The sequence below is a fragment of the Priestia sp. 53B2 genome, assembly GCF_056099005.1.
In genome coordinates, this window is the sequence record NZ_JBLZXA010000038.1 from 57,672 (window position 1) to 115,342 (window position 57,671).

General features: G+C 35.1%; 52 protein-coding genes and 1 pseudogene (1 of these 53 only partly in view). 35 read left to right on the forward strand and 18 right to left on the reverse strand.

Translation table 11 applies throughout. The features are described from left to right. Positions 1-280: 280 nt before the first annotated feature. Together ACN6NE_RS29365 and ACN6NE_RS29370 are read right to left on the reverse strand one after the other, a co-directional pair. Positions 281-1,360 carry an isocitrate/isopropylmalate dehydrogenase family protein gene (locus ACN6NE_RS29365; RefSeq protein ID WP_474328952.1) on the reverse strand — a complete coding sequence of 360 codons (1,080 nt, stop codon included), beginning with the start codon at positions 1,358-1,360 and terminating at the stop codon, positions 281-283. A gap of 340 nt (positions 1,361-1,700) precedes the next feature. Next, entirely contained in the window at positions 1,701-2,576 is an 876-nt protein-coding gene (locus ACN6NE_RS29370) for a LysR family transcriptional regulator (protein WP_474328954.1), read from the reverse strand. 197 nt (positions 2,577-2,773) lie between these two features. Here ACN6NE_RS29370 and ACN6NE_RS29375 point away from each other — a divergent pair, with 197 nt between their 5' ends. The 7 genes from ACN6NE_RS29375 to ACN6NE_RS29405 all read left to right on the forward strand — a co-directional run bounded on the left by ACN6NE_RS29375 (position 2,774) and on the right by ACN6NE_RS29405 (position 10,789). Then, positions 2,774-3,502: an aspartate/glutamate racemase family protein gene (locus ACN6NE_RS29375; RefSeq protein ID WP_474328956.1), complete on the forward strand. Its 729-nt coding sequence runs from the start codon at positions 2,774-2,776 to the stop codon at positions 3,500-3,502. A gap of 33 nt (positions 3,503-3,535) precedes the next feature. Then, the gene (locus tag ACN6NE_RS29380; protein ID WP_474328958.1) at positions 3,536-4,984 is read left to right on the forward strand and encodes an aldehyde dehydrogenase family protein; all 1,449 of its coding nucleotides are present in this window, start codon (positions 3,536-3,538) and stop codon (positions 4,982-4,984) included. 12 nt (positions 4,985-4,996) lie between these two features. Beyond that, positions 4,997-6,184 (forward strand): iron-containing alcohol dehydrogenase, encoded by a 1,188-nt coding sequence (locus tag ACN6NE_RS29385; RefSeq protein WP_474328960.1) that lies wholly within the window; start codon positions 4,997-4,999, stop codon positions 6,182-6,184. 50 nt (positions 6,185-6,234) lie between these two features. After that, entirely contained in the window at positions 6,235-6,999 is a 765-nt protein-coding gene (locus ACN6NE_RS29390; RefSeq protein WP_474328962.1) for an SDR family NAD(P)-dependent oxidoreductase, read from the forward strand. A 320-nt stretch (positions 7,000-7,319) separates the two neighbouring features. Further along, a complete protein-coding gene (locus ACN6NE_RS29395) occupies positions 7,320-8,636 on the forward strand; it encodes a CitMHS family transporter (protein WP_474328964.1) in 1,317 nt (438 codons plus the stop codon). Between the two features lie 123 nt (positions 8,637-8,759). Beyond that, a complete protein-coding gene (locus tag ACN6NE_RS29400; protein ID WP_474328966.1) occupies positions 8,760-9,419 on the forward strand; it encodes a class II aldolase/adducin family protein in 660 nt (219 codons plus the stop codon). Between the two features lie 74 nt (positions 9,420-9,493). Then, entirely contained in the window at positions 9,494-10,789 is a 1,296-nt protein-coding gene (locus tag ACN6NE_RS29405; RefSeq protein ID WP_474328968.1) for a four-carbon acid sugar kinase family protein, read from the forward strand. A gap of 344 nt (positions 10,790-11,133) precedes the next feature. Here ACN6NE_RS29405 and ACN6NE_RS29410 read toward each other — a convergent pair. After that, a pseudogene (locus ACN6NE_RS29410) lies at positions 11,134-11,367 on the reverse strand (EamA family transporter); the annotation flags it as partial. Positions 11,368-11,620: 253 nt separating this feature from the next. On the opposite strand from ACN6NE_RS29410, the gene ACN6NE_RS29415 reads away from it, so the two are divergent. After that, positions 11,621-12,967 (forward strand): MFS transporter, encoded by a 1,347-nt coding sequence (locus ACN6NE_RS29415; RefSeq protein WP_474328970.1) that lies wholly within the window; start codon positions 11,621-11,623, stop codon positions 12,965-12,967. 57 nt (positions 12,968-13,024) lie between these two features. Beyond that, positions 13,025-13,648: an RraA family protein gene (locus ACN6NE_RS29420; protein WP_474328972.1), complete on the forward strand. Its 624-nt coding sequence runs from the start codon at positions 13,025-13,027 to the stop codon at positions 13,646-13,648. A gap of 67 nt (positions 13,649-13,715) precedes the next feature. Here the strand turns inward: ACN6NE_RS29420 and ACN6NE_RS29425 are convergent, their stop codons facing one another. After that, positions 13,716-14,585: a LysR family transcriptional regulator gene (locus tag ACN6NE_RS29425; RefSeq protein WP_474328974.1), complete on the reverse strand. Its 870-nt coding sequence runs from the start codon at positions 14,583-14,585 to the stop codon at positions 13,716-13,718. A gap of 333 nt (positions 14,586-14,918) precedes the next feature. Here ACN6NE_RS29425 and acnA point away from each other — a divergent pair, with 333 nt between their 5' ends. The 3 genes from acnA to ACN6NE_RS29440 all read left to right on the forward strand — a co-directional run bounded on the left by acnA (position 14,919) and on the right by ACN6NE_RS29440 (position 20,344). Continuing rightward, complete coding sequence (acnA, locus tag ACN6NE_RS29430; RefSeq protein WP_474328976.1) at positions 14,919-17,642, forward strand: aconitate hydratase AcnA; 2,724 nt, start codon at positions 14,919-14,921, stop codon at positions 17,640-17,642. Between the two features lie 115 nt (positions 17,643-17,757). Beyond that, a complete protein-coding gene (locus tag ACN6NE_RS29435) occupies positions 17,758-18,873 on the forward strand; it encodes a lactonase family protein (RefSeq protein ID WP_474328978.1) in 1,116 nt (371 codons plus the stop codon). A 160-nt stretch (positions 18,874-19,033) separates the two neighbouring features. Next, a complete protein-coding gene (locus ACN6NE_RS29440; RefSeq protein WP_474328980.1) occupies positions 19,034-20,344 on the forward strand; it encodes a CitMHS family transporter in 1,311 nt (436 codons plus the stop codon). Between the two features lie 963 nt (positions 20,345-21,307). Here ACN6NE_RS29440 and ACN6NE_RS29445 read toward each other — a convergent pair. The 3 genes from ACN6NE_RS29445 to pssA form a co-directional block, all read right to left on the reverse strand. Next, positions 21,308-22,531, reverse strand: coding sequence for an MFS transporter (locus ACN6NE_RS29445; protein WP_430136210.1), 1,224 nt, complete (start codon positions 22,529-22,531; stop codon positions 21,308-21,310). A 517-nt stretch (positions 22,532-23,048) separates the two neighbouring features. Then, positions 23,049-23,534, reverse strand: a complete 486-nt coding sequence (locus ACN6NE_RS29450; protein WP_074683129.1) for a DedA family protein — start codon at positions 23,532-23,534, stop codon at positions 23,049-23,051. Then, entirely contained in the window at positions 23,521-24,057 is a 537-nt protein-coding gene (gene pssA, locus ACN6NE_RS29455; RefSeq protein WP_474328983.1) for a CDP-diacylglycerol--serine O-phosphatidyltransferase, read from the reverse strand. Before pssA ends, ACN6NE_RS29450 begins: the two co-directional genes overlap by 14 nt. A gap of 329 nt (positions 24,058-24,386) precedes the next feature. Between pssA and ACN6NE_RS29460 the strand changes: the two genes are divergently transcribed. Further along, positions 24,387-25,478 (forward strand): AI-2E family transporter, encoded by a 1,092-nt coding sequence (locus tag ACN6NE_RS29460; protein WP_474328985.1) that lies wholly within the window; start codon positions 24,387-24,389, stop codon positions 25,476-25,478. Between the two features lie 427 nt (positions 25,479-25,905). Here ACN6NE_RS29460 and ACN6NE_RS29465 read toward each other — a convergent pair whose 3' ends face one another. Together ACN6NE_RS29465 and ACN6NE_RS29470 are read right to left on the reverse strand one after the other, a co-directional pair. Continuing rightward, entirely contained in the window at positions 25,906-26,493 is a 588-nt protein-coding gene (locus ACN6NE_RS29465; RefSeq protein ID WP_474328987.1) for a TetR/AcrR family transcriptional regulator, read from the reverse strand. A gap of 186 nt (positions 26,494-26,679) precedes the next feature. Beyond that, positions 26,680-27,498, reverse strand: coding sequence for a MerR family transcriptional regulator (locus ACN6NE_RS29470; protein WP_474329146.1), 819 nt, complete (start codon positions 27,496-27,498; stop codon positions 26,680-26,682). Between the two features lie 1,402 nt (positions 27,499-28,900). Between ACN6NE_RS29470 and ACN6NE_RS29475 the strand changes: the two genes are divergently transcribed. The 8 genes from ACN6NE_RS29475 (at position 28,901) to ACN6NE_RS29510 (ending at position 39,606) form a co-directional block, all read left to right on the forward strand. Beyond that, on the forward strand, positions 28,901-30,124 hold the full coding sequence (locus ACN6NE_RS29475) for a cytochrome P450 family protein (RefSeq protein WP_474328988.1): 1,224 nt from the start codon (positions 28,901-28,903) through the stop codon (positions 30,122-30,124). Positions 30,125-32,149: 2,025 nt separating this feature from the next. Further along, positions 32,150-33,061 carry a helix-turn-helix transcriptional regulator gene (locus tag ACN6NE_RS29480; protein ID WP_474328990.1) on the forward strand — a complete coding sequence of 304 codons (912 nt, stop codon included), beginning with the start codon at positions 32,150-32,152 and terminating at the stop codon, positions 33,059-33,061. Between the two features lie 64 nt (positions 33,062-33,125). Next, positions 33,126-33,827 carry a CRISPR-associated endoribonuclease Cas6 gene (gene cas6, locus ACN6NE_RS29485; RefSeq protein ID WP_474328992.1) on the forward strand — a complete coding sequence of 234 codons (702 nt, stop codon included), beginning with the start codon at positions 33,126-33,128 and terminating at the stop codon, positions 33,825-33,827. After that, positions 33,824-35,578, forward strand: coding sequence for a type I-B CRISPR-associated protein Cas8b1/Cst1 (gene cas8a1, locus ACN6NE_RS29490; protein WP_474328994.1), 1,755 nt, complete (start codon positions 33,824-33,826; stop codon positions 35,576-35,578). Before cas6 ends, cas8a1 begins: the two co-directional genes overlap by 4 nt. After that, positions 35,568-36,461 (forward strand): type I-B CRISPR-associated protein Cas7/Cst2/DevR, encoded by an 894-nt coding sequence (cas7i, locus tag ACN6NE_RS29495; protein ID WP_474328996.1) that lies wholly within the window; start codon positions 35,568-35,570, stop codon positions 36,459-36,461. Before cas8a1 ends, cas7i begins: the two co-directional genes overlap by 11 nt. After that, positions 36,458-37,156 (forward strand): type I-B CRISPR-associated protein Cas5b, encoded by a 699-nt coding sequence (gene cas5b, locus ACN6NE_RS29500; protein ID WP_474328998.1) that lies wholly within the window; start codon positions 36,458-36,460, stop codon positions 37,154-37,156. Before cas7i ends, cas5b begins: the two co-directional genes overlap by 4 nt. An 83-nt stretch (positions 37,157-37,239) precedes the next feature. Beyond that, positions 37,240-39,429, forward strand: coding sequence for a CRISPR-associated helicase Cas3' (gene cas3, locus ACN6NE_RS29505; RefSeq protein ID WP_474329000.1), 2,190 nt, complete (start codon positions 37,240-37,242; stop codon positions 39,427-39,429). Positions 39,430-39,435: 6 nt separating this feature from the next. Beyond that, the gene (locus ACN6NE_RS29510; RefSeq protein ID WP_474329148.1) at positions 39,436-39,606 is read left to right on the forward strand and encodes a CRISPR-associated endonuclease Cas2; all 171 of its coding nucleotides are present in this window, start codon (positions 39,436-39,438) and stop codon (positions 39,604-39,606) included. A 921-nt stretch (positions 39,607-40,527) separates the two neighbouring features. Here ACN6NE_RS29510 and ACN6NE_RS29515 read toward each other — a convergent pair. Together ACN6NE_RS29515 and ACN6NE_RS29520 are read right to left on the reverse strand one after the other, a co-directional pair. Further along, positions 40,528-40,683 carry a hypothetical protein gene (locus ACN6NE_RS29515; RefSeq protein WP_474329002.1) on the reverse strand — a complete coding sequence of 52 codons (156 nt, stop codon included), beginning with the start codon at positions 40,681-40,683 and terminating at the stop codon, positions 40,528-40,530. 40 nt (positions 40,684-40,723) lie between these two features. Next, positions 40,724-40,945, reverse strand: coding sequence for a hypothetical protein (locus ACN6NE_RS29520; protein WP_474329003.1), 222 nt, complete (start codon positions 40,943-40,945; stop codon positions 40,724-40,726). A gap of 141 nt (positions 40,946-41,086) precedes the next feature. On the opposite strand from ACN6NE_RS29520, the gene ACN6NE_RS29525 reads away from it, so the two are divergent. The 3 genes from ACN6NE_RS29525 (at position 41,087) to ACN6NE_RS29535 (ending at position 42,923) form a co-directional block, all read left to right on the forward strand. Further along, complete coding sequence (locus tag ACN6NE_RS29525; RefSeq protein WP_474329005.1) at positions 41,087-42,352, forward strand: Y-family DNA polymerase; 1,266 nt, start codon at positions 41,087-41,089, stop codon at positions 42,350-42,352. Between the two features lie 13 nt (positions 42,353-42,365). Beyond that, positions 42,366-42,683 carry a YolD-like family protein gene (locus tag ACN6NE_RS29530; RefSeq protein WP_474329007.1) on the forward strand — a complete coding sequence of 106 codons (318 nt, stop codon included), beginning with the start codon at positions 42,366-42,368 and terminating at the stop codon, positions 42,681-42,683. A gap of 63 nt (positions 42,684-42,746) precedes the next feature. Further along, the gene (locus ACN6NE_RS29535; RefSeq protein ID WP_209152188.1) at positions 42,747-42,923 is read left to right on the forward strand and encodes a DUF8096 family protein; all 177 of its coding nucleotides are present in this window, start codon (positions 42,747-42,749) and stop codon (positions 42,921-42,923) included. A gap of 116 nt (positions 42,924-43,039) precedes the next feature. On the opposite strand, the gene ACN6NE_RS29540 is transcribed toward ACN6NE_RS29535, so the two are convergent. The 4 genes from ACN6NE_RS29540 to ACN6NE_RS29555 form a co-directional block, all read right to left on the reverse strand. Further along, positions 43,040-43,216, reverse strand: a complete 177-nt coding sequence (locus ACN6NE_RS29540; RefSeq protein WP_474329009.1) for a hypothetical protein — start codon at positions 43,214-43,216, stop codon at positions 43,040-43,042. 354 nt (positions 43,217-43,570) lie between these two features. Further along, positions 43,571-43,705, reverse strand: coding sequence for a hypothetical protein (locus tag ACN6NE_RS29545; RefSeq protein ID WP_456224443.1), 135 nt, complete (start codon positions 43,703-43,705; stop codon positions 43,571-43,573). A gap of 15 nt (positions 43,706-43,720) precedes the next feature. Continuing rightward, on the reverse strand, positions 43,721-44,623 hold the full coding sequence (locus ACN6NE_RS29550; RefSeq protein WP_349346831.1) for a permease: 903 nt from the start codon (positions 44,621-44,623) through the stop codon (positions 43,721-43,723). A gap of 89 nt (positions 44,624-44,712) precedes the next feature. Next, positions 44,713-45,165: a MarR family winged helix-turn-helix transcriptional regulator gene (locus tag ACN6NE_RS29555; RefSeq protein ID WP_221791422.1), complete on the reverse strand. Its 453-nt coding sequence runs from the start codon at positions 45,163-45,165 to the stop codon at positions 44,713-44,715. A gap of 200 nt (positions 45,166-45,365) precedes the next feature. On the opposite strand from ACN6NE_RS29555, the gene ACN6NE_RS29560 reads away from it, so the two are divergent. The 3 genes from ACN6NE_RS29560 to ACN6NE_RS29570 are packed head-to-tail and all read left to right on the forward strand — an operon-like array spanning position 45,366 to position 47,187. Then, entirely contained in the window at positions 45,366-45,659 is a 294-nt protein-coding gene (locus tag ACN6NE_RS29560) for a carboxymuconolactone decarboxylase family protein (protein WP_047934671.1), read from the forward strand. Positions 45,660-45,670: 11 nt separating this feature from the next. Then, complete coding sequence (locus ACN6NE_RS29565; RefSeq protein WP_474329013.1) at positions 45,671-46,894, forward strand: ATP-grasp domain-containing protein; 1,224 nt, start codon at positions 45,671-45,673, stop codon at positions 46,892-46,894. 2 nt (positions 46,895-46,896) lie between these two features. Then, the gene (locus ACN6NE_RS29570; protein WP_307600050.1) at positions 46,897-47,187 is read left to right on the forward strand and encodes an ArsR/SmtB family transcription factor; all 291 of its coding nucleotides are present in this window, start codon (positions 46,897-46,899) and stop codon (positions 47,185-47,187) included. Positions 47,188-47,203: 16 nt separating this feature from the next. Here ACN6NE_RS29570 and ACN6NE_RS29575 read toward each other — a convergent pair whose 3' ends face one another. Then, positions 47,204-48,457, reverse strand: coding sequence for a helix-turn-helix domain-containing protein (locus tag ACN6NE_RS29575; RefSeq protein WP_412036049.1), 1,254 nt, complete (start codon positions 48,455-48,457; stop codon positions 47,204-47,206). 733 nt (positions 48,458-49,190) lie between these two features. On the opposite strand from ACN6NE_RS29575, the gene arsL reads away from it, so the two are divergent. From arsL to ACN6NE_RS29600, 5 genes are all read left to right on the forward strand, one after another. After that, on the forward strand, positions 49,191-50,465 hold the full coding sequence (gene arsL / locus ACN6NE_RS29580) for an arsinothricin biosynthesis radical SAM protein ArsL (protein ID WP_307600046.1): 1,275 nt from the start codon (positions 49,191-49,193) through the stop codon (positions 50,463-50,465). 13 nt (positions 50,466-50,478) lie between these two features. After that, the gene (locus ACN6NE_RS29585; RefSeq protein ID WP_474329016.1) at positions 50,479-51,198 is read left to right on the forward strand and encodes an aquaporin; all 720 of its coding nucleotides are present in this window, start codon (positions 50,479-50,481) and stop codon (positions 51,196-51,198) included. A 20-nt stretch (positions 51,199-51,218) separates the two neighbouring features. Continuing rightward, a complete protein-coding gene (locus tag ACN6NE_RS29590) occupies positions 51,219-52,328 on the forward strand; it encodes a GTP-binding protein (RefSeq protein WP_129703692.1) in 1,110 nt (369 codons plus the stop codon). Positions 52,329-52,341: 13 nt separating this feature from the next. Continuing rightward, the gene (gene vcpD, locus ACN6NE_RS29595) at positions 52,342-52,725 is read left to right on the forward strand and encodes an ArsD-related vicinal cysteine protein VcpD (protein WP_474329019.1); all 384 of its coding nucleotides are present in this window, start codon (positions 52,342-52,344) and stop codon (positions 52,723-52,725) included. A 139-nt stretch (positions 52,726-52,864) separates the two neighbouring features. Further along, complete coding sequence (locus ACN6NE_RS29600; RefSeq protein ID WP_474329021.1) at positions 52,865-53,995, forward strand: inorganic phosphate transporter; 1,131 nt, start codon at positions 52,865-52,867, stop codon at positions 53,993-53,995. A 247-nt stretch (positions 53,996-54,242) separates the two neighbouring features. Here the strand turns inward: ACN6NE_RS29600 and ACN6NE_RS29605 are convergent, their stop codons facing one another. Continuing rightward, positions 54,243-54,785: a recombinase family protein gene (locus ACN6NE_RS29605; protein ID WP_474329023.1), complete on the reverse strand. Its 543-nt coding sequence runs from the start codon at positions 54,783-54,785 to the stop codon at positions 54,243-54,245. Between the two features lie 231 nt (positions 54,786-55,016). On the opposite strand from ACN6NE_RS29605, the gene ACN6NE_RS29610 reads away from it, so the two are divergent. From ACN6NE_RS29610 to ACN6NE_RS29620, 3 genes are all read left to right on the forward strand, one after another. After that, positions 55,017-55,226, forward strand: a complete 210-nt coding sequence (locus tag ACN6NE_RS29610; protein ID WP_474329025.1) for an XRE family transcriptional regulator — start codon at positions 55,017-55,019, stop codon at positions 55,224-55,226. A 238-nt stretch (positions 55,227-55,464) separates the two neighbouring features. After that, positions 55,465-56,931: a SulP family inorganic anion transporter gene (locus ACN6NE_RS29615; protein ID WP_474329027.1), complete on the forward strand. Its 1,467-nt coding sequence runs from the start codon at positions 55,465-55,467 to the stop codon at positions 56,929-56,931. Positions 56,932-56,945: 14 nt separating this feature from the next. Beyond that, the gene (locus ACN6NE_RS29620; protein WP_474329029.1) at positions 56,946-57,353 is read left to right on the forward strand and encodes a universal stress protein; all 408 of its coding nucleotides are present in this window, start codon (positions 56,946-56,948) and stop codon (positions 57,351-57,353) included. A gap of 210 nt (positions 57,354-57,563) precedes the next feature. Here the strand turns inward: ACN6NE_RS29620 and ACN6NE_RS29625 are convergent, their stop codons facing one another. Beyond that, positions 57,564-57,671, reverse strand: partial view of an ArsI/CadI family heavy metal resistance metalloenzyme gene (locus ACN6NE_RS29625; protein WP_474329031.1) — the end only. The gene runs 321 nt beyond the window's last position; only the last 108 of its 429 coding nucleotides appear in the window; the start codon falls outside the window, past its right edge — the gene reads right to left on this strand; it ends in the stop codon at positions 57,564-57,566.

The following is a 57,671-nucleotide window of genomic DNA, read 5'->3' on the forward strand; positions in this document are numbered from 1 at the left end:
TATAGAGTCACTTAATTTTAGATAAGGTGAATCACTTTTACAATAATTGCAAATATCAACCACGTAAATAAGAACCCTTAGCCCAAATAAGGGTTCTTATCTATTGTTATTTCACATGTTTTATACACAGAAAAACTAGTATAGAACTACTTATTTATTTCCTCTCTCTTTTAGAAGAAGCTAATAGTTTACCTGTTAAACTTAGGGAAAAATATATTACAAAAATCCCGGCATTTACAAAAGTATAACTTTTGTAAATGCCGGGATTTAACTAAATATATTATTTTACAACCGTTTCATTGATTCTTTCTGAAATAGCTTCTGCAAATTCAGAAGTAGATGCATTTCCTCCTAGGTCTTTCGTTTTTACACCCTCTTTAAGAGATTGATAAAGACCTTGCTCTACTAATTTACCAATTTCCTCAAGTTTACTATCATTATGTCTTTCAGCAAGCCATTCCATTAACATGACAGTAGAAAGCATAATACCTGTTGGGTTTCCAATATTTAAACCTGCAATATCTGGTGCTGAACCATGAGCTGCCTGAGCCATAGCTAAATTTTCATTTGAGTTAATTGAAGGTGCTAATCCTAGACTTCCTACAAGCTCACCTGCTAGATCTGAAAGAATGTCCCCATACATATTTTCTGTTACGATGATATCAAAGTCTTTTGCTCGACGCACTAAGTGAGCAGCCATTGCGTCAATATGGTAATCATCCACTGTGACTTCAGGGTATTGATGGGCTACTTCGCGGCATACCTTTAAAAACAACCCTGTACTTAATCGTAGAACATTTGCTTTATGGACAATTGTTACTTTTTTACGACGCTTCATGGCCATTTTAAAAGCGGCATGAGCAATTCGTTCTGCAGCTTTTCTTGTGAATACACCTGAGGTTACAACAACATCTTCTGTAATTTGCCACTCTCCATGTCCGGCGTACATGTTTCGATCTGCATAAAATCCCTCTGTGTTTTCTCGGAAGATAATCAAATCTGCTTCTCCCACTACACTTTTAATCCCTGGCATAGTTTTAGCAGGACGAATATTTGCAAATAAATCAAGATTATGACGAAGTGCGCCACTTGGATTGAGTTTTACTTTATGTTCAGGAGGATAAGCAGCAGAATCATGTGGCCCTAGTATCCATCCATGAGTATCTTTTAAAGCATTAGTAGTGAATTCTGGAAGGGGATCGTTATGTTGTTTAATTCCTTCCCATCCCATCGGTAGATCTATCCATTGAATATCTACTCCTACTTTATGTACAGCAGCTTTAAATACCTCAACTGTAGCGCTTACAATTTCAGGGCCAATTCCATCCCCAGCTAATACTCCAAGACGATAAACAGTCATTTCTAAACAATCCCTTCACTCTATTATAGTATGATAATTATCTAACAGTTCATAGAGTAGCTTGAACTTGATACTATTAATGTAATATAAATATAGAAATTAATGAAATATGTTTTTTTTATGATTATGGATTGAATTTTTCTATTTCTTATATTTTTATACGAGAACGCAAACTTTTTGTTTTGATTGTTCCTGAATTTATTCCATAATAAAAGTAAGTTTTGAAATAAACTACTGTTTGTCAAAAAGTTAACTATAGTCCCAAATATATGTAGCTTTCCACTACATTTCAGCAACGTAACCCTAGTTGAATAATTTTTTTCTAAGTTTAATAAGAATCCTAATTCATGGGATAATTTTGATGGTACTCCTGAATAAAAGTAACGAACTCGTTTACCATATCTAATTCTAAAAGCTCTTCTTGATAAAGAATGCGTGTATTCCATATAATTGGGGAACCAGTTGTGTCGTTAAGAAATATTTTGTGCAACTTATCATTTTCCTCTAAGACAATGCTGGGAGCAATACAGTAGCCTAAACCATTAAAAACCATTCTCTTAGCTATTTCTACATTATCCACATTCATATTACTAATGGGTGGAGTAGAAAAATTGTCTTTCCACCAGTTGTCTATAACCATTTCTAAAGTAGGATCAGTCTGATAACTGATTCTTCGCATAGAGGGAAGATCTTTTAAATTAATTTTTTCTGACGACAAAATAGCGATGTTTTCTTGTGTTAGGGTTATAGCCTCACCTGGCCAAGTGTGTTCTCCCCTTACAATACCAAGGTGTGCTTCTTGTTTGTAAATAGAGTGAAGAACATCTATATTTACACCGGTATTAACATTAAATTCAACCTTAGGAAATTTCTCATTAAAAGATTTTAGTATTTGTGGCAGCTGATAAAAAGCAAACGTTCTCGAGACGCTTAACCGTAAAGTCCCACGTACTTCATTACCTGAATTCCATAACATTTCCTCCATTTTTTGTCTTTCTCGAAGCATATCTAGCGCATATTTGACTAATAGTTCCCCTTGTTCTGTGAATACAACGCCTCTCCTTCCTCTATGAAAGATTTTAATATCCAATTCTTTTTCAATTTGTTGTAAACGGTATGTTAAAGTCGGTTGAGAAATGTATAGGAGCTCAGCTGCTTTTGTAATGTTTTTTTCTGCATAAACTACCTTTAAAATTTGCCAATCTTTTTGATTCATAGGAGATATCCTTTCTTAAAAATTGAATTTTTCTATCAGGTTTTATAGAAATTCAATATTTTATTAATTTATATAATTGTAATACATTTAATTTATAACGACTATAACTTTTATCTTTAGATGTTTTAAAAAAGCTTATAGACTTCAATATCTTTTAAAAATGAAAACAAATTTATAATCGATGAGGAGGTAATAAATTGTCAAGTAAGGAGTATAGAATTGGGCTTATCCATGCAACAATGAACTCGGTTCAACCTATCTTAAATGCTTTTCAAGTTCATGCACCTGAAGTTACATTGGTGAACTTTATGGATGAGAGTCTTATTTTTGAGTTGAACGAGACAGGAATTGTTACGAAAGACATGAAAAGACGGTTATTAAATCTAGTAGAAAAAGCCGTAAAAAGTGAGGTAGATGGAGTATTACTAACCTGCTCATCTTTTACCCCTGTTGTGGCGGAAATCAGCCACTTATTCGATGTACCTATCTTAAGTGCAGATTTAAGTATGTTAGAAAAAGCAGTTGATATGGGCAGTCAGATTGGTGTAATTGCTACAGTAGAGGCTGCAGGTCCAACTACCACTAGATTGCTAGAAGGAGTCGCTAAGGAAAGAGGCAAGAACATTAGAATCGAAACGAAGGTCATCATTGAAGCTTTTCAAGCCCTCCAAAATGGAGATCGTCATAAACATGATGAACTTATTCACGAAGAAATACTTAGGTTGTCTGATGATAGTGATGTAATTATCCTAGCTCAATTCTCTATGGCTCGAGCGTTAGAGACTTTAGGAACGGCCTCAAAACCTGTATTGACTAGTCCAGAAATCAGTGTTAAAGCGATCGTTGATAGAGTATCAAGTAGAATTGGCAAAGTAGGTAAAACAAATTCATTTTCAATAAATAACAGTTACTATCATCATTTTTAAAAGCGTATGTTTCAACAAAAGGAGGACTTTAAAATGATCAGTACCAAGTTAAAACATATAAGTTCCTTAATTAATGGGGAAGAAATCGTTCGTTCAGGTATGAAAACAATGGATGTTACTAGTCCTTTTGACGGAAAAGTAGTAGGGACAGTTAGCTTAGCTACTCGTGAAGATGCAGAAAGAGCTATTGAAACGGCATATCGAGTATTTCACGAAACAATGAAAGCCCTACCATCCTATCGACGTTCTGATATTCTACGTAAAGTAGGAAAGTTATTAGAAGAAAGAACAGAAGAATTTGCTCAAGTTTTAGCACTAGAGGCTGGAAAGCCCATTCGTGACGGTCGAGGGGAAGTTGGAAGAGCTGTACAAGTATTGCTTTTCGCAGCTGATGAGGCTAAGAAAATCGAAGGTGAAGTTGTTCCAATGGATGCTGCTATTGGTGGGGAAAATCGGATTGGTATGGTTCGTCGTAATCCTATTGGGGTTGTTTCAGCTATCACACCTTTTAACTTCCCATTAAACCTAGCTTTACATAAGTTAGCTCCAGCCTTTGCAGCAGGCAATACAGTCGTATTAAAACCTGCAGGTAAAACACCACTCTCTTCTTACATGCTTGTTAAATTATTTGAGGAGGCTGGGTTACCTAAAGGAGCTTTAAACTTAGTAATTGGAAACGGGTCAGAAATAGGAGACGTTTTAGTAACAGATCCTCGTATCAGTAAGGTCACTTTTACAGGAAGTCCATCCGTAGGGATTAACCTTCGTCAAAAAGCCGGATTGAAAAAAGTTACATTGGAGCTGGGATCAAACTCTCCAAATATTATCTTTAATGATGGTGATGTAAACGAGGCTGCTAAAGGGTTGGTTCGTGGAGCCTTCGCATTCTCAGGACAAGTTTGTATTTCGGCTCAACGAATTTATGTTCAGCGTGATGTGTATCAACAATTCTTAGACCAATACGTATCTTTAGTACAAGACTTAATTATTGGAAATCCAGTCGAAGAAAGAACGGATATTGGGCCAATGATAAGCGAAAAGGAAGCAATTCGAGCAGAAGAATGGATACGGGAAGCAGAAAAAGCTGGTGCAAAGGTAGTCACTGGGGGAAATCGTGAGGGAACTTTACTAGAGCCTACAATTCTTGTAGATGTAACCCCTGAAATGAAGGTAGTGTGTCAGGAAACATTTGCTCCAATTGTTTCAGTTATTCCTTTTGATACAGAAGAAGAAGTTGTTGCTTTTGCTAATGATTCTGATTTTGGATTACAAGCAGGTGTATTTACTTCTGATATTAATCGTGCCATGCGTGTAGCTGACAGTCTAGAAACAGGAGGAGTTTGGATTAATGAGACCTCTACGTACCGTCAAGATAATTACCCTTATGGTGGCGTGAAATTAAGTGGAGTGGGAAAAGAAGGCGTGAAGTATGCAATTGAAGATATGACTGAAATTAAGTTTGTTGGAATTAAATTAACTTAAGGAGGAAGGAACATGACAATTTCTTATTTTCGTACAGCTGAAACATTAGTTACTGGATCTGGGTCTATTTCTAAAATAGGGGAAGAGGCTAAAAAGCTAAATGCAACAAAAGTAATTATTATTACAGATAAAGTCATTCGTCAGACGGGACTGTTATCGAAAGTAATAAATCCTCTAGAAGAAGCCGGTTTAGCAACAGACATTATTGATGATGTAATACCTGAGCCTCCTTTTGAGAACTTAGAACAAATGATTACGCAAATTGAAGGTAAAGACTATGATCTCCTAGTTGGTGTAGGGGGAGGAAGTGCACTTGATATCGCTAAGGTCCTCTCTATCATGTTAACAAACAATGAAGATGTAAGAGATTTAGTGGGAATCGAGAAAGTGAAAAATCCAGGAGTGCCTACTATCTTAGTGCCTACTACCTCTGGAACAGGTTCCGAGGTTACCTACAATGCTATTTTCACTGATATTCGTGACAAGGTTAAAAAGGGAATTGTAAGTCCATATTTACTTCCTAAAGTAGCGATTGTAGATCCAGAATTGACGTTAACCGTTCCCCCATCGGTTACGGCAGCAACTGGAATGGATGCTCTTGTTCACGCGGTTGAATCTTACACAGCTATCCGCGCTGGCGAACTAACAGATGGAATTGCTTTACAAGCTATTAAGTTGATTTCTCGTTCGTTACGTAAGGCTGTATACAATGGTAAAGATCTGAAAGCACGCGAGGATATGGCAATGGGAAGCCTACTGGCTGGTATTTCTCTTGGTAATGCTGGGGTAGGTGCGGTACATGCTCTTGCCTATCCACTTGGCGGGAAGTTTAAGGTCCCTCATGGTGTAGCAAACTCTCTTTTACTTCCATTTGTAATGAAATATAATGCCGTTGCAGATTTAGAAAAATTCGCTGAAGTAGCTAAAGCAATGGGAGAGAATGTAGAGGGACTTTCATTACGTGGGGCTGCAGATCGTGCCGTTCAAGCATTGGCACAGTTATCTAAAGATGTAGGTATTCCATCAAGCCTTAAGGAGGTGGGAGTCACAGCATCAGATATTTCAGATCTTGCAGAAGAGGCAAGTAAAATTGATCGTCTACTTAATAATAATCCGCGATGGTTAACAGTAAAAGAGATTAAGAAGATGTATGAAGAAGCATATGGTTCAGTAGAAGTTCCAACCTTAGCCACAACATAATTGAAAAGTATAGATAAAATTTTTGTTCCATCATACTAGGAGGCAAGGAAATGAGCTATTTCTCTGAGCTAGAAGGAAAAAAAATTCTGGTTGTGGGTGGAAGTAAGGGCATTGGGAAAGATATTGCCCTTGCTTTTGCTAAACTTAAAGCCGATGTTATTATCACCGGTAGAAATGAAGCAGATTTAAACAAAGCAAATGACGAACTTGGTGAATTCAATTCTAATTGTTCCTACCTTACGGCTGATATCCAAAATGTGAACCAAATTTATACCATGATAGATCAGGCGTATGAACGATTAGGTGGAATTGATGTACTTATTAATAATGCAGGAGTTAACATCCCAAAACCTGCGCTTGAAGTCACCGAAGAAGATTGGGATCAAGTATTAGATACGAATTTAAAAGGCACCTTCTTTTGTTCTCAACGAGCTGGAAAGTATATGATTGAGCAAGGAAGAAAAGGAAAAATCATTAATATTGTGTCTCAAATGGCCTTCGTTGGTTATATTAAACGCGCAGCTTATTGTTCAAGTAAAGGTGGCGCCGTACAATTAACAAAAGCACTAGCTATTGAATGGGCTGATAAGCAAATCAAGGTGAACGCGGTGGCCCCAACCTTTATAGAAACTGACTTTACTAAAAAAATGTTTGACAACAAAGATTTTTATAATGATGTGTTAAGCCGAATTCCATTAGGAGCACTTGCCAAACCTAATGATGTGACAGGCGCCGTATTATTTCTAGCATCTGATATGGCTAGCTTTATAACAGGAGAAACAATCCGTGTCGACGGCGGATGGACTGCAATCTAAGTTTCCAATGTTACCTTTATCGTATCCTACCTAACTAGACTGATTTAAATATATGTAAAACAAAGTTATTCCCCTCAAATAAACAGCCCTCTTCTGTTTATTTGAGGGGATCTAAAAAACTAAATCTGAGTATTATATGCCACTTTATGTATACGCTTACATCGATGCGTTGTTATTGAACTAAGATCCCAAAAATACAAGTAGAAAAATAAATTGCATAAGCAGAAATTAAAAATTTTTTTGCCCTAGTTCTATGGCCTTAACAAAGAATAACGGTTTAAAAAAGACTTTAAAAAACTTCATTAAAAGCGAGGTTAATCATGCTCTCTATATTAGGGTTTTCCACTATTATATTTTTCATGTTTTTAGTTATGACAAATCGTATGTCCGCATTTGTGGCTATTATTGTATCTCCTATACTATTTGCTGTAATAGGAGGATTTGGTAACGAGTTAGGTTCTATGATGTTAGAAGGAATTAAACTGGTAGCACCAACTGCTGTACTTCTTTTATTTGCCGTATTATACTTTGGCATTATGATGAATGCAGGTTTATTTGATCCAGTTTCAAGAAAGATATTAAAAATAGCTAAAGGAGATCCTGTCAAGATTGTGATAGGGACAGCCATTTTATCATTATTAGTAGCGTTGGATGGAGATGGGACCACTAGCTATATGATCATTTGTTCTGCCTTGCTACCAGTTTATAAAAGAATAGGTATTAACCCTTTAGTATTAGCCACAATAGCAGTTATGTCTTTAGGAACAATTTCAGGTATGACACCGTGGGGAGGGGCTGCAACAAGAGCAATTAGTGTTTTAGGGCTGGATTCCACTGAATACTTTAAGCCCTTAATTCCCGCAATTCTATGTGGTTCAGCTTGGATTATTCTTACCGCCTATGTAATGGGGAGGTCGGAGCGAAAAAGAATTGGCATTATACACCTGGAAAAGGTTGAACAAGAAATGGCAGCTAGTCAAGAAATGGCGGCTACTATTGTAGAAGAAAAACCTGCGAATTCTAAACTAATTTGGTTCAATTTCCTATTAACACTTGCTCTCATGATAGCGCTTGTAATAGGACTAGCGCCACTTCCAATTCTATTTATTGTAGGGTTTGTGATTGCTCTTTCAGTCAATCACCCTAATCTTGCTGAGCAAAAAAGGGTGATTAAGGAAAACGCTAGCCACGCCGTGCCAGTAGTCATGTTAGTTTTAGGTGCTGGTATTTTTACAGGCATCTTATCTGAGACAAAAATGGTGGATTCAATGGCATCTGACCTTCTCAGAATAATTCCAGATTCATTTGGACCCTTCTTCACCATCATCGTTGGATTGATTAGTCTACCTTTAAGTTTTCTAATGTCAAATGATGCGTTTTTCTTTGGTGCATTGCCTGTTCTTGCTCAGTCAGCTTCTGAGTATGGAATACATCCGATAGAGATAGCAAGAGCAGGGGTAATTGGACAGCCTTTACATTCTATGGGACCAACTTCTGCTCCACTGTGGGTACTATTAGAGCTGGTTAGAAGAGATTTAGGGCAATTTCAACGTTATGCTCTTATTCCGGTTACGATTTTATCAATAATGTTTATAGTGTTTGCATTAATAACCGGAGCGATTTCAATTGCTTGGTAATATAAAACTTTAAGAGATTTCAAATACAAGGTTATAATAATTTGAAAGTTCATAATTATAAATCTAATAATATAATGCTGTAATTATGAATTATACAGCATTAGAATGAAAGGATTTTTGTAAATGAGTGAAAAGCAAAAACTAATCCATACAGGACATTATCTTATGGCAAATCAATTGGCATGGGGCACATCTGGTAATATAAGCGCCCGTCTTGATGCTAATCAAATGATCATCACTGCCTCAGGAACACATATGGCAAGTCTTAAATATGATGATTTTGTAGAATGCCAAATTGACACAGGAACAGTTCAGGGAACAAAAAAAGCATCTAAGGAAATGCCTATGCATTTAGGTATCTATCGTCAGCGTGAAGATGCAAAAGCAATTCTACATTCCTCTCCATTTTATACAACTTTGTTTGCATGTAGTGAGGAACCTATTCTTTCCGAGCTATTTGTTGAAAGTATGTATTATTTAGAAGATATAGCTTATATAGACTATTATCATCCTGGGTCACAAGAGCTAGCTGATGCTGTTACTGAGCAAGCTTCACATGCAAATATCATCATAATGCGGAATCACGGGGTTGTGGTTTTCGATGATTCTATCTCAGAAGCTCAGATGAGATTAGAAACTTTAGAAATGACTTGTCGAATGATTTTAAAGGCTAAAGAATCTGGTGTTCAACTTAAACTAATTCCAGAAAAGACGGTTAAAAGTTTTCTCGAAGATTCTTTTTACAAGCCAAGAAAAAAAATAAGTAATAAATCCTTAATTTAATCATTAAAAATTGTAAGTGGTGATAGGACTTGTAGGATAGGGAGTTTACTTGTAAGTAAAATATATGGAAAAGAGTGATACAGTTGGTAAATACAATAGGAGTTGTAGCAGATGATACAACAGGCGCTAATGATATAGGACTTATGTTCAGTAAGAATAATTATACAGCTAGAGTTGAAATATTTGACGAAGATATGGATGTAAAAGTTGATTCCGACGTTATTATTATTGACACGGACAGTAGACTAGATCCACCTGAATTAAGTTATAAGAAAGTATATAATGCCACAAAAAAACTACAATCTATAGGGTGTTCTTCCTTCTTCAATAAAACATGTTCGGTGTTTAGAGGGAACATTGGAAAAGAATTTGACGCTATGTTAGATGCTCTTGGCGAAGAATTTGCAGTAATTAGTTTAGCTTTTCCTAAGAATGGAAGGCAAACAATTAAGGGAGTCCATACAGTTCATGGCAAATTGTTGGAAAATTCCGAGTTCAAAGAAGACCCAGTACATCCTATGACTGAATCTAATCTTGTATCAATTTTGCAGAAACAAACATCTAGAACGGTCACATTTATAGACCTTGATATTGTTAGAAAAGGGCCTTTCGTTTTAAAGGACGCCATTGAAAAGGCTCGCAAAGCTTTTAATTATTGTATTATCGATAGTGAAAACCAGTCGGATTTGACAATTGTGGCTGAAGCAGTCCATGATTATAAGGTGTTATGTGGAAGCTCTGCCATCGCTGAAGAGTTACCCAAGTTTTTAAACGTAACGCCGATTGATAGCCCTTTAACTGATCTAAAGATAAATAACGAATATGGAGTTCTTGTGGTTTCTGGGAGCCTGACTCCACAGACAAGAGCCCAAACAGCCCAACTCATTTCTTCAGGTGTTCCATATATGGTTCTGGATTCTAGAAAAGTCTTTACTACAGAAGAACGTACTGAAGAAATTAAAAAAATTTCTGAAGAAACTCAAGACCTCTTAAAACAAGGAAGAGATGTGTTAATCATGGCTGATAATAGACAGGAAGTTTTTTTACAAACCAAGGAAATTGGTAAGCAAAGAGGAATTGACTCTTTATCAATAAGTAAAATGGTGTCTGCAACATTAGCGCATATTACAGAGGACATAGTAAATGAAACTGGTTTAGAAAGGTTAGTAATAGCAGGAGGTGATACATCCGGAACAATAACTAGGAAGTTAGGAATAAAGGGTAACTATGTTTTAAAAGAAATAGAAACAGGTCTACCTTCAGGACTAGCACTAGGTCGCCATATGCTTATTGTTTTGAAATCAGGAAGCTTTGGAAAACCTAAATTTCTAATTCATGCCATAGGTCATTTGAAATCTCTTTCAAAATAAAAACAGTGAGAGAAAAAGCTATTCAAAATTAAAAATGTTGCAGATATACTTGTTTTGTGAGAATGCCCACGAGTATCCTTTTATCTTTTTATATAAAGTGTAAAAGATAATAATGAATGATAGCTTAAATATAATTACAGAAATCTTCCATAAAAGTAGACCTTTTAGAAAAATAAACGTCGAAATAACAGAAATAACTGTTAAATAATCATTCATATTCCGTGATTTAGAAGCGTAATACTTTATAGAAAAAAGCCTAATTTGTTGTCAGTAAAAGTAGATATCATAAATAAAAAAGCACTAGTCTAAGACTAGTGCTTTTTTATATTTATTTTAATTATAAATTAATCATTTTTTTCTTTGATAACTAATAGAACCCCACTAAGAATTAAGAACGAACCTATCCAAAACGTCCCACCTATACTTTCTCCTAATAGAAGCCCGCCAAGTAACGTTCTTACTAGAGGTTGAAGACAGAAGAAGAATCCTCCACTCGAAGCATTCAATAACTGTAATCCACTATTCCAAAGTATAAATGCTAAAACTGTTGAAACGATACCTAAATACAATAGCCCTCCTCAACAATGCGACGGCATTTTTTTATTTATAAGGGTTGAAATATAATCATGTACAGTACAGAGCAAGGGTCAAAAGCTATATTCAAAATAGGAATGGATAGACATGAATTAAAACTATTTTTCTAATTATTGTATTTGTATTAATCTTTAATTAATAAAAGATGTAAAAAATAGAGAAAAGGAGGATTTCATATCAAATGTTTAATAATAGTTGACATTTGAAAGCGTTTACCCTGAGTAGAGGAGGATCTAAATGAGTAATACCAATACTTCTTTAGAAAAAAGAACAGTTCGAAAAGTCACCATGCGAATTATTCCGTTTACTTTTTTGCTGTACATTATTTCTTATTTAGACAGAGCAAACATTGGTTATGCATCTTTAGAAATGAATAAAGATTTAGCGCTTACTAGTCAAGCATTTGGATTCGTATCGGGTATCTTTTTTATCGGGTATTTTCTTTTTGAAGTACCCAGTAATGTGATGATGAAACGTTATGGGGCGAGAGTTTGGATTGCACGAATTCTCGTCACATGGGGGATCATTTCTACTCTGACTGGATTCGTACAAAGTGCCACACATTTATATATTTTAAGGTTTTTACTCGGTGTGGCAGAGGCAGGTTTTTTTCCGGGAATTATTCTATATCTAACGTTTTGGTTCCGTTCTAAAGAGCAGGCAACAACGATTGCATTATTTACTTCAGCAATACCTGTTTCTTATATTATTGGGGCTCCATTAAGCACATGGATTATGGATAATATCGCCTGGATAGGATTACAGGGATGGAGATGGATGCTCATCCTAGAAGGTATACCTGCTTTTATTCTCGGTATTGTAACTTTTTTTTATTTAACAGAAAGTCCAGAAAAAGCAAAGTGGCTTTCTATTGAAGAGAAAGAATGGCTAATAAGGGAGTTGAAAAAGGATAAGGAATCAAAAAAAGATGTACAACATCTAAGTACGATAAAAGCAATGGCAAATCCTAAGGTATTATTCCTTTCTTTTATTTACTTTGTTTATCAAACAGGAAGCCTAGGCGTTGGGTATTGGATGCCGCAAATTATTAAGAATTTCTCAGGGATATTGACCAATACACAAATTGGCTTAATTGCAATGATTCCATACATAGGGGCTACAATTGGAATGATTATATGGTCTAGACGTTCCGATCGCAAAGAGGAAAGACGCCTTCACTCTGCTATTCCTCTCCTTATTGCGTCTATAGGCTTGATTGGTGCAGGTATAACTCATAATCCATATCTAGCTATAATTTCGATTACTGTTTCATTAACGGGAATGTATAGTTTTAAAGCTCCATTTTGGGCCTTACCCTCTTTATTTCTCACTCAATCAACAGCTGCTGTAGCCATCGCAGCCATCAATTCAATCGGGAATTTAGGAGGATTTGTGGGTCCTTATGCGATAGGTGCACTAACAGGTCTAACAGGTAGCACAAAAGCAGGGTTACTTTTTCTAAGTGTATTGCTTTTCATATCCTTTTTTATGGTGTTATTTATGAGGATTGAAAACAGAAGAAACAGAATAAATAAAGCTCAAGATCATGACGTTAAATCAGAGCTCGAAACGATTCATAAATAGGCTACTAGAATACTACTTTCATACTAACTAAAATAATTAGTGTAAGGAGCAAATACAATGAATACTCGTACTAATCAATTTGAAGAAATTCCTACTACCTGTATATCAGATACAATGGAAGGGCTTAATAACTTAGATCCAACTATTAAGCCATTAAAAGAATCTTATAAAGTTGCAGGTAGAGCTTTCACCGTAAAAATGCCTGTCGGGGATAATTTAGTTGTTTTAAAAGCGATTCGTGAAGCAAAGCCAGGGGATGTATTAGTCATTGATGCAAAAGGAGATACCTACCGTGCCATTGCAGGCGATTTTATTGTTGGAATGGCTCAAACTTTAGGGATTAAAGGAATTGTAGTTGATGGCGTTATTAGAGATATAGAAGGAACTAAACAATTGAACTACCCCGTTTTTTGTAAAGGGACAACAATAGCTGCAAGTTCAAAAGCAGGTATGGGTGAAATTAATATTCCTATTTCCTGTGGAGGTCAAACTATTCACCCTGGAGATATGATTGTTGGGGATGCAGATGGAGTAGTAGTAATTCCCCAGTACTTCGAAGAAGAAGCGTTGGAACAGTCTTTAGAAAAACTAAATAAAGATATAAACCGTGCGGAAAAGGTATCGGGTCAACGCGAAGAAGTGATAAAGTACTTGGATCATTTTCTTTTAAATAATAAATAGGAAAGACAAGGGCAGAGAATTTTCTCTGTCCTTTTAATTAGTATGAGTTAAAATTCTAAACGGTGATTTACAGCTCGTATATGTCTAATTCTTCTACTAAATTAACGAATGCCCGTACGATATTTAATTTTAATGATTCTTCGTGATAAATCATCCATGTCTTTTGAGTAATTTGTGTTCCATTTTTGTCTGTTAAGTAGATTTTGTGAATATCTTTTATATTTTCTAAAAAAAGAGAGGGCATAATAGCATAGCCTAACCCATTCATCACCATTTCTTTACAAGTATCTCCCTGGTCAACTACCATAGCAATAATGGGAGGATCAGAATAATGTTCCGTCCACCAATTGTCAATCAGCTGCTTATACAGAGAATCAGTTCGATAATCAATTCTAGGCAAGTTGGGAAGTTCTTCAAGATTAATTTTGTTTCTAGATGCAATACATAGTTTCTCTTCAAATAGCAGGTGCTTTTGACCAGGCCAGTTATAATTGCCCCGAATAAAACTAATATGTACATCTTGATTATAGGCTAGGTTAAAAATATCTCTACTGTAACCAGTTTTAACTTCAAAGCTAGCCTGAGGATATTGATCTTTAAAAGATTTTAACAATGCAGGGAGCTTATATTTACTAATGAAGTTTGAAACTCCTAACCTTAAAGTACCAGCAACCTGATAATCAAAATTCTTTATATCTTCTTTTATTTCTTGAAAAACTTTTAATACTTCTTCAGCTCGCCTTGCTAAATACTCCCCTTCTGGAGTGAATTGCACTCCTTTTATTGTACGATTAACAATTTGTACTCCAAATTCCTTTTCAATTTGTTTGAGACGTTTTGTTAGAGTAGGTTGAGCTATAAATAAGCTTTGACCTGCTTTTGTGATGCTTTTTTCCTTATGCAAAGTACTTAAAATAAGCCAATCACGTCTATCCATTTTTTTAACCCCTTGTACAATAATATTTAAATTTTATTGATTATAATTAACTTTCAATCGACGAATTGTTTTACGTAATCTTTATAATACAACATAATTTTTAAAAAAATAAGGTTAAGGAGGGCATGAAAATTTTGCATGTCTCGCCATGAAATAAAGCTATTTTTTATATGCTCGATTTTCTAATAAAATAGACTTAACTGAAACGAACAGTAAATTAACTCATAAATATCTACTTGGGATAAAAAATCAAAAATACATCCTCACTAGGAAGTATTTTACGAGCAACCAGTATGATATAAAAACGATGACACAAGTTAAGGGGACAAAAATATGAATCATATGACAAACAGAGAAAAAGATGCTTTAAATACGCTTTCATCTTTTTATGTAAATGGACAAGAGTACAAATATTTTCGAATTAAAAACTTGGAAGAGGAAGGGAACGATAACATTTCAAGGTTGCCTTATTCTATTAAAGTACTCCTAGAGTCTGCCATTCGTGAATTTGATGGGGGCTCGATTACCAAAGAGCATATTAGTAAGTTAGCATCATGGATAGATGAGCGTGATCCAAATCAGGAGGTTCCATTTAAACCTGCACGTATTCTTCTTCACGATACCACAGGTCTCCCCGCAATTGTTGATTTGGCGGCGATGCGAGAATCCGTAGATCGTATTGGAAGAGACGTCTCTAAAATAAATCCTCTTATTCCTGTAGATCTAGTGGTAGACCACTCTGTCACAGTAGATTATTTTGGCAGACCTGATGCTTTAGAGTTGAATGAAAAAATAAATTTCGAGCGTAACATCGAACGTTTTAAGTTTTTAAGATGGGCTCAGAATACCTTTCATAATCTTCGTGTAGTCCCACCGGCAACTGGTATCATGCATCAGATTAACATGGAGTATTTGTCGTCCGTGGCAGCTACAAAAGATGTAGATGGTTCTACAATCATCTATCCTGATTCCCTTGTAGGTACCGATTCTCATACCACAATGATTAATGGGCTTGGCGTTGTTGCATGGGGTGTGGGTGGTATCGAGGCAGAAGCAGCTATGTTAGGGAAACCTCTATATTTTGTAATTCCCGAGGTAGTAGGGTTTAAATTAACAGGTTCTCTTCAAGAAGGGACAACGGCTACTGATTTGGCACTAACTGTAACGAATCTCCTGCGGAAAAAAGGCGTAGTGGGCAAGTTTGTAGAGTTTTTCGGATCTGGAGTCGGAAATATGACTGTAGCTGACCGGGCTACAATTGCGAATATGGCACCTGAATACGGGGCCACAATGGGATTGTTTCCTGTAGATCAACAAACATTAAATTATTTGAGAATGATAGGGCGTAGTGAAGAACAAATTGCTCTTGTAGAAACTTATTATAGAGAGCAAGGAATGTTTATGGATAGTAGTAGCCCCGATGCTATCTATTCAGAGGTTATTGAATTGGATCTCTCTACAGTCGTTTCCTCTCTAGCTGGCCCAAAACGCCCGCAAGATCGCATTGACTTAAAATCAATGAAAGAAAGTTATAACCATATTGTTCGGGCACCAGTGAGTGAAGGGGGATATGGTGTATCTGAAGAGGAGTTACAGAAAAAAGTAATGGTTAGGCATAAAAATGGTGAACAAACAGTTCTACGTAATGGATCAGTCGTTCTTGCAGCTATTACGAGTTGTACAAACACCTCTAACCCAAATATTTTAATTATGGCAGCACTTGTTGCTAAAAAAGCAGTAGAAAAAGGGTTAAAAAAGCCTGCTTATGTGAAGAGCTCTTTTACACCTGGATCACGTGTGGTCACTGATTACTTGAGAGAGGCAGGGTTAATGGGCTATTTAGAAGAACTGGGCTTTCACCTTGCAGGGTACGGATGTGCAACATGTATTGGAAATTCGGGACCACTTCCAGAAGAAGTTAGTACAGCGATTATGGAGAATGATTTAACCGTAGCTGGTGTTCTTTCTGGAAATCGAAATTTTGAGGGACGTGTGCATACGCAAATAAAAGCTAACTATCTAGCTTCGCCTCCACTTGTAGTAGCTTATGCTTTAACTGGTACTGTCGATATTGACTTTTCAAAAGAGCCAGTTGGTTATGATAAGAACCAACTGCCTATTTACTTAAAAGATATTTGGCCAACATCCCAAGAAATACAAAGCTATTTAGATCATAACGTTCGTCCTGACTTATTTAATAATCGCTATAAAGAAGTCTATAATGCAAATGAACAATGGAATCAAATTGATGTAGGTACAGGAGAGCTATACGAATGGGATGATTCTTCTACTTATGTTCAAGAGCCGCCGTTTCTTAAAGATCTTTCCCAAAAAACGAATGAAGTTCAAGATATTAAATATGCGTTACCTCTCGCATTACTTGGTGACTCGATTACAACTGATCACCTTTCTCCATCAGGAGCAATTAAACCTGATAGTCCCGCAGGATTGTATTTACAGGAGAAAGGAGTGAAGATTAAAGACTTTAACTCTTATCCCTCACGACGTGGTAACCATGAGGTCATGATTCGCGGTGCATTAGCTAATGTTCGAGTACGTAATCAAATGGTTCCCGAATATGAAGGAGGCATGACAAAATATTTACCCACAGGTGAAGTAATGTCGATATACGAGGCTTCTTTAAAATATAATAAGGACAATACTCCCCTTATTCTAATCGCAGGTAAAGAGTATGGTACAGGAAGTTCGCGAGATTGGGCGGCTAAGGGAATCTTTTTACTTGGGGTTAAGGCTGTTATAGCTGAGAGTTTCGAACGAATCCATCGAAGTAATTTAGTAGGAATGGGTGTTCTTCCTTTACAATTTGAAAATGGTCAAAACGCTGCTTCCCTTGGTATTAAAGGTGATGAAGTTTTTGAAACAGTTGGGTTAAATCAAGATATTAAACCTCATCAAAAATTAACAGTTCGGGCTAAACGAAAAGATGGCAGCACCTTTGACTTTAAAGTTATTTTACGTCTCGATAACGTTGTTGATGTGGAATATTATCAAAATGGTGGTATTATGCCGGCCGTAGTTCGAGAACTAATAAATTAATAGAAATAATTACTATATGTTCATTTATATAAAATCAAAAAGAACGCCAAAATTCTAAACCAATTCTACTGTTATTCTTCCTGTAGAGTTGGCTTAGAAAGGAGGAGGAAAGCACATGCCCATAAATAATTATCCCAAACAAGTCCCTACGTTTGCTTATGTTGGATGCCGTACAACTAGAGAACGAAATGCTCGTGGTAAAGGTATTAATGTATTTCGTGTAGGAAATGAATCAGGAAATTGGGAGCATATACAGCTCTTAGAAAACATCATCAATCCCTCTTTTCTAACTTTCAATCACAATAAAACTTTTATTTATTGTGTTCATGGAGACTCCAGTGAGGTTAGTGCATTTCGAGTAAATAAGGATACAGGTAGGTTAGAATTTATCAATCAACAATCTACGGGAGGGAAAAATCCAGTTCACTTAGTTGTAGACCCTACGGATCAATTTCTTATTGTAGCGAACTATATTTCCGGCACATTATCTGTTCTTCCTATCAACCCGGACGGATCATTAGAACCTTTCAGTGACTTAATTCAATCATCCGGCACATTAGACTACAATGTGAATGAAGTTGATCTGTATGCAAAGCAGGGTATCTCACATCCACACCATATTCCATTTAATAAGAATGGACGTTTCTTAGTAGTTCCCGATTTAGGTCTTAACAAAATCTGTACTTTTATTCTTGATACGACTGAAGGTAAGTTAATAGCAAATCAACCGCCTTTTGGAATAGCTCCTAAAGGGTCAGGTCCACGTCATATAGACTTTCATCCTACTTTGCCGTATGCGTATGGAATTAATGAACTTGATTCGACCGTAAGTACATATCATTTTGATGATCAAGAAGGTAGACTGGAATTGTTGCAAATACAATCTACTGTACCTCATAGTATTGATGGCAACACTGGTGCAGGAATTGCTGTGGCACCTTCGGGACGTTTTGTGTATGCATCAAACCGTGGTCATGACAGTATAGTAACTTTTCGAATCGAGGAGAGTACAGGGAAACTGACATCGATGGATTGGGTATCCACTCAGGGTAAGACACCACGATTTTTCGCATTAGATCCTACTGGTGAATTTTTATATGTAGCAAATGAAGACAGCGATACCATAGTTAATTTTAAGGTTAATAAAGAAACTGGAACGCTTACTCCAACGGGACAGGTAATAAATACAGAGAGCCCAGTATGTATCATTTTTTCATCTCATCTAATTTAATTGAATGAAATAGCCTAGGTTCTTGAGATTTTTATAAACTAAAACGGGTAGTTTTGAAGGAGACATTCAGTAAATGCTCTATACAAAGCTACCCTCATACTAAGGTTGGCACTTTCTTTTGCAATTTATTGAAAGCGCATTCAATATGAGGAGGAGTATAATGTTAGCAATTTTAGGTTTTTCTATGGTATTCGTATTCATGTTTTTAATTATGACCAGGCGTATGTCAGCATTAATAGCACTGATGCTAATACCTTCATTGTTTGCTATATTATCTGGATTTGGTTCTGAAATTGGCGATATGATCTTAGAGGGGGTAAAGGAATTAGCCCCTACAGGGATTATGTTATTGTTTGCTATCTTGTATTTCGGAATTATGATCGACGCTGGATTATTCGATCCTGTTGTAAATAAGATTTTGAAAGTGGTAAAAGGAGATCCATTAAAGATTGTTATAGGGACTGCTATTTTAGTCATAATTGTCTCCTTAGATGGAGATGGGACAACAACATATATGATTACCATTTCAGCAATGTTACCTCTTTATACAAAACTCAAAATGAATCCACTAATATTAACTGGAATAACTATGTTAGGCGGTGGAGTTATGAATATTACACCATGGGGAGGACCTACAGCAAGGGCAATGAGTGCTTTAAAACTTGATGCATCTCAAATTTTTGTTCCTCTTATCCCTGCTATGATAGGTGGCATAGCTTTTGTCATTTTTGTAGCGTACCTCCTTGGGAGAAAAGAACGTAAAAGGTTAGGTGTAATCGACTTTGAATATCTTTCTAAAGAACAAGAAATCGCATTTGCCGAACAAGCAGCCACTGTAGAATCAGTAGGCTATAAGCGCCCTAAATTATTGTGGATTAACTTTCTTTTAACTATTACTCTTTTAGTTTTACTTATTATGGATGTAATGCCTCTGCCAGCTTTATTTATGATAGCATTTTCAATTGCTATCATGATAAATTATCCAAACCTTGAGGCACAAAAAGAACGTATTTCCTCTCATGCAAGTAATGTATTAGCTGTTGTATCTCTAGTTTTCGCTGCAGGAATCTTTACAGGAATTCTATCTGGTACTAAAATGGTCGATGCAATGGCTAATAGTCTAGTTTCTTTAGTTCCAGATGCATTAGGACCTCATCTACCTGTTATTACTGCATTAACTAGTATGCCATTTACATTTTTTATGTCAAATGATGCTTATTATTTTGGAGTTCTTCCTATTATTGCTGAAGCAGCTACTAACTATGGAATTGATCCAGTAGAAATTGGTCGGGCTTCTTTAATCGGGCAGCCTGTGCACTTACTAAGTCCACTAGTACCTTCAACTTATTTGCTCGTAGGGATGGCTAAGGTTGATTTTGGCCAACATCAACGATTTACTTTAAAGTGGGCAATTGCCACAGCTATAGTGATGCTTATTATATCAATAATAGTCGGGGTAATTTCGCTATAGAGGGCATACTGCGTAATATAAATACACAAATTTACAACGGAATTTCTTTAGTGTAAAAAAATCCTTTGCTGTAAGCAGCAAAGGATTTTAATCATTAGTATTGTATTTTTAAGAATTTTGATAGTTGATTAATGTGAAGTGTATGATCAGCATCTTCGTGTAAGAATTTAATTCTCATAATTTTTGCTGGAGTAGTTAACTTTAGATAGTACGTTTTCTTAAGATACATGATAGCACAAAATTGACAGTTTCTAAAAAACTGAAATTCACATCAAATAATCTAGTTATATGTAAAATTAAAGTTATTTATCTGAGATACATTTCTCTGCATAATAGATATATAAATTTGATGTTTTTCTTGATGAAAATAGTAAACTTTTTATTCAATGAACACATTATTCCTTTGAAAGGCTATTCAATCAAGCTTGTTACTTGTTTTATTCTATTCGTTCAACATTCTTTAAAAGGTAGGTTGAATACTGATGTAATACAACGATAAAGTATCAGTATATGTTTTCCTTAAAGTTTAGGATGCTAAATATAAAAAGACTTGCTTTAGGTGAAAAGCAAGTTAAGAGAGCGATAATGAAGTTGTAGAACGACCGTATAAGACCCTTGAAGAGATACTTAGATAAGTGGTAACTAGTAAGCAAGTAAAGAAATGGGCTCAAAAAATTGAATATATAATTTTTCTTCCCAGATAATATATGATTCCAAGATTAAAAATTATTAATATTCATTAAAACGTACCTTTCCACCTATTGGTTTATTTAAGGTATTTAGGGGGTTTTAGGAAGTGGGATTTAATGATTTATTATATAGAATATGTAAAAACATAATCATTTTATTCGTTTTATTAGAACAATAGATATTATATTTTAGAAAAACGAAGGTTATCAAGTTATAGATAAAATAATTTGATAACCTTTTTCGTTTATCCAAACTCTTCTATAGCAAAAGTCTCTACTTAATTCCAGCTTCTCTTGTATTGTCTCCTTCATTGTAAACTTTTAATTTCGCTGTTAAAATCGTACACAATATAATTAAAACTGCAGATAGTCCATAAACTCCAAACAGTGTAAGAGAATTAACTATAAAACCAGAAACAAGTGTCCCGACTAATATGCCTCCCATTAACAAAGGAGTAATAACTCCATTCGTTCTCCCAATGTATTCTACCTGTACTTCTTTAATCATAAGGGTATTAAAGACAACTTGAAAGAAGGCTGTCGTAATCCCAGAAATGATGCGAACCCCAGCTGTTAAAAGAGGAAATATGGATAATACCTCGATAATGGTTATGATTGACCATAGGATTAACGTGCTTGTTATGACATTATTACGATGTCGATCCACCCATTTTGAAATGGTAGCTGCCAAAATCCCACCAACTAGCATGCCCACACCTTCGCAAGCTGCAAACCATTGTACGGCTTCTTTAGGTAGTCCCAAACGCTCCATTGTGACAAATACATCTAACGGTTGGGTTAATCCTATTGCCACCCCTGTAAGAAGAAACATTCCAGCGATTAGACGCAAGTTTGAATGTTTAATTACATACTGAATTCCGTCTTTAAGATCCTCCATAGCTGGTCTTTTTTTAACTGTTTCTTCTCTGGATGAAGGAGGTAAAAATAACTGAATAAAAGCTGCCATGAGAAAAATTACAAACAATATAATGAGAGAGAACTTAAGCCCTAACTGGGTATATATGAATGTGCCAGCAATCGGACCAAATATCGTAAATACAGACATAAGGCTTTGAGTAATGCCAATAGCTGCCCCAACTTGTTCTGCTGGTACATGTTTCCTAAATAATACAGAGGAAGAAGGCTGAGAAAATTGACTAACAATTGCTGAGACTACGGTAGCAGCAAATACAGCTTGCCATAATCCCAATGATACGAGAGCTAATATTACCAACATCGAAATTGCACTCAATGTATCCCCTAATATTACAGTTTTTTTCGGATTCCAACGGTCAGCAAATGTTCCACCTAGTAAGGAAAATACAAAAATCGGAAGGTATTCAAGTGCCGTAAGTAATGAAACAGCTGTTGGATCATTATTAGTTTGGTTCATAATATAAAACAGCAAGGCCATATTCCGGATCCATATGCCGGCTTGCTGTAATAAATCGGCTGTTGCAACAATTACAAAAACCCTATTTCTTAAAAGTTGATTCAATAGATAGACCTCCTTACTTTGCATTTCTGTTCCACTGGTTATATCAATTAGCTAGCATGCCCTTAATTATTATCATAATCATCCTTCGGATAGAGGTGGCTACCATAATTAAACCAAGTATTGTGATTATCAACTACGTACTAGAAAATTGTGATGCATAACCTAGCAAGGCTTATACTAAAAGGTAATTTTGTGCCGCGAGAAATAGATATTTTTCGTCCTGCAACAAAGTTTCCATAAATATTACCTTTTGACTTTCAATTCATTCAACTCAACTAAACCAAGGAATATATGGTGAATGTTATAAGTACTTATTTGCCAGGAAAATTTTTCTAGGATATAATCAGTATCATAAAGTATACAGTTACCGTATAGTCAAGGAGGGATTCAAGATCAAAGATAAAAAAGATATTTTACACCTTTTCTAAAGATTAATTCTCTCACTTCACATAAGGTGAATTACCAGAAATAAGAAAAGCACAAATCCGTTAAGTGACAACGGACGTGCACTCTTTCTTTAATAAAGAATTCCTACCATTCTTCCAATCGTAATAAAAATAAAGCTCCATAGAAAGGCACCAATTGCAGCGAATAGGGTATATGTCTTCAATTCCATCTTACCAATACCTGAAAAGTAACACGTTACATGTCTGATTCCTGGAATGAAGTATCCAAATATCAGAGAATATGGTCCATACTTTTTTAGCCAATTTTCTACTTTCAGCATTCTCTTTTCTTTAAGTCCAATCCATTTCCCGAATTTATCAATAAAAGGACGTCCTGCTTTTCTACCGATGAGATAACTAATCATCATACCTAACAACGCCCCAAAAAAGCTTACTATAATAGCAAGGGGATAATTCAGTACGCCAGTATGAGTGAAGAAACCAACGATTGTCATCATTACTTCATCAGGTATGGGTAATCCTACAATTCCAAGAACTAACATCAAAAAAATAGCGATGTATCCATAACCCGTAATAAATTCTTCAATTTGCTCCATTTTTAGATTCCAAACTTTCCATTGTATTTTTTTTGAATTGTGGAAATTTGATGTTACTTATCATTAAATAAGAAATAATACCTATCCCTACTACCAAGAGTATTTGATTATGCATAGCACTCAATGTGACAAGACAAATTCCTGCAAGTGGAGTAGGCATTCCAATAAATGTAGAGAGCGTACTTTGCTTAACATTAAATTTAGCGAGACGAAATACACTACAAATATTGTAAATTAACATGCATAAAATTCCGATGATGGATAATTTATAAAGACATGTACAATAGGCAAATATGGATGGAGCTACGCCAAAGGTGACCAAATCAGCCATCGAATCCAATTCTCTACCTATATCCGAAACAGCATTAAGTTTCCGGGCAATCATACCATCAAAGAAATCAAAAAACAGACCTATAAAAATAAGAGTTGTTGCAGAATAAATATCCTGAACTAATAATGAGTAAATAGCCAGGAGTCCACAAATTAAATTAACAATTGTAATCATATTAGGTATATAAATCAAATATATTCAGCCTCCTTTCTAATTAAATAATTAATGATTTTAAAAAAATTATATATATCCTCTTTCAAAAAATAAACAGACCGTACGGTTTATGATAAACTAAATAACAAAGTTTTTAAACTATAAAGTTCTATAACTAAGTCCTCACATTCTTGAAATAAGGATTAAACAAAAGATTATTTCATATAGGAGGGTGATGTTGATAAAAGAAGGAGGGCTGAATTTTAGTAAAGATAAGAGGATTACCTAATTTAAAGGCCATTTTTGAATCTCATTACTTATGTATATTTTTTCACAATGTTCAGTTTATTCTGTTAGGAGGAGATATTTTGTTTAAATCAAAATTGCTATTTTGGACGCTTGAATTTTTATTAATTGGTATCCTTATTTATGTTAGTACAAAGATTGCATTTTTATTTAATCCTATTGTAACTTTTGTATCTACATTGTTTTTTCCAATCGTTATTTCAGGCTTTCTTTTCTATTTACTAAAACCTGTTGTTACATTTTTAATCAAAAGAAAAGTACCAAAGATTATGGCCATTCTCATTATTTATCTTGTTTTTATTGGATTGATTGGTCTTCTAATTGGGACAGGAGTACCATCATTATTCAAACAGATTAACCATTTTGCAGAAGAACTCCCTGTTTATTTAAAACAAATGGATGAATTCATCAATAATCTAGTGAGATCAAGATGGTTTAAGTGGACAATGGAACAGGATTATATAAATGTAAAAAATATAGTAAATACAGTACAGAACTTTGTTATGGAGATACCCACTGCTTTAACCCATAGATTGTCTTCAATTCTAGGAATGGTTAAAAATATTACGGTAGTAATTGTGTTAGTCCCATTTATACTGTTTTTTATGTTGAAGGACGGAGAGAAACTTCCAGGAGCTATTCTGCGTTTTGTACCACGCTCATATCATACTCTCAGTCTGAAAGTTTTAAAAGAAACAAGTACAACGTTAGCTACTTATATACAGGGACAATTACTTGTCTGTATGTTTGTCGGGGTTGCAAGCTTTATTGGCTATTTACTTATTGGCCTTCCTTATGCCTTTTTGTTTGCTCTAATTAGTGCTATAACAAATATCATTCCATATGCAGGGCCCTTTATTGGTTTAGCTCCGGCTTTTTTCTTTGCATTAATTTATTCTCCACTTCAAGCCGTTCTTGTTATAATTATCGTAATTATTGTCCAGCAATTAGAGAGTACTGTACTTTCTCCTCTAGTAATTGGCAAGAAGCTAAATACACATCCGGTGACAATCATTACTCTTTTACTTGTTTCCGGTAACATTGCGGGTATCGTTGGAATGATATTGGCAATACCTACTTATTCAGTTGTAAAGACGATTATCTTGAATATTACTGCATTTATTAAATTGCAGAAAGTAAATGTGAATACTTGATAAGGGTTTGTCTTAAGATAAAAAAATAAAACTTAATTAGCTCCATCATATACAAGACATATATTCTTTAAAAAAATATTTTAAGAATTTTAGAGATACCAAACCCCTTTATACTGAACTGCGCCTCAATTGTTAGATATAATCTAAACGATTGGAGGTTGCTTAAATATAAATTGTCTAACTTTTCAGGTTCAGTTCATATTTAAGGGGTTTATATATATCAAGTTATCGCTCCATGATCAAGTTAACAGAAGTAAATACCCTTGAAATATAAATGTATGCCCTTTTTATCAATAGCTGTTTTATATAATTTGATCCTTCTCCCAGTTTCACCTCGGATATAGATCCAGAAGCCTGAATATTTTCTATGTACTTAGAATAAATAAGATTCCTGAGGTTACTACAATAAATGACATCAAAGTAAAGATTATTTTAAGCCCTCAATAAGTACCCTTGCAGACTCTCGATAGAGTTTTTCCCTTTCTCCGTCTAAACTGCCTTGAGCTGTAATCTCCAAACCATAAAATAGTGAACTCACTATCTGAGTAGTTAAATCTAAATTAGAAATTGACCAACTACCATCGTGGTTTCCTTCTTCTAAAATGTTTCTTATCATCTTAGAATACTGGCTATCAATTTCAAGGATTCTTTCAATTACTTCTTTTGATTTAAAAGCACTGGCAAAAAATTCTTCAGCCACATGAATAAGGGGAGAGTTAAAATTCATTTGAAATGAGAAATTAGTGAGATCATAAAGTTTTTCAATAGCATTCCTACAATGACTCTCTCTTTCTTTCCACTGATGTTCCCATTGAAGATAATCTTGTTCAATAATATATAAATAAAGAAATTCTTTTCCTTTAAAATGGTGGTAAAGATTTCCTTTACTTATTTCTCCAGCCTTTAGAATCTCTTGTAGAGAGGTCTCCGAGTATCCTTTTTTAATAAATAATTCTCGTGCTACCTTTACTATCTTATCTTTTGTTTTTTTACTCGCCTCTGCCTGCCGTGTCATGGTTGCTCTTCACTTCCTATCTAATTGTAGAATGTTATTCGTAGTAAATGCTTTCTATTTATTATATCGTGATATTTAGCAATGTGTATCTTCATAAAATTCTCAGGGTTTTTATATGTAGGTATTACAATTAGTTCGAAATAAATAGTTCGTTCTAATTCACCTATATCCCTGTAGTTATTAATCTCACTCGATTTGCACCTGAAGGTGAATTTTTGTGATTTGATTGTGGAAGCCATCTACCATTATTTCATTAATGATATAGTCCTCATATGCATATTCACCCACCTTTAGTCCCTTATTCTTAATAAATTCAATAATTCTACGATAAGCTACTTCAGCTTCCTCACCTTTTTGATATCCGACGACATACAGACCTTTGGGTCTTATATGGGAGTCCACACCTTCTCTTCCACCTTTTATCTTGAGATAAAAATGGCTGTAATTATAGAAGTCCTTTTTTAATATTTGTTCACGAGCAAAAATGGCACCAACTGAATATCCTATATCAACTTTATGTGATTGAGCATAATGGATAAGATCTGAAATAGATGTAATGTATTTCCGTTCAGGAAAATTTAACACCTTTTCTCCTATCATGAATTCCTCCTCCTCTAAATACTGAAGAGAAATTGAAGAAAAATCAGTTTGCATAGCTTGCTCTGCTAGCCCTACTTTCGTTTGTATAATCGTTTGAAGTTGTTGAAGTTCCTTGATTTTATTTTCAATTTCACTGGATTTTTCTTTAAGAAGATTAATCATAGTTCCTGCTGTTTTTCCCTTTAAAAGTAACTTTATTTCCTTTAATGGAATACCAATTTCTTTGAATGACCCAATAATTTGAAAAAGCTCAAATTGATTATAAGAATAATACCTATATCCATTCTCTTTTTTAATTTCGGGGGATAGAAGGCCAATCTCGTCATAATGAAAGAGCGTTTGTTTCTTTACGCGACAGAGGTATGCAAACTCTCCTGTTGTAAAATCTCTTTTTTTATCTTCGATCGTAAACACCTCCCATACTATATGGTAACCATATACTTTATGTTGCTTATTGTAACGAAAAAAGGTTTAGCACACAATGAAAGTAGAGATGAAAATAATTTCACTATTAGACAAAGTGAGAAGTCCCAAACCATCTCCTCTATTTTTATCCTATTTAATTCCTTCTGCTATAGGAAGGTGTTATGAACATTGAATAATTTAGTAAATAGTTTATTTGTCAGCCATGTGCTATGGACAAAAGGGCTAGCTGCTACCAACATGATCATCCCCATATACTATGTGTTTTATTCCCTTTTACTCGGGATTGGAATTAATGGGAGAGCACTTTATTCTATCTCATTAAGAGAGGGGAAGGGAATAGAATAAAGCTCACAACGTTTCTGTTCATCTTCTGGTGATTATTATCATATTAGTAACGCTTGCTTACGCTTACGCTGGATCAATTGCCCTAGCACTTGGGCAACAGAAAAATCCCTTCTATTTCATCCAATTATTTCAACACTATATCGCTATTCGTTCTTTTTTACATTGTAAAAAATATATTAAGTATTTTTATTCGTAATGATGAGAATTGAGGGGGCAACACATGTTACCGGAATTGTCACCTTTCTAGGGCTATTTGTTCCACTGACTCATTTTTTAACTGTGAATATATTGGCTAAGTAAACATATAATCAACTTAAAGGGCCGAGAGTTGAAATTATTCAGAATTGGTTATATAATAAACCGCATGGTCGGTATTTTTTTAAAAGGAGGTGATGAAAGAAAGTCAAGTTATAATTATAGGCGTAGATATTGCAAGTATCAATTGTCCATTTTCTTAAAACAAAAGGGATTGAATCCTCTGTTTAGGAAAGCTATCCGGGATAGGAAAAATACGAAGTAAACTTTCTACTTAGCGCTAGTACAACCAAAATGTTGGAACAGTTAGGGATAAGAGATAGGGTTCTACCAGATAGTTAGGAAACAAAGACTATTGAGAGAAGAAATATGAAGGGTTCCCTCATGTCTTCAAGTTATTTTATTGATGAGGAAGATAACAAACATTCTGTGTTTTACGTAGCTAGCTCTTATTTAATGAACACCCATTTAGACAGAGTATATAAGAGAGACATTGAAGTGCATTATGAAAAAAGGTGGGTGAGATACTTCAACGTGAAGATTCTGTTATGACTATCTTTAATTTTGTATCATTTATAAAAGGGTAACGAATGATTGATATTAATAAAATCTCATTCTAAGCTTCTATACGATAAATTGATTTGGAGTCTCCATATACCCAGCTTAATTGAATAAATAAACTATATAATTAATCATGCACGAAGGTAAATGAAAGACGTGTAGTAAGAGTAATATAGATAAATTTTGAATTTTTTATTCTAGATATACGAGGTGTATTAACATGGAATATAAATTGTCAGAAGATTTTTTTCAAAATCCTTATCCCTATTTAACAAAAAAGAGAGAACACTCTCCTATACACATGTTAGAAGAACATGAAGGGCAGAAAATATGGCTTTTAACTAAATATGAAGATGTTGACTATATTCTCACTAATCCTAAAAAGTACTCAAGTGACTCAAGAAAATTCATGTCTCCAGAAGAAAAAGCATTATTTTTTATTAGTAAAGAAATAGATTTACTGTATGGAAAGAATATGTTAGAAGTCGACCCTCCTGATCATGGTAGACTCAGAAAATTAGTTCATAAAGCCTTTACTCCTAAAATAATTAAACAAATGGATTCTAGAATAAAAGAAGTTTCTCTTAAGTTAATAAGAGAAATTAAAGATAAAAAGGAATTTGATTTAATTAACGACTATGCTTTCCCTCTCCCAATTATAGTGATAAGTGAAATTTTAGGAATACCATATGAGGACCATCAAAAATTCCGAGTTTGGTCAAATACATTAGTTAAATTTGATAGTATACTTCACCACCAAGATACTCCTATTTTCCAAGAAATTCAGATTACAGCAAAAGAATTCACCGATTATTTATCGGAATTATTCAACAAAAGACGTTCAAATCCCCAGGAAGATTTAATTAGCAAACTTGTAAAAGTAGAGGAAGAAGGAGATTCGCTTTCTGAAAGTGAACTCTTTTCAATGGTTGTTCTTTTAATAGTTGCTGGCCATGAGACAACAGTTAATCTAATAGGTAATGGGTTGCTTACATTATTAAAGAATCCAGAAAAGATAGAAGAACTAAGACATAACCCTGAATTATTAGATGCTGCTGTGGAAGAATTATTAAGGTATGAAAGCCCAGTTTCAATGGATTCTCGTTTTGTAGTAGAAAATCATATTTACAAAGGTTTTCATTTTGGAGAAGGTGATCTACTGTTACTTTCTCTCGGATCAGCAAATCGTGACCCTGATGTCTTTAAAAATCCAGATCAAGTGAATTTTTATAGGGCATCCAATAAACATCTTGCTTTTGGAAAGGGGATTCATTATTGTTTAGGAGCTCCCCTAGCACGCATGGAAGGTAAAACAGCATTAGAGCATTTCATTGAAGAACTTCCAGCAATAAGCCTTAAAGAACCTCAGCAAGAAATAGATTGGAGAGAGACTTTATTGTTTAGAGGGATGAAGTCTTTACCCTTAGTAAGCAAAAATCCTTAAAAATTCTGGAGATAGATATTCTAAAACAAAACATTACAAAGATACATTTTTTAAGATTTCAAAATGAAGATAGAAAAATAGCATACGAGTTTGGATACTAACATCTAACAGTAATAAGACAACAAATAAATTTAAAATGGAAAAAAGCGTAAACCTGTTTAATAACAGCGAGTTGGCGCTTTTTTCTATTATGAACGAATATAGTTTCTACATCCATTAATTACCTTTATACTCTATAAAAAGTGAACGCCAACAAACAGTTTGTAAAGTGACCGTTCATAAAAGTATACCTTTACGAACAAACTCCAATTTCGTTTGGCGAACGCTTATTTTCGTTCGTTTATGTATATAAACAATAAACGAACGACTCTAATCTAACACATGACATTTACGAACGGTTTTCAGAACAATACGAACACTTATTATCGAAAGAAGTTTACTTTTTAAACACTTTCTAGAAAAAGCCCATATTTGTCGTTATTAAGAGAAAATGTTAAAACTCTTTTATTTCGAAGAGAGTTTTAAAAACTTCTTTATAGACAAAAACAAAAGTAATTAATGTGTTGATTACAGTAAGATGAGGTTCTATATATTACTTAAGTAGTACGTTAGTCCGGGCAACGAACAAGTATCTTAACGGAGAATAACCACCCTTTGTTTCATAGTTTTATCACATAGTGTATATTCCGCTCTCACACATCAGGATGGTAAGAAAAAAGTCAAGTTAAGGTTAAGAAAAATTTCTTATATTGGTTGACAATAGAGGTTATGTATTTTTTTAACTTCTAGAAAGTGCAACAAAAAATGAGACGCGCATTATCGCGTATCTCATTCTAAAAACAAATATATTCCACTATGTTGTGATAAAACAATCCTTTCATCCTCATATTCAATCTTCCTTTGAGCCTTTATATCCAACTGCGTTGAGATAAAATAGAATATTTCTCGGAGTGAAAGGTATATATAGAGCTCTTTACATCCCACTGTGTACAGATAAAACGCAAACTCTTATTTTTTGTGAGAAGCGATTTCGTTCTTTATATCCCCCCACGTTCAGATAAAACTATAGAAATCTAACAATCAAAAACATTGCTTTCTTTGGCTTTAAATCCCACTGCGTATAGATAAAACAAATACAGTGCAAAACCGCCAATTGGCACTAATCGGCTTTAAATCCCACTAGGTTCAGGTAAAACTCTTTTAATCGCTTGGTGTATTCTTCTATAGCATCATTTAAATCCCACTATGTTTCGATAAAACGCCTTTTCCTCGTCGAGTCATGTTTACAATATTGTCCTTCATATCCCACTATGTTGAGGTAAAACTACTTCGAACAGGTTGTCAGCAAACACGATGTCGGCTTTATATCCCACTATGTTCTGATAAAACGTTTAGAAGGAGACATTAAACAATCAATCCTAGATAAATTTATATCCCCCCACGTTCAGATAAAACATGTATCGTCATAACTAATTTTAATTACGCGATCTTTATTTATATCCCACTACGTTCAGGTAAAACGAAAAATCGTGTAGAGGGTACGCTAGGGAAAATGTACTTTATAACCCACTAGGTTCAGATAAAACGCAATCAACCCTCGTGATCCACATCAAAATATTATGGGCTTTATATCCCCCTACGTTCGAGAATAGTTCCTTATATACCTATTAACATATCATGAAATTTCTTCTAAGGAAATAATAATTCCGAATTTTCCCAATTCCCATTACTTCTTAAAGAAAGGGAATCCTACGTTTCAAAAATTATTTTAAGCATTAGAACCATATAGTATAATGTAGATAGTTTATTTACTGTAGCAGGATATAAAGTATTTTGTTATCGTATAACCTACTGATTTTTTCTGAACGTAGTGGTATAAGTTTTTAGTCCCTCTCTAGAGTGCCTAGTACTCCAGGGAGGGATTTTTATTTGATTAATTTATAAAAAATGGTATTGATAAGTAATATTTACTAATTTATAATCTAATTACACTATAACTAAATAAGGATAGAGGAGGTGATATCTATGTCAAAAGTCTCAAATTCCCTTCGGATACTCTTGTTACTTTCTAAAAATGGAAAAATGTCAGGAGAGCAGCTTGCTGGATTACTGGAATTAAGTGAAAGAAGTATCCGCAAACACATAGAAGATTTATTAATGGCTGGATTTGCAATACATACGATTAGAGGAAGAAATGGTGGCTATGTATTAGAAACAAACCCATTATGGAATAGCTTTTTAAAACAAAATGAGCTCGACAAATTAAGTGAACTCGTTCGGAAGCAAAGAGCGATTGATCCAGACGATCAAGCCGTACAGCAACTAGAATTTAAATTGCAACAACTGTCGAATTTGGACCATACTATTGTGATGTCCAGTTATAGTATAAACACAGATTTTCATCATGTTGATTTTATTAAAAATCAATTAAAGGCATGTCTAACAAAACAACTAAAAGCCATTATTAACTACCAATCCGCATCTTCAGGCCCTACAACAAGAACTATTCACACTTATCATTTCATTCAACATAATGCCCATGAGTACTGCGTTGCTTACTGTGAAAAGAGGCAGCGATTCTTAACCTTTAAATTAAACCGAATTGAGAGCATCCTTATATCAGATCAACCCTTTGATAAAAATGCATCTTTCTCGCTTGAGCAATTCCTTGGTACAAATAGTTTATTTAACGATAGTTACGATATTGAGATGTTAGTAAAAAAAGACATCTACATGTGGTTCCGCGATACTAAATGGACAGCGAACCAAACGATTGAAGAATACAATGAACACTACTACTTATTTAAGGGTAAAATGTACGGATTATCTGAGGTTAAACAATTTATTCTACGATTTGGTTCAAATGTCAGACTCTTAAGTCCAAAAAAGTTATGCGAGGAGATTCGACAAGAGATAAAAAAAATGCAAGAAATTTAGTTATACCGCATCATTAGTTCCTAATTTCCGTGCTAGTCTAAAAAAGCCAAAGGGGGAAGCTACTATGAGGTTACAAGTCAAATTATCTACTGATCGTTTTCCGCTTCAATACAGAATGATGATTGTCAGCTTAGTTAAAGAAGCCTTAAAGGCATCTGATGAAGCTTATTTTCAAAAGATTTATCAGTCGAATCAAGCGAATCGGCCATTTTCTTTCGGTGTATATGTACATGATTATGAATTAGATGCAGCCGTTTTTCATGTTAAAGGCTATGTGGCATTAAATATTGCCAGTCCAGATTCAGAGTTTATGCTACATTTCTATAACGGGATGATGAGCGTAAAAGAATTTAAGTATAAAGGTTTCACCTTGAAGAGAATGAAAGTGCAAATGGAAAGCAATCCGCTTATTGACCGGAATCAAGTATATTTTAAGACATTGTCACCATTGCTCATTCAAGATAAAAATAAAAGGCCCCTTCATCCTCAAGAGGATTCCTATAGGGAAGAACTGAACTACATCTCACACGTAGCCCTCCAAGGTTACCGGGGATACGGACTGTTACAACCACTAGAGTTTACTGCAAAGAACATGAAGAAGACTGTAGTGAAGGAGAACATTCACAGTGGAGATGAAACCTTATTTTTCACGGGATACCAAGGAGTATTTTCTTTAAAAGGTCATCCGGAAGATTTAAAGGTGTTGTCTGAGTTTGGTATTGGTTTTCGTTCAAGCCAAGGCTTTGGTGCCGTGGAGGTGATATGATGATTTTGACCAAAGAAGTTATCCCTATTGCTGCGGATGAATGGACCATAGCTCAAGGATTGGTTGGATATTACCGTATCTTAAAGCATGCTGGGATTAAAGTGAAGCTTACTGATGAAGGGCTCCTATTTGATCCAGAGCACTTAAATGATTTTGAACATTATTATTTTCAATTCTTTTTGGAGCGATACAGTGTCGCCAAGCGTGATGAACGTGTGATTCGCAGGGAGTTTTTTAAATTTAAACAGGCAAGTGAACTTGACAGTAAACAAGCGAAGGGAAAGATAAAGGCAGCAAAAAAGGGGCTTGACGATAGAATTAAGTTGACCGCGCTTGATAAAGTCGAAAAGAAGTTTGCTGAAACAGTTGCAACGAATCGCTTAGTTGAAGTAGCAAAAATTATTCGCAATCAAAAGACATACGTCGTAGAAATGGTTGAGTGGATTGAAGAATATATTGCTGCTCTTGGAGAGTTGGAAATTAATCATAAGCTTACATTAAATTATTTTAAAGCAAAGGTTTTAGGTCCGTATTTTGGACAAGTTAGTATTTTGAATGTTCTGAATAACTCAAAAACACTGAAAGAACAGCAAGCTATTTTTCGTAAAGATTATATTGATCCTTTACTTGCAGATTTAGAACTTCAAAAGGTGATGGCACAAGCAACATCAGAGCAAGAGATATTACAATATCTTGAGTCAAGCGTCCATGAGAAGGCGAAGGGTTTAAAAAAACAATTCAAAGAGATGACAATTGATCAAATACAAGAGTATGTTTCAACAAACGTCAATCACTGTAGCTTCTTTGAAACGCAATGGGCATTTGATCAATATTCCGAGTCTCACTTTTCCCCTTTATCAATGAGTGCACCAAAAGCATTGAACTTTTACTGGGGAGCAAATAGTGCATTAACTACTCCTATCAGTAAGTTAGCAAAATTGATTTTATTCTGTGCACCTGCGGGAGCGTCAATTGTTGGTGATAAATCGCTATTCGTGCAATTAGAAGGAAGGTTCGAACAGCTGATTCACACAAATGACATATATGAAATTGGTCGCAACAAAGATAAGGCATTTGATGAAATTCTGTTTGATTTGGTTACTGAGCAGCGTACCAAAGCACAACAAGTTGCCCAAAGTTATCTAATTTTAGAGTATTCCTCAGATTACAATGCCAAAAAGACGGACTTGCAGTATCTGCATCTAACACCAGGGTTATGTAAACTTTTTGATTCAACTATTCACATGCAATGGTTCCAACGGTTAAATTACAGACTGAGAAGCCAGCTTGTTCGCTCTTTCTTGCTTTATCAAGATCCCAAGGCTCTTATTCATTCATATTTACGAATGAAATTAAAAGAAGACTATGCAGCGAATGAAATAATATATGCATGTTTGCTTCGACATTACTTTTTGCTTTTTACAAAGAAAGGGGAAAAGATTATGGCAACAGATTTAGAGATTGGTAGAAAGAGAATCTGGAGTGCTTTTTATGCTGGATTAGAAATGAAGAAGAAGTTGGATGAGGGAAAAGCTCGTTCCATTGCATATCGTTTATTGAATGCGGTACGCGCAAACGATAAAAAAATGTTTTTAGATACGACAATGCGCATGTATATGTCATTACAGGAACCACTTCCATCAGTCATCATGAATGTGCTAGATGAGTCGAAAATTGATTTTCCATCTGTTGCAGATTCTTTTATTGCAGGTCTAATTTCCAAAGAGGAGGAGAAGAAGAATGAAAAATAAGGCGTTAACTCTAACATTTATTTTTAAAGCAAGTTCACTTAACTACGGTGAGGGAACTGCTAATATATCGGAACTAAAAAAATTTCATCGTGGAGACGGTGAAGTATATTCTTTCGCTTCTCGCCAGGCTATTCGCTATGACATAGTTCGATTAGGAAATAAATTTTTTAACTGGAATTTAGATGTTGTCGATAAAAGTAAGGGTGTTGTGCAATTTAAAGAAGAATGTACAATTGAAGATTCCGTGGAAATGGATCTGTTTGGCTATATGAAAACAAAGGCCAAAGGAAGCGCAGAAAAGCGCTCGGCAGTTGCTCGTCTTAGTCATGCTGTATCTTTAGAGCCTTACCGCAGCGACCTTGAGTTTCTGAATAATATGGGACTCGCGAAACGTATTAATGAGAATGCGAACATAGCTACTTTGGAGCAACACGAAAGCTTATACACATATACATTGACAATTGACCTATCTAATGTCGGCGTTGATGGGGCCATTGAATTGTCAGAACTAGAGAAGGCTAGCCGGGTAAAACAGCTCATTGAAATTACAAAGTATTTAAATCGCGATATTCGCGGACGTCAAGAGAACCTAGCTCCTCTGTTTGTCATTGGAGGTTTATACCCGATTGCAAATCCGTTTTTCCTTGGCCGAGTTGCCCTGCAAGACTACAATGCTCGCTTATTAAACATAAAACCAATGGAGTCCGTGTTGAAACAAACTGCCCTTGGGCATGATGTGCGTACATGTACGAAAATTGGACTTGTAGATGGAATATTTGCAAACGAAAATGAGATTACTGAATTGGCGGAGACTGTTTCTGTTGAAGAGTTTTATCAGCATCTATTCCAAGAAATTGATGCTTACTACAAGGTGTTAGTATGAAGGCGCTTCGATTAAAACTGTTTCAAGAAACAGCTTGCTATACAAAACCATTTGCGAATAAAGTAGCAGAAACATACCCACTTCCTCCCTATTCAACAGTGAAAGGGATGATTCATCAGTTGTTGCAAGCAAATCAGCTGTTGCCGTTGCGCTTTTCTATTCAAGGAAGTTATGAAACAAGAATGATAGATTATCGGAAAAGCTATATGGTGAAAAAGAAGTCGGTTTCAATGCCTATTATTTTTGACGGGTTGGCACTAGAAGCACCCATTCAGGCGGACATGACATCTATTCCTCTTTACACACACATGCTGTTTCACGTAGAGCTTGTGATTCATATTGCCGGAGACGAACCATTACTACAATCTATTTATGATACGCTAGTCAACTCAGACGTACATTTATCATTGGGGCGACAAGAGGATATCGTACGTATAGACGAGGTGATGTTTGTTTCATTAGAAGAAAGTGAGGACTTTTATTGTAAGCATGCCATTTATGCTCCAAAACATTATTATGAAACAGATCTGCCACAAGGAATTCCGTATCGTCTCAATTGGACGTATAACATTGTAAATGGAATCCGAGAGTGGCGAAAAATTCCTGTAGTTTACGTGAATGGTAATACTCCACATGGGGCTGATGAGAAACTGTTTCATACGGATGGAGATTATATGATTCTTTGGAATGAGTAAAAATGGGCCGTATTCTTGTTAGAATACGGATCTACTAGGAGATGATCATCCTGTTTTTAGCAAAATCAAACCCAAAGGAGACATTGCGAGAACATACAGAAGAGTTACGATCCCGTTATGAGATTTTAAGAAAGGCATATGGAAGTTCATTTGAAGAAAGAATTTGGACATTATTACGTTACGCAGTGGATTATCATGATGCCGGGAAAGCACATGAACCGTTTCAATTAAAGATTCTCAAGGCCTTGGGAGAAGAAGTCACGCTTATGAAAGACCTGGAAGTACCTCATAATTATTTATCACCTTTTTTGCTACCTGAAGCAGTTTTCACTCTGCCTAAGAAAGATTATCAGATTCTTATTCAAGCAATTGCCTTTCATCATGAACGCAATGTGGTACCTGATAGAGACTTGATTGAAAAAGCACTTTCTGAGGATCTTTGGCCTAAGTTAGCTGACATTAACGAACATCTAGCAATTGAAGGGGCTAACTTAAAAAAACGATCGAACCGCATATTAATAGAGCTGAAAAGGAGAATTAAGTATAGTGATCGTAAAACAAACTATGTTGATTATGTTCTTCTAAAAGGCTTACTTCACCGTTTGGATCACGCAGCTTCAGCCCATGTTCCAATTGAAGTAGATACTGAACAGGATTTTAAAAAGCTTGTGGACCAAGGCTTTGCTAAAATTGCTTCCGAAAAAGGTGTTCTAGTGGAGCAGGTATATCGTGATCTGCAAAAATATGCGCATGATCATCGTAAAGAAAATTTAATTATTATCGCGCAAACAGGAATGGGTAAGACAGAAGCTGCGCTACTTTGGGCAAGCAACAGCAAAACGTTTTTTACACTGCCGTTACGCGTTAGTATTAATGCTTTATTTGATCGGGTATACAGCAAAATGAATTACAAAAATGTCGGCTTGCTGCACTCGTCTTCAATGGATTATTTGACTGAGAACTTAGAGGAAGATTGGGAAGTTGTTTCAGAGCAGTCACGTCATTTTGCAAGTAAACTATTGTTTACAACTATTGATCAAATTCTAAAGTTTCCATTTCTTTACCGGGGATATGAAAAGGAATTAGCAACCATGGCTTATTCATCACTAGTAATTGATGAGATCCAAGCATACGACCCGAAGATTGCGGCTGTATTAATTCGAGCCTTGGAAATGATTTATTTAGTAGGTGGTCGTTTTCTGTTAATGACCGCAACACTTCCTAGTATTTACTTGGAAACATTGCAAGAAAGTGAGATTATTCCACAAGAGGCCCTTCAAGTGAAAACCTTTGTAGATGACACTGTTATTCGTCATCGTATCGAGCTAGTTGAAAAGCCTATTGTAGAAGACGTAGAAAAAATGATTGCGCTGGCTGAAACGAAGAAGATACTGGTCATTGCAAACACAGTAAAACAGGCGATGAAGTTATATGGGATGATAAGAGAGAAAACGGATAAGATTCGTGTCTTTCATTCTATGTATATTCAAAAACATCGAGCTATGATTGAGAAAGAATTGTTAGCATTTGATGAAAGTGAACAAGCAACAGGAATATGGGTAACAACACAGCTTGTGGAGGCATCTATTGACATTGATTTTGATGTGTTGTTTACAGAAGCTGCGACATTAGATAGCCTATGCCAACGCTTTGGACGTTGCTATCGTAGGCGTCAATACGAAAAGACAGGACCTAATGTATTTATTTACACAGTCGAACCGAGTGGAGCAGGTTACATTTATGATGAAGAAATTTTAGAACGTTCCATTACTTTGTTAAAGTCTTTTAGTGGAGAAATCTTACCTGAGTCGGAGAAGATAAAGCTTGTGAGCGAGCTGTATAAACGAGATAATTTGAAGGATACCGAGTTTTTCAAGAAATTTGATGATGCGCTAGAACAATTGAATACATTTGATGACTACACGCTTTCCAATAAAGATGCACAAAAGCTATTGCGAGATATCCAAGCTGAGCTTGTTATTCCTCGTGATGTGTATGATAACAATAGCTATTTATTTGAGCAATTGGAGCAGGCAGACAAGGAAGAGAGAGCAGAGCTGCGTCGGCAAATTACAAAGCTTACAGTCAGTCTACGAAAAAACGTTACGAGAGGAAGAACGAGAAAACTACCTCATAAAGGCAAGAAACACAATGGGGAAGAATATGATTTGTTGCCATGGGTTCAAATCCTCGATTTAAAGTACGAATTTAATGAGGATTCAAAAACGGGATCAGGTGTTCTGCTCGATCAGGAAATAGACAATCAAATCTAGTAATCTATATTTGAAGGAGAAGTCTCCAAAACACAGCTTCTAAAATGCTTAGCAGAACTAGAGCGTATTATCATATCACAAGAAGACCCCGTTTACTTCTATGAAGTAAACAATCCGCGCCACATTCAGAAAAAAGTAATGGGGGGTGAGAAAAGCTTTGAGGAGTTATTTCTTTAAGGGAAGTTTCATGATATGTTAATAGGTGTGTAAGAAACTATTCCATACATGGTCATTCTTATTTTGCAGTGGATCGTTTTGCGGGGAAAAGTCGTAAGAAACCTTGGAGGCCAAGGGATTGAGACCCTTTCTGAAAACGATGATGAAACAAGACTGGAGGTTCACTGCAAAACAGGGCAACGTGGTACTAAATTTCTGTTGATGTACTGCGGAATTGAGGCGTTTTTTGATAGGGGTTTTATCTAAACGTAGTGGGATATAAATCCAGGAACCGCATACGCCTTCACACCTTCTGTATAAGTTTTATCTAAACGTAGTGGGATATAAATGCAGCTTTCGCCAGTTCATTCTGCGTACGACCTTTCGTTTTATCTAAACGTAGTGGGATATAAATAGTATTCAGTTGTCCTCATTCGTTACTCACCACTCGTTTTATCTGAACCTAGTGGGATTTAAAGTTAGCTGCTAAGTATGGAATTCGTGTACAAGCACCGTTTTATCTGAACGAAGTGGGATATAAAATATGTAGGATCATTTGCACTATATGGAGTCTTACCTTTTTACCAGAACGAAGTGGGATTTAAATATATCGAAGGCACGCCCAAAAGCATGCATTGATTTTGATTTTATCTAAACGTGGTGGGATTTAAAATGGCATGACACGAACGGAAAGCTGGCGAATGTGAAGGTTTTACCAAAACGTAGTGGGATATAAAGTGTACATTTGTATCCATGTGCTATGCACTCCTTTTTAGTTTTATCTGAACGTAGTGGGATGTAAATATTATTCCTACTATTATTAGCGCTTCAACACCCAAAAGCACTACAATGAATTTCCATTTTTTCTAGGTTATCTTATAAAAATAAGAAGGCAGCCAAAATATTTTTGGCTGCCTTCTTAGCAAAATTACACAACTAGAATTATATTTTATCATCTTGAATAACTAATTGCATTTGAAATATATCTGATTCTATAATTCCTGCCTTTTTTAACTCATCTTGAAGGGTCATTCCCTCTTCGATCTTTATTTTCCTTTTAGTACCGTCTCTTAATGTAAAGATCCTCATTTGATACATTTTGTTACTTCTCCTTAAATAATAAATAGGATTTTTATTTTCAATTTCTCAAATAACCAATAATACCACCAAAGATTCCTATTACAAGCGAAATGGGAACAGCAGCTATTCCTCCATAAGCAACCGCAAACCCTAATCCGTCTGCAACTGATGGATCAGTTATGTGATTTCCTTGTATAGTAACCCAAATTAGTAAAGCGCCAACCATTACAACAAAAGAAATAATAGTAGTCAGTAAAAATGCGGTAAAAGCTTTAACCATAGTTTCCCCTTCATTCTTATACATCTAGAGTATTTGTTCTTCTTATTATAGTAACAATAATCGGGAAAAGATTCCATTGAGTAAAGAACATTTGTTCGTATATAATAAAGAACAAACGTTCTTTATTAAGGAGTTATTCCAATGGATTATGGGCAGCTACCAAACAGAGTCATTATTTGTATCGACATGAAAGCATTTTATGCCTCCGTTTCTTCTGTCATAAGAGGTTTAAATCCTTTGAAAACAAGGCTTGCTGTTGTAGGAGATATCAAACGGTCAGGATCGGTTGTGTTAGCTGCCACACCTTTATTAAAGAAAGAAGGGATCAAAACAGGAAGTCGCCTCTTTGAAATTCCTAAAAGGAAAGATATCCATGTCGTGAATCCATCCATGGAGAGATACATCAAGGCTTCGAACTATATTTCGAGTTTGGTGTTACAGTATGTTGCTCCTGAAGATTTCCATGCGTATAGCATTGATGAGTTGTTTATTGATGCGACGGCTTCTTTGCATTTATTTGCTCGAACACCAGAAGAATTAGCCCATAAAATCATCAACGAGATTTATCGCAAAACACGGCTGACAGCTACCGCAGGAATCGGTCCGAATCTCTTACTGGCTAAAGTTAGCTTAGATCATGAAGCGAAGCACAGTCCAACAGGGGTTGCGTATTGGGGATATGAGGATATTCCCTTTAAGTTATGGTCGATTCATCCAATGAAGGATTTCTGGGGGATCTCGTCTGCTACAGAAAGGCGCTTAAACCGTTTAGGCATCTATACCATAAAAGAACTCGCTCTTTCTTCAAAGGAGATGCTGCAAAAAGAATTTGGCATCATGGGACAGGAACTTCACCAACATGCGAATGGGATTGATTTTAGTCGTATTTCCGATGTGTACATCCCTAGCTCTCGTTCCTTTGGAAAAAGTCAGATTCTCTTTCGGGATTATACAAGCCGAAAAGAAGTGGAATTATTACTATTGGAGCTATTGGACGATGTTTGCTTTCGTTTACGCATGCATCAAGTGGTGGCTCAAACGGTTCATCTATCCATTGGCTACAGCAAACAAACAGGTGGAGGCTTCTCTAGACAGAAGAAAATGGGGCGAGCTTCAAACTTAAGCCAAGATATCTTTCCTTATTGTTTAACTATCCTACATACATTTGATAGTGGGATGCCGATTCGCTCCATTGGTATATCATTATCGAACACCAGCATTCAAGAAGAAGAGCAAATGAGCTTATGTGAGGATATCGATCAGCGTGAAAGAGCCTATGCTCTTGCAAAAACGATTGATGAAATCCGGATGCGTTATGGAAAGAATAGTGTGCTCCGGGCTTCAAGTTACTTGGATCACTCAACAGCTCGTTATCGAAATGGCTTAATTGGAGGTCATAAAAAATAAGGAGGATGATAACATGAAAAAATGGCGCCCATTTGCCAGTATGCCAGAGCAATACATAGGATTACAGGAAGTCATAAACAAGCAACTAGAAGTACCTCAACCCCTTTTAACAGAAGAGCAAATGGAACAAATCAATTTCACCTTGATTGAAGCATTACATACAAATAAACAAGTATACCTTACATATTATAAGAATGGGCAACGTATAACCGAAACAGGATTCATACAATTTGTTGATTCCCTGGGGAATTTGTTTGTTTTTATCGATGAAGTATTCGAATTAAAAAATAAAATGAGGTTAAGTGAGCTAATTGATGTTCGTTTTACATAAAATAATGTCACCTCCACTTTTTGTGGTAATCTAATAAAAGTCAATTAGAAAAGAGTGATCAACATGGAAGAAAAACAGCAGCAAGAAATCGATCTTAACAAAGTGTATGACTACGCTGAATTTCCGGATAAGGTCAGTGGCAGATGTGACAACTGCAACTCAGCTTACTTCAAAAGTTCCGTAAAAGGTGGCGTTTTCTTACGTGAATGCCGCGAATGTGGAATGAAGAAGAGTATATAAAATATAAGTATATGATAACTGGGCCCTTCAGAATTTAAAGGGGCCTTTTTGTTTGTATTTAATAAGGTTGAGTAATAGATACTTAAGTTTAAGTGAGGAGGCTAATCATTCAAATATTATGGTTTAGGCTCAATGTAGGAAGGAAACTCGGTAGGGTGGTGCATTCCTGTTACAATTAAAAGATAAGCAAACACAAAAAATACAGTAATTATCCCTATTGCTACAACGAATTGAAGAAGCTTCTTGATTTTTCTATGTCTGCGGAACTCATAAAAATTAATAATATTATTCATACAAATCCTCCTCTTCTTATTTTTTAGAAACACAGAATAAAAAAAGGAAGATAAAACCTCCTCACTTATAACTCATAAGGTAGTTTTATCTCCCAATATACCATTATTTTGCCTTGATTGTACTTATAATTTTAAATTATCTGTTATTTGTATCGTTAGCAACATGGTACACAGCATTGAGAATTAGACTGTGTTACATTGGGGGTTGATGTAGTACCTTTTATTTTTGAAAGATAAGTTTCTTTAGTTGATAAATTAGTGTTATGTCTCTGTTGACGAGATGCATAATCAATTACACGTTGTTCTTCTAGTAGCACGAATTCTAATTCATACATCATAATCAATCACTCCTTTTTAAGCTTCTTTCTTTTGCTCTTTATTAGCCTCACTTGTGCAGCAAGTGCTCTTTTCTTCTTTTACTTCCACGATCTCAATATTGCAGCAATCTTTTTCCTTCTTATTTCCTTTAAAAATTGACATTAAGCCCATTTTCATCCACCTCCGTTAAAGTTCTAATACTAAGAATAAATAGCCTGAAACAGTTGCCATTAAAAACACTGATACAACAAATGCACTTACTAATTTCTTGTGGAAAATACTCTTCAACATAATGATTTCAGGTAAGCTTGCACCAGCACCTCCTATTAGCAGTGCCATAGTCGGAGCAATAGGGAATCCATTAACAAGTAAAGCTTGAGCAATTGGTAACATCGTTGATAGACGAATGTATAATGGAACTCCAATAATAGCTGCTAATGGGATAACCCACCATTGGTTCTGATCAGAAATAAATGTTAGGAAATTAGTTGGCACTGCCTCTTTAATAATTGCTCCTACGAATGCACCAATTAATATATATACGAGAACTGAACGAATTAAATCTATAGTTTCCTTAATGGATTCCTTAATGTTTAAAACAAGATCTTTTCTGCGGCGTTCATCTTGCTCTGGGAGATTTCCTTTAATCATGACTTTCTTAACTTGCTCTTTATAGTTTTTCTTATTTAAGTACCATCCAATAATCATAGAGAATACAAAAGTTGTAACGGTATAAATAGCTGTTACCTTTACTCCATAGATATAAGCCATTAACCCTAAAATCCAAGGATCTAATAAAGGCGAAGTAAATAAATAAGTCATTACGGTTTGGAACGGAACATTACGGTTAAGCATGGTTACGAGTAATGGAATGGTTGAGCACGAACAGAAAGGTGTTATAAAACCAAGTAGTGCTCCAGCCAAGTTTCCTAGAAAGGGATTTTTACTTCCCATCCACCTTTCAACTTTTTCGAAAGGTACGTATGCTTGAACAAAGCTGATAAAAAATGAAATACCAAGAAATAAAACCAATAAGTTCTTACTTAAAGATAAAAATTCTAATAATACTTTCGTTACTACATCTGGCATAAAGTATTCCTCCTTATAATTTGAACTTCGAAACTATGTATATTTACAATAGTTGCAGAATACAACTATTGTTTTTTAAAAAAGAGGCATTAACAGCAACTGCTGTTTCTCATAGCCTCCAAAATTAAATCAATACTTTCTAAAACTTGACCACGTTTGTTTTCCGGTACGTTAGAAAGGATTTCTTGAATATATACATTCATCTGTTTAGCAATCTCATCTTCGTATTGCTCTCCTTCAGGAGTAAGTGTAATAGTTACATATCTACGGTCAGTAGGGGATTGGATACGACTTACTAAATTACGTTCTACCAACCCTTGAATATGACGACTTAATGTACTATTGTCTAGCCCTAGTGAAGACGAGAGTTCATTTAAAGATGGTTTTTTTGTGCGCTCTACTTCAAATAATATATGACTTTGTACTAGAGAAACTCCACAACATTGTGCACCTTCTTTTTCGAGTAAACCGAAGCGTCTAATTAAGATTTGAAGCATTTGACGAAATTGATGAGATTCTTTTCCTACTTCTACGTTGTTCATACTCTTTTCACCACACCTTATTTGCTTGTTGAAACAATTGTAAAATACAACTATTTCAAATGTCAATAATTAATTTACCATTTTTTTCAGAATTTTTTGTTGACGGCTTTAAAAATAGGTTATATTATCTAATTAACAAAAGAATACATTTTTATTTTTAAAATAAAAATGTTTACAAAGTTAAAAGGAGTGTTGTGAACATGTTAGCTTTAAATCAAAAATTAAATTCTTATTTTGAAACTTTTTTTACAGAGGCTGTAGAAGGAGGCACACTACCGGAAAGAGAGAAAGTTGTGGCTATTTTAACTTCAGCTACTTTGTTAAATGATCAAGCTACATTAAAGAACGCAGTCTTAACAGCTAAACAATTAGGATTTACAAAAGAAGAGATCGGTCAAATAACGGCGATTGCTATTGCTGTAAATTCTCAAAAATTAAAGGATCAAGTCGAGTTAAAGGTAGAAAGTAAACCATCTTCTACATGTTGCCAATAAGGAGCCAATCTATGGAGAATCAATACGTTATTTTAGTGAGTCCTAGGGATAATGAAGTTCAATTGGTAAAGGAGAAGGGCTATAAAACTATTTTATTAAGAAAAGAGATTTCATTTGATGAAATTTTTGATGTAGATATACCTGTTGAAATTGATTTAAATGACGAAGAAACTGTGTTAGAAAAGTGTCTCGAATTAGCTGATCAGCTAGAAATCATTTCAGTTTTTACTATGAACGAGTATAGAATTCCCTTAGCATCTAAAATAAGTGAAGTGCTGCAGTTAAAGTGCCACCTACCTTATGAAGCTAGTTTAAGATGTCGAAATAAAAAAATGGCTAGGCAAAAACTAAATGAAGCTGGTGTAGGAGAGGTTCAATATTGTCTTGTTAATTCGCAAAGTGATTTAGAGGCTGAACTAAAAGGCATAGACTTTCCCCTTATTGTCAAACCATCTAATGATTCTGGAAGTAAAAATGTTTACTTATGTAAAGATAAAGCAGAAGTATCAACAGCTCTTCATAATATTGTACAAAGCAAGAACAATATTGTTGGTCAAAGTATTGATACAGATATACTTATTGAGGAGTTTCTAGATGGTCCTGAATTTAGTGTCGAGTCCGTAACCGTAAATGCCCAAACTACTGTAATAGGGATTACAAAGAAACTTGTCACTCCATATCCTCTTTCCATTGAAGTAGGGCATGACTTCCCTGCAAATTTAAATGCTGATGAAGAAAATGAGATAAGAAGTCTAGTAGAGCAAAGCCTATCTGTTTTAGGTGTAGATTTTGCCGTTACTCATACTGAAGTCAAATTAACAGAGAAGGGTCCAAGAATTGTGGAAGTAAACGCTAGACCTGGAGGCGATGAGATTCCACACCTTGTGAAAGCAGTCACTGGAGTGGATCTTAAAGCTTTAGCTTTTCTTGTTACCTTAGACAAAGGAATTGCTTCATTAGATTTGTCTTCATCTACTGTTCCTTCTGCCTCCATTCGATTTTTGTTAGCAAATCAGGAAGGGAAAGTGTACTTTGATGAACAGTTCCAATCTGCTTCTATAAGAGAACAGAAGTGGTATGTTAACAATGGTGAATCAGTCCAACGAACCGAAAGTAATTTTAATCGTTTGGGTTATTTTATTGTCTATGGAGATGAACAGAATCCTTCATGTAGTAAAGCCAATTCTGTAGAAAAAGAATTATCTATAACAATTAAGAACCCATTGGAGATTTAAATATGCTTACAGATGTTGAAAGTAAATTTAAAGCACTTAGTGATAAGACTAGACTTGCACTTTTACAGGAAATTTCCTGTTGTAAGGAGTTATGTGTCTCCGATTTGCAGGATAAATTTCAAATTTCTCAATCTAAGTTATCCTATCATTTAAAATTACTAGTTGAAGCAGGAATACTTATACGTTGTGAAAGAGGAACCTGGTGTTACTATCAGGTAGATGAGAAAGAAGTCAAACGTATTTTATCACCAATTATCTACCAAGAAATCATAAAAAACAGTGAGTCAGAGTAACTCACTGTTTTTTGTATTAAAAGCATTCTTTATAGGAATCTGCAGCTTTTTGGAAGTCTCCTAACTGGAAGTAAACATCGGCCACTTTTTTACAAACATAATCACACGGCATAGATTGTTCCACTAAAATTCTTTTTGCTTCACTGTAATTTCTTAACGATTCTTCTGTATTAGATAATTTATAATTAATATCTCCTAAAAGTTCAAATGCTTGTGCCTTATGTTTATTAACATCATTTATATCTATAATGTCTTCACATATAGAAGAAGCCTTTACGTATTCTTCTTGTAAATAGTACACTCTTGCAAGCTCTACTTGCGCGTTCATAATTCTTGCTTCTTCTGCATTCACATTCTTATAAATGTTTATAGCTGTTCTCAAATCAAGCTCAGCTTGATAATAGTCTTCTTGGTAAGAAAATAAAATTCCTAGGTTTGTATAGGTACCAGCCTCATGGTACTTATTTTCACTAAGTTTAAAGTATTTAAGAGCCCGTTCATAAGAGCTTTTGGCATCTTTATAACGTTTTAACTCCATATTACAAATTCCTAGAGCCATAAAAATTTCTCCGGATTTATAAAAGGTACCTAGACTGTCATTTAAATCCCTTGCTTCTTCTAAAAAATTAATGGCAGAATAAAATTCCTTTAATTTACCGTGGACAACCCCTAAATTAACCAAGATGGATATTCTTATCATTCCACTAATTTGATCATAAATCATAATACGATAAGCCTTATTTAGAATATGAAGTGCTTTTTCATTATTATTAACCTGGCTATGGCTAGAGCCAAGAGAATCTAAAGAACGAAGCATTTCATTCGTATGTTTACCTTTTTCAAGCTCGGAAAAACTCTTTTCAAAGAAAGTAATGGCATGGTTATAGTCTTTTTTATACTCGTAATACTTTCCGTGTATCCACATCAAAATGCCTTTGTCATATTCATTTAAATCGTTTCGAGACAAATATTCTTTATTTTGAATAAATGCTTCAACTTTATCAAATGAATTCGCATTTACTTGGTTTTCTGCAGTTTTTATTTCTTTTTTTACTTGGGATAAAAGTAAGTCTTTATTTTCTATAGTTTTAAAGAAATCATCGACTGTACAATCTAGTTTCTCGCTTAACTTTTCTAATACATCAAATGAAGGCTGAACAAGGCCTTTTTCAATTTGGCTTAGATAGCTTCTAGTAATGATGCCCTCTGATAAATCTTGCTGCGTTAACTTTGATTCTTTTCTTAATTCTTTTATGCGCTGTCCTAACATAAAAACTACCCCAATCTTTTCTTTATTTACCTATCTCTATTATTAACATTTTTGAACAAAATGTAAATAGCTTGTTAAATGTTCAAAATGTGTTGACAAAGAATTCCACATCTATTACTATTTACTTATGAGTTAACATTTATAACAAAACTTATAAATAAACAAAAATGTTAACTAATGTTATATGGTGTGAAAAAGGAGGAAGATAAAGATAAAGTTTGAAGATTACTAGTTAATAAGGTTAAAACTTCCATAATTATGATGACAGTTAGGGAAACTTAATTAAAATAATTTGAATATTCAAAAAGGGGCGGAAACGATGAAATTGAAATATAAGATGTGGTTTATGTACGCTACGATGGCAGCAGCCGTTATTATCTCTATGGCAGATCCAGTTTGGCCAAGACTTTAAATAAAGGAACAAACTTATTAAGGAACAATCAAAAATACTCTAATAATGGGGGAATTGAAATGAAATTGAAGTATAAGACTTGGTTTATGTACGCTACGATGGCAGCAGCCGTTATTATCTCTATGGCAGATCCAGTCTGGCCAAGACTTTAAATAAAGGAACAAACCTATTAAGGAACAATCAAAAATACTCTAATAATAGGAGAATTAAAATGAAATTGAAATATAAGATGTGGCTTATGTACGCTACGATGGCAGCAACTACTATTATCATGATGACAGATCCAGTTTGGCCATAAGAAGAAATTAGGGGGATTAATTGATGAATATTTTACTAGTTTCAAACTTTGAAGGTGGCTTTCAACCCAATACCATTGCTACCGCAGCCACTCCATTAATTAAAGCAGGTTTTAACGTTTCAGTTTTAGATACTTACGTTGAAGGAATAATTGAAGAAAAGTTTTCTGATAAAGATTTAATTGCCATTTCTATTCCATTGTTTGACGCAGTTCATGCTGGAATCGAAATTGCAAAACGTGCTGCAGATCTTAATCCAGAAGCTCACATAACTTTTTTTGGACAACATGCCACGATTAACGCTAATCGTTTAGCTGGAAAGTATAGTAACTCCTGTATTTGTGGGGAGTGGGAACACCCATTAACCCTATTAGCTAAACATCTTTCTGGCGATGTACAAGAGAACATCCCAGGATTATTAAGTGCAGAGCAAGCAATAAAAGGAGAATCCATACATCCTTACATGGCACGTAATCACCTAGACATACCTTCACGAGATTTATTACCACCATTGTATAAATACCCTCAAAAACAAATTAATCATATTTTAGGATCAGAAGAAGTTGTAGGCTCTACTGAAATTGCAAGGGGCTGTCATCACAAATGCTTATACTGTTCAGTATTTGCAGCATACGACGGCAAAGTCATTTTAGTTCCAGAGGATATCGTGTTAACAGATATTCGAAATTTAGTTGCAGGGGGAATGACTCACCTTACATTCATTGATGCAGATTTCTTTAATGCAAAATATCATGGAATCAAAATTTTACGTAAGCTTCACGAAGAATTTCCTGACTTAACATATGATTTTACCACTCGCGTAGATCACATCTTAGAAAATAAAGAAACTCTTTTAGAAATGAAGAACCTAGGAGTTAAATTTATTACGTCAGCATTAGAATTCCCTTCTGAAGAAGTACTTGATGCGGTTGCTAAGAATACTACCGTTTCAGACATTGAGGAAGCGATTGCCTACCTGAGAGAGATTGATATCAAATTAAATCCAACATTTATCATGTTTAATCCATGGACTAAATTTGAAGACCTTACAACATTCAGAACTTTTGTAGAGGATAACCAGCTAGGAAATATTGTAGATCCAATTCAATATGAAACAAGACTGTATTTGTATAAAGGCTCTCCATTATTACATAAGGAGTCTATTAAGGCCTTGGATTTAGAAGAACATGAGTTCCATTATGACTGGAAGCATCCAGATCCTAAACTGGACGAGCTTTATTTTGAAATGTTAACACCAGCTGAAGAGGGCATCTTTAAGCGATGCTGCTTGAAGTGTTAAGGAGGAATAACTAGTGGCTGAGAAATCTATGGTAGCAGCTCCTGTTGGACAAACACATGTCTTACCAAAGCTAGATCCTTACGCAGAAATAAAAAAGAAACTGATAGCAGAATTCATCGGGACCTATTTTCTTGTTTTTGCAGGGACAGGAGCAATTGTCGTCGACACTCTAACAAAGAGTTTAACTCATGTTGGAGTAGCCATCACGTTTGGTTTAGTTGTACTGGCTTTAATTTATTCATTTGGGCATATCTCAGGAGCTCATTTTAATCCAGCAGTCACACTCGCTTTTCTATTTCTTGGTGAAATCAATAAAAGAGAAGCAACATTATACCTTTTTACTCAATTAATTGCTGCATCTGCATCAAGCATAACTTTGTTACTTATGTTTGGGGACGTAGCACACTTAGGAGCTACTCTACCTAGTGGTTCTTGGATACAAAGCTTCATTTTAGAGTTTGTTTTGACCTTTGTACTAATGATGGTGATTTTAACATCAGCTGTACATGGTAAAGCAGTCAAAGCATTTGCTGGCATGGCAATAGGAGCAACTGTAGCTTTAGAAGCCATGTTTGGCGGTCCAATTAGTGGAGCCTCAATGAATCCTGCTCGATCATTTGGACCTGCAATCGTATCAGGTACAGTTAGTACGCTATGGATCTACCTAATAGCTACTGTATTAGGTGCCATTAGTGCTGCATTCATTTATAAAACACTTCATGAAGAAGAGTAAAAAATTAGGGGGATAAAAAAATGAAAACTGCAAAATTAGTATTACTTGGGGGATTTTTAGGAGCTGGTAAGACGACTACAATGATTAACTCTGCTTTAAAACTTGAAGAGCAAGGTTATCGTGTTGCGATTGTAACGAATGACCAAGGAAAAGAATTAATTGATACTGAGTTAGCTCGTAAAAATGGTTTAGATACAAAAGAAGTGACAGGCGGTTGTTTCTGCTGTCAATTTGAAGATTTATATGAGAATTTAACAGGTTTATTAGAGGAAAAGCAACCGGATGTCATTATTGCAGAAGCTGTAGGAAGTTGTACAGATTTAGCTGCTACCGTGATTCAGCCTTTAAAACAGTATTATTCAGAACAGTTTAAGACTGCACCTTTAACAATTGTTGTAGATCCAGCTAGATTAATGCATGAATTGAATGCAACGGATGAAACAAGACCTTCTTTTTCACAATCAGTAAGTTATATCTTTGAAAAGCAATTAGCTGAAGCAGATATCATTACGCTAAACAAATTAGATCGCTACTCTTCTGAAGAAGTTGAAAAGCTATATAACTATTTACAACAACGTTATCCGCAAACTGTTATCCAAACGATTTCCGCAGAACGTGGAGATAATCTTGATGTATTGACAGAAACATGGTTAACAACGGATTTAGGTGGAGATAAAGTACTTGATATCGATTACGAACGCTACGCGGAAGGGGAAGCTCAATTAGCTTGGATGAATATTTTGGGTGATCTAAGTTCTGATCAAGATGTAGATCCACGTCAATGGGCGAAAAGCTTCTTAGATAAATTAAATGCCCACTTTATAAGAGAAAAAATGGCTATTGCTCATTTAAAAGTTCATGTAGGGCTTGAAGAAGGATATGTGAAGGCGAGTATGGTTCATACAGGTGATGAACCGACATTTACGGAGGAAAACGTACAAAACGCAAAGCAACTAAGAGTTGTTTTAAATATCCGTATTGAAGCATCTCCAGCTATCTTAAATCTAGTGGTAGCAGATGCGATTGGAGCTCTTAATCAAGAGTTAGGAACAAAGTGGAATGAAACATACAATGAGTGCTTTAGCCCATTACCACCAAAACCGGTTCATCGTTTATACGAAGTAATATAAGGAGGAGATATAAATGACATCAAGCAATTTAATCGAAATCTTTCCAAGTGTACCGAGTGTTCAAGGAGACTGTTGTGATTCAGATTCTAATGTGGAAGTAGAATCTGGTTGCTGTGAAGATAGCCAAAATTTTTATGAAGAAAGCCTTGAATTAAAAGAGCAATTAAAAGAGCACTTTGATAAATCAGTAAACGTCCATCTTTATAATTACGATATTTCAATGGATCGAGTAATGGCTCAGAAAAAGCTCAGTCAATTGATTAAGAAAAGAGGGTTTCAACATATAAGCGAGGATACAATCCTTAAGTATGTAACGCCAGCTGTTGTTGTAAATGGGAACTTAGTAAGCTTTGCAACGAAACCTCACTTAGAACTAGTAGTAAAGGAATTTAGCTAAGGAATAAGGAGCCAGCTTATTGGCTCCTTATTTATAGTAAGACTTATATAGATAAATAAAACATTGGCTTCCTAAATAGAGAGATAAACTTCCTCAAAGGTAAGAGACTATATCATAATGAAGGGGATTGAAGAATAAGATGCAAAATCAGAAGATAAGTGGAGATATAGCCGTTCAACCAAGTATAGGAAAGAAATTAAATTTCGGAACAAACCCTCTAACAGGCTTAATTATCTCGATTGTAACGACAACCTTCTTTGTACTAACGAATATTGTTCCTACAAGTTCCTTTTTAACGTTTATGGGGTTATGTGTTGTCGCATGGTTAGCTGCGGAAAATGGAGGAAACGATGTTTCTAAAGGTGTGTCCTCGTTAGTAGCTTCTGGCTATGCTAGTGCGTTAACAGCTATTATATATGGTGTTATCATGACAGCAATTGGAGGAGTATGTTCCTTTTTTCTTGCTTCTAAATTAGTCGGTTTATTTACTGCAGGTTTAATGAATCCAGACTATCAACTTACAGGCATTATGGCTTTAGCTATGGCTTTAGGAGCAACTCTTTGGGTAGCACTTGCCACTAAATTCTCGTTACCTGTTTCTACAACTCATGCCATTATCGGAGCAGTCATTCTAGTTGCATGTATTTCGCAGGGGGTATCTAGTGTTTTATGGGGGAATCTTGGAAGTAAATTTGTTTTACCATTACTTCTTAGTCCCGTATTAGGTTTATGTATAGCTTGGTTGCTTAATTTATTTATAGACAAAATTAAAATCAATCCACAAGTAGGAAAAGGTATTGCATGGATATCTAGTGGCTTAATTTGTTTTGTTCGATCAGTCAATGATACACCAAAAATTGTAGCTATTGCTTTACTAGTCTCTGTATTAAATGGTTCCTCAGAACAAAGCAGTACCTTACCATTTTCATTCTTCATTTTAGTTACTGTAGCAATGAGTCTAGGGAGTTTAATTAAAGGGCTGCCAGTAACGGAATTGTTAGCAAAAAAAGTGACCAAATTAGATGAAAATAGCTCTTTATCAGCCGTGTTCACTACCACTTCATTAGTTATGGCATCAAGTCAATTTGGACTACCGGCTTCTACAACCCACGTAAGTACTTCTTCTATTATTGGAGCTGGATTAAAGAATGGACGTAAAGCGATGAATTTCGGAGTTATTAGGGAAATTATTCTCTCATGGGTTGTTACTTTACCAGGAGCCGGAATTATTGCAATGTGTTTCTATTTTATTTTAAATTTAATTCTATAACAGCAATTATATTTTATAATATCGATTGAATTTGAGAGCACCTTACTTAGACACTTATTTAAAGTTTCAATCTCCTTTAAATAAAAAGTTTTGTTTTCAGGTGCTTTCTTAATAAATCACATAAGAAATAACGTATGGATTAGCGCCTACGTCATTTTTATAATATGCAACACGTATTGTATAATCATTACCCGTTCATCCATACGATAAAGGCCCATGGGTTTCCATGGGCTTTTGCTTTTATGCGTCAGTTATCTAGGTAACGATATAAAGTAGTTTTGCTTATACCTGTAGCTTCTGTAATTTGAGCAATCGTATATTTCTTGCTCCAGTACATCTCAAGTGCACGATGAACATTATAGTCAGGCTTCTTAGGACGACCGCCACTTTTACCTTTCAATTTCGCTTCTTCAAGACCAGCTTTCGTACGTTCACTAATCACATCATGTTGAAATTGACCAATACGTTTAATGGTATTGAAAAATGTTTTTCCTTCTAGTGTTGAAGTATCAACATCATCTAGAATAGATACAAAATGAATATGATTTTCTGAAAGATATTCAATTAATTCAATAAGGTGTCGAGTAGAATCTGCAATACAATAAAATTTATAGACAACTACTGTATCTCCCTCTTGAAGAGATGCTAACATTTCATCAAACTGCACTCTCTTTTTTAAAGAATTTGTTTTTTCTTGATAAATTTTTTTGCAATTATAGGGTTGCAAAGCCTGTAATTGTTTGTCCAAGCTTTCATCTTCACTATATGGACGGGTATAACCAATAATCACTAAACCATCTCCTGCATGGATTGTTTATTTACATTTTACTATTGTAACAAATTCATCCCCATCATAACATTTCTTTTAGGTATAGATATAGCGTCAGTTCCAAAAAAGTTCGTTTTTGGAACAAAAAATGATAGACATTTTATTTTATGTCTGCTAGAGTTTTATTTGTTAACAACGTCTCGGCTTCTATGAGAGTTGGAAGCCACTAATAAAAAGTAAAGAGGTGATGACATGGACAAAGAGACCATTAAATTAATTAGAAAAAGCTATAATTTAAACCAACGAAACTTTGCTAAAATGGTTAACTGTAGTTTTTCATTAATTGCATTAGTGGAAGTTGGTAAGAGAAGGGTCACGGAGAACTTGGAGAATAAAATCAGAGAAGCATTCCAATTGAACGAACAAAAGATAAATGAAATAAATTCTTTATCTTATCATTAATGGTTTAGTTTAAAAGAAAGGCGTAGTGTGATTTTTTTAGGATGAAAGAGAATACTAAAAATAACTGACGTAATAGTCATTACTGATTTTTTTATGAAATAAAAGTACCATAAACGTACTGTTTTGGTTCTATAAACTCCATGTCTTATTTGCTTCACACGTGCAATTGTAAAGAAAAATGTAAATAAACATGTATGAAAAGTTCATTAGTATAAATAGAAAGGTGTTTTTGGTTATCATGTTAAATAAATTAAAAATGGAATGGTTCGGTAACGTGAAAGGGGATATTCTTTCAGGTATTGTAGTAGCTCTTGCACTTATTCCAGAAGCAATTGCATTTTCCATTATTGCAGGTGTAGATCCCATGGTTGGATTGTATGCATCATTTTGTATCGCAGTAGTAATGGCATTTGTTGGTGGACGTCCTGCCATGATTTCAGCTGCAACAGGAGCCATGGCATTATTAATGGTTACGTTGGTTAAAGATCACGGGATTCAGTATTTATTTGCTACTACCATCTTAACAGGTGTTATTCAACTAATCTTTGGTATCTTTAAGATTGCCCGTTTTATGAAATTTATCCCACGCTCTGTGATGGTAGGGTTCGTGAATGCATTAGCTATTTTGATTTTTATGGCGCAAGTTCCGCACTTCGTAGGAATTTCCACAATGACATACGTGTTTGTAGCCTTAACACTAGTCATTATTTATGGTCTACCCCGTATTACCAAGGCTGTTCCTTCCGCATTGGTAGCCATTATTGTTATGACTGTTGCAGCAATTGTAGGAGGATTTAATTTAGGAACGGTAGGGGACTTAGGGGAAATCACAAGATCTTTACCGATGTTTTCAATCCCTAATGTTCCATTAAATATGGAGACACTATCAATTATCTTTCCTACTGCATTAGGCTTATCAATCGTGGGATTAACGGAATCTCTATTAACAGCAACGATTGTAGATGATATGACAGATACACCTAGTAATAAGAACAAAGAAAGTAGAGGACAAGGAATTGCGAATATTGTCGCTGGTTTCTTTGGCGGAATGGCCGGTTGTGCAATGATTGGGCAAACCGTTATTAATGTGAAATCTGGTGGACGAGGTCGTTTATCAACGTTTGTAGCTGGTGTATTTTTAATGTTTCTCATCTTGGTACTGGGAGACTGGGTTGTGAAAATTCCAATGGCTGCTTTAGCAGGTGTCATGATTATGGTATCCATCGGTACATTCGATTGGTCTTCACTTCGTACCTTAACAAAGGTACCTTTAACAGATACAGTGGTTATGCTTGTTACGGTTATTACTGTTGTGGCAACACACGATTTATCAAAAGGGGTAATTGCTGGTGTTATTTTAAGTGCCATTTTCTTTGCAGCTAAAATTTCAAAGTTAGAGGTTTCATCAAAAGAGTCAGAACATCGAACCGTCTACAATGTAAAGGGTCAGTTATTCTTTGCATCGGTACAAGATTTCGTGAATTCTTTTGCATTTAAAGGAAAGCAAGATCTTATTCTAATCGATTTCTCAGAAGCTCATATTTGGGATGATTCAGCTGTAGCAGCAATTGATAAAGTCGTATTGAAGTTAAAAGAACAAACATCGGCTGATGTGAAATTAACGGGTTTAAATGATGTAAGTGATGAGCTGGTTCAAAAACTAGCCACTTATAATAAACCGAACGCAAAACCATCAAATCATTGATTGGGGGACAATGTATGTATAAAAAAATCTTATTAGCTGTAGATGGATCAGAACACTCTAAAAGGGCTACGAAACATGCTATAAATGTAGCTTCATTAGTACCAGGAGCGAAAGTAGAAATTATTTCGGTCATTGACCTTTCAAAAGTTAAAACAGAGGTATTACATGGAGAACTGAAGCAAAAAAGACAGCAGGCCTTAGAAGAGATAAAGAGCACGTTCGAAAAGGAGAACGCAAGCTATGAGCTTAAAATTGAACGTGGTGATCCGGGACCAACCATTGTTTCCTATGCTAACAAGCATGATTTTGATCTTGTTATAATCGGAAGTCGTGGCTTAAACTCTCTGCAGGAGATGGTATTAGGTAGTGTCAGCCATAAAGTAGCTAAAAGAGTGCATTGTCCTGTCATGATTATTAAATAAACTTAAGTGTGTAGAAGAGCTGGTTTTTCTTGCTATAAGAGAAGTTGGCTTTTCTTTTTATTTAGACAAGTGCTTAAGTCTTTCATTTCTACCCTATTTTAAATCAATTCTGTAACAGCAGTTATATTTTATAATATCGATTGAATTTGAGAGCATCTTACCTATACACTTATTTAAAAAGCCTACCTCCTTAAGAGGTAGGCTTTTCGTTTAACAGCAAGATTTAGGATCCTTTTCGTTAGGACCTACATCGGATCCGATTTTATGAATATCACTATCTGCTTTTGTATAAAAGAATTCCCATTCATTCCCGTCTGG

Excerpts from the sequence above, each read along its gene's own strand:
- ACN6NE_RS29365 (WP_474328952.1), bottom strand. The coding sequence starts at position 1,360 with ATGACTGTTTATCGTCTTGGAGTATTAGCTGGGGATGGAATTGGCCCT.
- ACN6NE_RS29370 (WP_474328954.1), bottom strand. The coding sequence starts at position 2,576 with ATGAATCAAAAAGATTGGCAAATTTTAAAGGTAGTTTATGCAGAAAAA.
- ACN6NE_RS29380 (WP_474328958.1), top strand. The coding sequence starts at position 3,536 with ATGATCAGTACCAAGTTAAAACATATAAGTTCCTTAATTAATGGGGAA.
- ACN6NE_RS29385 (WP_474328960.1), top strand. The coding sequence starts at position 4,997 with ATGACAATTTCTTATTTTCGTACAGCTGAAACATTAGTTACTGGATCT.
- ACN6NE_RS29390 (WP_474328962.1), top strand. The coding sequence starts at position 6,235 with ATGAGCTATTTCTCTGAGCTAGAAGGAAAAAAAATTCTGGTTGTGGGT.
- ACN6NE_RS29395 (WP_474328964.1), top strand. The coding sequence starts at position 7,320 with ATGCTCTCTATATTAGGGTTTTCCACTATTATATTTTTCATGTTTTTA.
- ACN6NE_RS29400 (WP_474328966.1), top strand. The coding sequence starts at position 8,760 with ATGAGTGAAAAGCAAAAACTAATCCATACAGGACATTATCTTATGGCA.
- ACN6NE_RS29415 (WP_474328970.1), top strand. The coding sequence starts at position 11,621 with ATGAGTAATACCAATACTTCTTTAGAAAAAAGAACAGTTCGAAAAGTC.
- ACN6NE_RS29420 (WP_474328972.1), top strand. The coding sequence starts at position 13,025 with ATGAATACTCGTACTAATCAATTTGAAGAAATTCCTACTACCTGTATA.
- ACN6NE_RS29425 (WP_474328974.1), bottom strand. The coding sequence starts at position 14,585 with ATGGATAGACGTGATTGGCTTATTTTAAGTACTTTGCATAAGGAAAAA.
- acnA (WP_474328976.1), top strand. The coding sequence starts at position 14,919 with ATGAATCATATGACAAACAGAGAAAAAGATGCTTTAAATACGCTTTCA.
- ACN6NE_RS29435 (WP_474328978.1), top strand. The coding sequence starts at position 17,758 with ATGCCCATAAATAATTATCCCAAACAAGTCCCTACGTTTGCTTATGTT.
- ACN6NE_RS29440 (WP_474328980.1), top strand. The coding sequence starts at position 19,034 with ATGTTAGCAATTTTAGGTTTTTCTATGGTATTCGTATTCATGTTTTTA.
- ACN6NE_RS29450 (WP_074683129.1), bottom strand. The coding sequence starts at position 23,534 with ATGGAGCAAATTGAAGAATTTATTACGGGTTATGGATACATCGCTATT.
- ACN6NE_RS29465 (WP_474328987.1), bottom strand. The coding sequence starts at position 26,493 with ATGACACGGCAGGCAGAGGCGAGTAAAAAAACAAAAGATAAGATAGTA.
- ACN6NE_RS29475 (WP_474328988.1), top strand. The coding sequence starts at position 28,901 with ATGGAATATAAATTGTCAGAAGATTTTTTTCAAAATCCTTATCCCTAT.
- ACN6NE_RS29480 (WP_474328990.1), top strand. The coding sequence starts at position 32,150 with ATGTCAAAAGTCTCAAATTCCCTTCGGATACTCTTGTTACTTTCTAAA.
- cas6 (WP_474328992.1), top strand. The coding sequence starts at position 33,126 with ATGAGGTTACAAGTCAAATTATCTACTGATCGTTTTCCGCTTCAATAC.
- cas8a1 (WP_474328994.1), top strand. The coding sequence starts at position 33,824 with ATGATGATTTTGACCAAAGAAGTTATCCCTATTGCTGCGGATGAATGG.
- cas7i (WP_474328996.1), top strand. The coding sequence starts at position 35,568 with ATGAAAAATAAGGCGTTAACTCTAACATTTATTTTTAAAGCAAGTTCA.
- cas5b (WP_474328998.1), top strand. The coding sequence starts at position 36,458 with ATGAAGGCGCTTCGATTAAAACTGTTTCAAGAAACAGCTTGCTATACA.
- ACN6NE_RS29515 (WP_474329002.1), bottom strand. The coding sequence starts at position 40,683 with ATGTATCAAATGAGGATCTTTACATTAAGAGACGGTACTAAAAGGAAA.
- ACN6NE_RS29520 (WP_474329003.1), bottom strand. The coding sequence starts at position 40,945 with ATGGTTAAAGCTTTTACCGCATTTTTACTGACTACTATTATTTCTTTT.
- ACN6NE_RS29525 (WP_474329005.1), top strand. The coding sequence starts at position 41,087 with ATGGATTATGGGCAGCTACCAAACAGAGTCATTATTTGTATCGACATG.
- ACN6NE_RS29530 (WP_474329007.1), top strand. The coding sequence starts at position 42,366 with ATGAAAAAATGGCGCCCATTTGCCAGTATGCCAGAGCAATACATAGGA.
- ACN6NE_RS29535 (WP_209152188.1), top strand. The coding sequence starts at position 42,747 with ATGGAAGAAAAACAGCAGCAAGAAATCGATCTTAACAAAGTGTATGAC.
- ACN6NE_RS29540 (WP_474329009.1), bottom strand. The coding sequence starts at position 43,216 with ATGAATAATATTATTAATTTTTATGAGTTCCGCAGACATAGAAAAATC.
- ACN6NE_RS29545 (WP_456224443.1), bottom strand. The coding sequence starts at position 43,705 with ATGGGCTTAATGTCAATTTTTAAAGGAAATAAGAAGGAAAAAGATTGC.
- ACN6NE_RS29550 (WP_349346831.1), bottom strand. The coding sequence starts at position 44,623 with ATGCCAGATGTAGTAACGAAAGTATTATTAGAATTTTTATCTTTAAGT.
- ACN6NE_RS29555 (WP_221791422.1), bottom strand. The coding sequence starts at position 45,165 with ATGAACAACGTAGAAGTAGGAAAAGAATCTCATCAATTTCGTCAAATG.
- ACN6NE_RS29560 (WP_047934671.1), top strand. The coding sequence starts at position 45,366 with ATGTTAGCTTTAAATCAAAAATTAAATTCTTATTTTGAAACTTTTTTT.
- ACN6NE_RS29565 (WP_474329013.1), top strand. The coding sequence starts at position 45,671 with ATGGAGAATCAATACGTTATTTTAGTGAGTCCTAGGGATAATGAAGTT.
- ACN6NE_RS29570 (WP_307600050.1), top strand. The coding sequence starts at position 46,897 with ATGCTTACAGATGTTGAAAGTAAATTTAAAGCACTTAGTGATAAGACT.
- ACN6NE_RS29575 (WP_412036049.1), bottom strand. The coding sequence starts at position 48,457 with ATGTTAGGACAGCGCATAAAAGAATTAAGAAAAGAATCAAAGTTAACG.
- arsL (WP_307600046.1), top strand. The coding sequence starts at position 49,191 with ATGAATATTTTACTAGTTTCAAACTTTGAAGGTGGCTTTCAACCCAAT.
- ACN6NE_RS29590 (WP_129703692.1), top strand. The coding sequence starts at position 51,219 with ATGAAAACTGCAAAATTAGTATTACTTGGGGGATTTTTAGGAGCTGGT.
- vcpD (WP_474329019.1), top strand. The coding sequence starts at position 52,342 with ATGACATCAAGCAATTTAATCGAAATCTTTCCAAGTGTACCGAGTGTT.
- ACN6NE_RS29600 (WP_474329021.1), top strand. The coding sequence starts at position 52,865 with ATGCAAAATCAGAAGATAAGTGGAGATATAGCCGTTCAACCAAGTATA.
- ACN6NE_RS29610 (WP_474329025.1), top strand. The coding sequence starts at position 55,017 with ATGGACAAAGAGACCATTAAATTAATTAGAAAAAGCTATAATTTAAAC.
- ACN6NE_RS29615 (WP_474329027.1), top strand. The coding sequence starts at position 55,465 with ATGTTAAATAAATTAAAAATGGAATGGTTCGGTAACGTGAAAGGGGAT.
- ACN6NE_RS29620 (WP_474329029.1), top strand. The coding sequence starts at position 56,946 with ATGTATAAAAAAATCTTATTAGCTGTAGATGGATCAGAACACTCTAAA.